This is a genomic window from Flagellimonas sp. ABD4_174 (assembly GCF_056160185.1).
In genome coordinates this window covers 1-57,671 of sequence record NZ_JBSWWP010000004.1, presented here as the reverse complement: position 1 = coordinate 57,671, position 57,671 = coordinate 1, and the positions used below count along the sequence as shown (strand labels likewise).

The 57,671-nt window shown below is 41.4% G+C and carries 52 protein-coding genes and 1 tRNA gene (1 of these 53 running past the window's edge); 25 read left to right on the top strand and 28 right to left on the bottom strand.

The window, feature by feature from the left end:
- Window positions 1-2,409, bottom strand: the 5' portion of a protein-coding gene (dnaE, locus tag ACXAFK_RS15035; protein WP_474958311.1) for a DNA polymerase III subunit alpha. It extends 1,977 nt beyond the left edge of the window; only the first 2,409 of its 4,386 coding nucleotides appear in the window; it begins with the start codon at window positions 2,407-2,409; the stop codon falls past the left edge of the window.
- A gap of 144 nt (window positions 2,410-2,553) precedes the next feature.
- Window positions 2,554-3,009 carry a ferritin-like domain-containing protein gene (locus ACXAFK_RS15030; RefSeq protein ID WP_474958310.1) on the bottom strand — a complete coding sequence of 152 codons (456 nt, stop codon included), beginning with the start codon at window positions 3,007-3,009 and terminating at the stop codon, window positions 2,554-2,556.
- Window positions 3,010-3,271: 262 nt separating this feature from the next.
- Between ACXAFK_RS15030 and ACXAFK_RS15025 the strand changes: the two genes are divergently transcribed.
- Together ACXAFK_RS15025 and rimM are read left to right on the top strand one after the other, a co-directional pair.
- Complete coding sequence (locus tag ACXAFK_RS15025; protein ID WP_224835601.1) at window positions 3,272-3,838, top strand: 30S ribosomal protein S16; 567 nt, start codon at window positions 3,272-3,274, stop codon at window positions 3,836-3,838.
- A 12-nt stretch (window positions 3,839-3,850) separates the two neighbouring features.
- On the top strand, window positions 3,851-4,378 hold the full coding sequence (rimM, locus tag ACXAFK_RS15020; protein ID WP_474958309.1) for a ribosome maturation factor RimM: 528 nt from the start codon (window positions 3,851-3,853) through the stop codon (window positions 4,376-4,378).
- A 64-nt stretch (window positions 4,379-4,442) separates the two neighbouring features.
- Here rimM and ACXAFK_RS15015 read toward each other — a convergent pair whose 3' ends face one another.
- Entirely contained in the window at window positions 4,443-5,015 is a 573-nt protein-coding gene (locus tag ACXAFK_RS15015; RefSeq protein ID WP_474958308.1) for a hypothetical protein, read from the bottom strand.
- 192 nt (window positions 5,016-5,207) lie between these two features.
- Between ACXAFK_RS15015 and ACXAFK_RS15010 the strand changes: the two genes are divergently transcribed.
- Window positions 5,208-5,918: a tRNA1(Val) (adenine(37)-N6)-methyltransferase gene (locus tag ACXAFK_RS15010; RefSeq protein ID WP_293297011.1), complete on the top strand. Its 711-nt coding sequence runs from the start codon at window positions 5,208-5,210 to the stop codon at window positions 5,916-5,918.
- 44 nt (window positions 5,919-5,962) lie between these two features.
- Window positions 5,963-7,141: an acyl-CoA dehydrogenase family protein gene (locus tag ACXAFK_RS15005; RefSeq protein WP_224835597.1), complete on the top strand. Its 1,179-nt coding sequence runs from the start codon at window positions 5,963-5,965 to the stop codon at window positions 7,139-7,141.
- 9 nt (window positions 7,142-7,150) lie between these two features.
- Here the strand turns inward: ACXAFK_RS15005 and ACXAFK_RS15000 are convergent, their stop codons facing one another.
- From ACXAFK_RS15000 to hutH, 8 genes are all read right to left on the bottom strand, one after another.
- A complete protein-coding gene (locus tag ACXAFK_RS15000; RefSeq protein WP_474958307.1) occupies window positions 7,151-9,451 on the bottom strand; it encodes an FdhF/YdeP family oxidoreductase in 2,301 nt (766 codons plus the stop codon).
- A gap of 5 nt (window positions 9,452-9,456) precedes the next feature.
- Window positions 9,457-9,825, bottom strand: a complete 369-nt coding sequence (locus ACXAFK_RS14995; protein ID WP_474958306.1) for a DUF7009 family protein — start codon at window positions 9,823-9,825, stop codon at window positions 9,457-9,459.
- A 40-nt stretch (window positions 9,826-9,865) separates the two neighbouring features.
- Window positions 9,866-12,865, bottom strand: coding sequence for a DNA polymerase III subunit alpha (locus tag ACXAFK_RS14990; protein WP_474958305.1), 3,000 nt, complete (start codon window positions 12,863-12,865; stop codon window positions 9,866-9,868).
- A gap of 95 nt (window positions 12,866-12,960) precedes the next feature.
- Window positions 12,961-14,175, bottom strand: coding sequence for a DNA polymerase IV (gene dinB / locus ACXAFK_RS14985; protein ID WP_474958304.1), 1,215 nt, complete (start codon window positions 14,173-14,175; stop codon window positions 12,961-12,963).
- Window positions 14,176-14,723: 548 nt separating this feature from the next.
- A complete protein-coding gene (hutG, locus tag ACXAFK_RS14980) occupies window positions 14,724-15,695 on the bottom strand; it encodes a formimidoylglutamase (RefSeq protein WP_474958303.1) in 972 nt (323 codons plus the stop codon).
- 5 nt (window positions 15,696-15,700) lie between these two features.
- On the bottom strand, window positions 15,701-17,704 hold the full coding sequence (locus ACXAFK_RS14975) for a urocanate hydratase (protein WP_474958302.1): 2,004 nt from the start codon (window positions 17,702-17,704) through the stop codon (window positions 15,701-15,703).
- A gap of 11 nt (window positions 17,705-17,715) precedes the next feature.
- Complete coding sequence (hutI, locus tag ACXAFK_RS14970; protein ID WP_474958301.1) at window positions 17,716-18,942, bottom strand: imidazolonepropionase; 1,227 nt, start codon at window positions 18,940-18,942, stop codon at window positions 17,716-17,718.
- A gap of 1 nt (window position 18,943) precedes the next feature.
- On the bottom strand, window positions 18,944-20,521 hold the full coding sequence (hutH, locus tag ACXAFK_RS14965) for a histidine ammonia-lyase (RefSeq protein ID WP_474958300.1): 1,578 nt from the start codon (window positions 20,519-20,521) through the stop codon (window positions 18,944-18,946).
- Between the two features lie 75 nt (window positions 20,522-20,596).
- On the opposite strand from hutH, the gene ACXAFK_RS14960 reads away from it, so the two are divergent.
- Both ACXAFK_RS14960 and ACXAFK_RS14955 read left to right on the top strand, forming a co-directional pair.
- On the top strand, window positions 20,597-21,484 hold the full coding sequence (locus ACXAFK_RS14960) for a LysR family transcriptional regulator (protein ID WP_474958299.1): 888 nt from the start codon (window positions 20,597-20,599) through the stop codon (window positions 21,482-21,484).
- Between the two features lie 48 nt (window positions 21,485-21,532).
- A complete protein-coding gene (locus ACXAFK_RS14955) occupies window positions 21,533-22,087 on the top strand; it encodes a nitroreductase family protein (RefSeq protein ID WP_474958298.1) in 555 nt (184 codons plus the stop codon).
- Here ACXAFK_RS14955 and ACXAFK_RS14950 read toward each other — a convergent pair.
- Window positions 22,084-22,596: a DUF456 domain-containing protein gene (locus tag ACXAFK_RS14950; protein ID WP_474958297.1), complete on the bottom strand. Its 513-nt coding sequence runs from the start codon at window positions 22,594-22,596 to the stop codon at window positions 22,084-22,086. The genes ACXAFK_RS14955 and ACXAFK_RS14950 overlap by 4 nt on opposite strands.
- A 170-nt stretch (window positions 22,597-22,766) precedes the next feature.
- On the opposite strand from ACXAFK_RS14950, the gene ACXAFK_RS14945 reads away from it, so the two are divergent.
- The 8 genes from ACXAFK_RS14945 to hemW all read left to right on the top strand — a co-directional run bounded on the left by ACXAFK_RS14945 (window position 22,767) and on the right by hemW (window position 31,702).
- Window positions 22,767-23,150, top strand: coding sequence for a hypothetical protein (locus ACXAFK_RS14945; RefSeq protein ID WP_474958296.1), 384 nt, complete (start codon window positions 22,767-22,769; stop codon window positions 23,148-23,150).
- 171 nt (window positions 23,151-23,321) lie between these two features.
- The gene (locus tag ACXAFK_RS14940; protein ID WP_474958295.1) at window positions 23,322-25,547 is read left to right on the top strand and encodes a TonB-dependent receptor; all 2,226 of its coding nucleotides are present in this window, start codon (window positions 23,322-23,324) and stop codon (window positions 25,545-25,547) included.
- Window positions 25,548-25,669: 122 nt separating this feature from the next.
- Window positions 25,670-26,032 carry a BlaI/MecI/CopY family transcriptional regulator gene (locus ACXAFK_RS14935; RefSeq protein ID WP_474958294.1) on the top strand — a complete coding sequence of 121 codons (363 nt, stop codon included), beginning with the start codon at window positions 25,670-25,672 and terminating at the stop codon, window positions 26,030-26,032.
- A complete protein-coding gene (locus ACXAFK_RS14930) occupies window positions 26,029-28,230 on the top strand; it encodes a TonB family protein (RefSeq protein WP_474958293.1) in 2,202 nt (733 codons plus the stop codon). The genes ACXAFK_RS14935 and ACXAFK_RS14930 overlap by 4 nt, the downstream gene beginning before the upstream one ends.
- Before the next feature lie 26 nt (window positions 28,231-28,256).
- Window positions 28,257-29,408, top strand: a complete 1,152-nt coding sequence (locus tag ACXAFK_RS14925; protein ID WP_474958292.1) for a tetratricopeptide repeat protein — start codon at window positions 28,257-28,259, stop codon at window positions 29,406-29,408.
- Window positions 29,409-29,451: 43 nt separating this feature from the next.
- Window positions 29,452-29,931 (top strand): hypothetical protein, encoded by a 480-nt coding sequence (locus tag ACXAFK_RS14920; protein WP_252078869.1) that lies wholly within the window; start codon window positions 29,452-29,454, stop codon window positions 29,929-29,931.
- Between the two features lies 1 nt (window position 29,932).
- Window positions 29,933-30,487 (top strand): crossover junction endodeoxyribonuclease RuvC, encoded by a 555-nt coding sequence (ruvC, locus tag ACXAFK_RS14915; RefSeq protein ID WP_293296979.1) that lies wholly within the window; start codon window positions 29,933-29,935, stop codon window positions 30,485-30,487.
- Window positions 30,488-30,577: 90 nt separating this feature from the next.
- Window positions 30,578-31,702, top strand: a complete 1,125-nt coding sequence (hemW, locus tag ACXAFK_RS14910) for a radical SAM family heme chaperone HemW (RefSeq protein WP_474958291.1) — start codon at window positions 30,578-30,580, stop codon at window positions 31,700-31,702.
- 252 nt (window positions 31,703-31,954) lie between these two features.
- Here the strand turns inward: hemW and ACXAFK_RS14905 are convergent, their stop codons facing one another.
- The 8 genes from ACXAFK_RS14905 to ACXAFK_RS14870 all read right to left on the bottom strand — a co-directional run bounded on the left by ACXAFK_RS14905 (window position 31,955) and on the right by ACXAFK_RS14870 (window position 39,488).
- Window positions 31,955-32,623, bottom strand: coding sequence for a hypothetical protein (locus ACXAFK_RS14905; RefSeq protein ID WP_474958290.1), 669 nt, complete (start codon window positions 32,621-32,623; stop codon window positions 31,955-31,957).
- A gap of 1 nt (window position 32,624) precedes the next feature.
- Window positions 32,625-34,133 (bottom strand): type VI secretion system tube protein TssD, encoded by a 1,509-nt coding sequence (tssD, locus tag ACXAFK_RS14900; RefSeq protein ID WP_474958289.1) that lies wholly within the window; start codon window positions 34,131-34,133, stop codon window positions 32,625-32,627.
- Window positions 34,134-34,470: 337 nt separating this feature from the next.
- Window positions 34,471-35,094: an FMN-dependent NADH-azoreductase gene (locus ACXAFK_RS14895; protein ID WP_474958288.1), complete on the bottom strand. Its 624-nt coding sequence runs from the start codon at window positions 35,092-35,094 to the stop codon at window positions 34,471-34,473.
- A 64-nt stretch (window positions 35,095-35,158) separates the two neighbouring features.
- Window positions 35,159-35,740 (bottom strand): Crp/Fnr family transcriptional regulator, encoded by a 582-nt coding sequence (locus tag ACXAFK_RS14890; RefSeq protein ID WP_474958287.1) that lies wholly within the window; start codon window positions 35,738-35,740, stop codon window positions 35,159-35,161.
- A gap of 226 nt (window positions 35,741-35,966) precedes the next feature.
- Window positions 35,967-36,482, bottom strand: coding sequence for a hypothetical protein (locus tag ACXAFK_RS14885; protein WP_474958286.1), 516 nt, complete (start codon window positions 36,480-36,482; stop codon window positions 35,967-35,969).
- Window positions 36,483-36,493: 11 nt separating this feature from the next.
- Window positions 36,494-37,405, bottom strand: coding sequence for a helix-turn-helix domain-containing protein (locus ACXAFK_RS14880; protein WP_474958285.1), 912 nt, complete (start codon window positions 37,403-37,405; stop codon window positions 36,494-36,496).
- Between the two features lie 5 nt (window positions 37,406-37,410).
- Window positions 37,411-38,514 (bottom strand): MBL fold metallo-hydrolase, encoded by a 1,104-nt coding sequence (locus ACXAFK_RS14875; RefSeq protein WP_474958284.1) that lies wholly within the window; start codon window positions 38,512-38,514, stop codon window positions 37,411-37,413.
- A 29-nt stretch (window positions 38,515-38,543) separates the two neighbouring features.
- Window positions 38,544-39,488: an SDR family NAD(P)-dependent oxidoreductase gene (locus ACXAFK_RS14870; protein ID WP_474958283.1), complete on the bottom strand. Its 945-nt coding sequence runs from the start codon at window positions 39,486-39,488 to the stop codon at window positions 38,544-38,546.
- Between the two features lie 314 nt (window positions 39,489-39,802).
- Here ACXAFK_RS14870 and ACXAFK_RS14865 point away from each other — a divergent pair, with 314 nt between their 5' ends.
- The 6 genes from ACXAFK_RS14865 to ACXAFK_RS14840 are packed head-to-tail and all read left to right on the top strand — an operon-like array spanning window position 39,803 to window position 44,070.
- Window positions 39,803-40,555 (top strand): cyclase family protein, encoded by a 753-nt coding sequence (locus ACXAFK_RS14865; RefSeq protein ID WP_474958282.1) that lies wholly within the window; start codon window positions 39,803-39,805, stop codon window positions 40,553-40,555.
- Complete coding sequence (locus ACXAFK_RS14860; protein ID WP_474958281.1) at window positions 40,556-40,912, top strand: DUF4260 domain-containing protein; 357 nt, start codon at window positions 40,556-40,558, stop codon at window positions 40,910-40,912.
- Window positions 40,912-41,535, top strand: a complete 624-nt coding sequence (locus ACXAFK_RS14855) for a DUF4230 domain-containing protein (RefSeq protein WP_224835571.1) — start codon at window positions 40,912-40,914, stop codon at window positions 41,533-41,535. Before ACXAFK_RS14860 ends, ACXAFK_RS14855 begins: the two co-directional genes overlap by 1 nt.
- A 1-nt stretch (window position 41,536) precedes the next feature.
- Entirely contained in the window at window positions 41,537-41,932 is a 396-nt protein-coding gene (locus ACXAFK_RS14850; protein ID WP_474958280.1) for a Dabb family protein, read from the top strand.
- A gap of 1 nt (window position 41,933) precedes the next feature.
- On the top strand, window positions 41,934-42,293 hold the full coding sequence (locus ACXAFK_RS14845) for an MmcQ/YjbR family DNA-binding protein (protein ID WP_224835569.1): 360 nt from the start codon (window positions 41,934-41,936) through the stop codon (window positions 42,291-42,293).
- Between the two features lie 7 nt (window positions 42,294-42,300).
- Window positions 42,301-44,070 carry a MutS-related protein gene (locus ACXAFK_RS14840; protein WP_474958279.1) on the top strand — a complete coding sequence of 590 codons (1,770 nt, stop codon included), beginning with the start codon at window positions 42,301-42,303 and terminating at the stop codon, window positions 44,068-44,070.
- On the opposite strand, the gene ACXAFK_RS14835 is transcribed toward ACXAFK_RS14840, so the two are convergent.
- The 3 genes from ACXAFK_RS14835 to ACXAFK_RS14825 form a co-directional block, all read right to left on the bottom strand.
- Window positions 44,067-45,167 carry a DUF4407 domain-containing protein gene (locus ACXAFK_RS14835; protein WP_474958278.1) on the bottom strand — a complete coding sequence of 367 codons (1,101 nt, stop codon included), beginning with the start codon at window positions 45,165-45,167 and terminating at the stop codon, window positions 44,067-44,069. The genes ACXAFK_RS14840 and ACXAFK_RS14835 overlap by 4 nt on opposite strands.
- 110 nt (window positions 45,168-45,277) lie before the next feature.
- Complete coding sequence (locus ACXAFK_RS14830; protein WP_474958277.1) at window positions 45,278-47,437, bottom strand: M56 family metallopeptidase; 2,160 nt, start codon at window positions 47,435-47,437, stop codon at window positions 45,278-45,280.
- 2 nt (window positions 47,438-47,439) lie between these two features.
- Complete coding sequence (locus ACXAFK_RS14825; protein ID WP_224835565.1) at window positions 47,440-47,805, bottom strand: BlaI/MecI/CopY family transcriptional regulator; 366 nt, start codon at window positions 47,803-47,805, stop codon at window positions 47,440-47,442.
- A gap of 135 nt (window positions 47,806-47,940) precedes the next feature.
- Between ACXAFK_RS14825 and ACXAFK_RS14820 the strand changes: the two genes are divergently transcribed.
- Window positions 47,941-48,519, top strand: a complete 579-nt coding sequence (locus ACXAFK_RS14820) for a PhnA domain-containing protein (protein WP_474958276.1) — start codon at window positions 47,941-47,943, stop codon at window positions 48,517-48,519.
- Here the strand turns inward: ACXAFK_RS14820 and ACXAFK_RS14815 are convergent.
- On the bottom strand, window positions 48,516-49,904 hold the full coding sequence (locus ACXAFK_RS14815) for a dipeptidase (protein WP_474958275.1): 1,389 nt from the start codon (window positions 49,902-49,904) through the stop codon (window positions 48,516-48,518). The two genes, ACXAFK_RS14820 and ACXAFK_RS14815, sit on opposite strands and share 4 nt — an antisense overlap.
- A 97-nt stretch (window positions 49,905-50,001) precedes the next feature.
- Here ACXAFK_RS14815 and ACXAFK_RS14810 point away from each other — a divergent pair.
- Window positions 50,002-50,083, top strand: a tRNA-Leu gene (locus ACXAFK_RS14810).
- A gap of 47 nt (window positions 50,084-50,130) precedes the next feature.
- On the opposite strand, the gene ACXAFK_RS14805 is transcribed toward ACXAFK_RS14810, so the two are convergent.
- Window positions 50,131-50,892, bottom strand: a complete 762-nt coding sequence (locus ACXAFK_RS14805) for an SOS response-associated peptidase (RefSeq protein ID WP_474958274.1) — start codon at window positions 50,890-50,892, stop codon at window positions 50,131-50,133.
- A gap of 359 nt (window positions 50,893-51,251) precedes the next feature.
- On the opposite strand from ACXAFK_RS14805, the gene ACXAFK_RS14800 reads away from it, so the two are divergent.
- Both ACXAFK_RS14800 and ACXAFK_RS14795 read left to right on the top strand, forming a co-directional pair.
- The gene (locus tag ACXAFK_RS14800; RefSeq protein WP_474958273.1) at window positions 51,252-51,641 is read left to right on the top strand and encodes a response regulator; all 390 of its coding nucleotides are present in this window, start codon (window positions 51,252-51,254) and stop codon (window positions 51,639-51,641) included.
- 76 nt (window positions 51,642-51,717) lie between these two features.
- Window positions 51,718-53,175 (top strand): sensor histidine kinase, encoded by a 1,458-nt coding sequence (locus tag ACXAFK_RS14795; RefSeq protein WP_474958272.1) that lies wholly within the window; start codon window positions 51,718-51,720, stop codon window positions 53,173-53,175.
- On the opposite strand, the gene ACXAFK_RS14790 is transcribed toward ACXAFK_RS14795, so the two are convergent.
- The 3 genes from ACXAFK_RS14790 to ACXAFK_RS14780 form a co-directional block, all read right to left on the bottom strand.
- A complete protein-coding gene (locus ACXAFK_RS14790) occupies window positions 53,172-54,116 on the bottom strand; it encodes a pyridoxal-phosphate dependent enzyme (RefSeq protein WP_474958271.1) in 945 nt (314 codons plus the stop codon). The genes ACXAFK_RS14795 and ACXAFK_RS14790 overlap by 4 nt on opposite strands.
- A 54-nt stretch (window positions 54,117-54,170) precedes the next feature.
- A complete protein-coding gene (locus tag ACXAFK_RS14785) occupies window positions 54,171-55,079 on the bottom strand; it encodes a universal stress protein (RefSeq protein WP_224835559.1) in 909 nt (302 codons plus the stop codon).
- An 80-nt stretch (window positions 55,080-55,159) separates the two neighbouring features.
- Window positions 55,160-55,849, bottom strand: a complete 690-nt coding sequence (locus ACXAFK_RS14780) for a Crp/Fnr family transcriptional regulator (RefSeq protein ID WP_224835558.1) — start codon at window positions 55,847-55,849, stop codon at window positions 55,160-55,162.
- Window positions 55,850-55,968: 119 nt separating this feature from the next.
- On the opposite strand from ACXAFK_RS14780, the gene ACXAFK_RS14775 reads away from it, so the two are divergent.
- Window positions 55,969-57,671 (top strand): heavy metal translocating P-type ATPase (locus ACXAFK_RS14775; RefSeq protein WP_474958270.1); only part of this gene is annotated, 1,703 nt, incomplete at its 3' end.

The following is a 57,671-nucleotide window of genomic DNA, read 5'->3' as shown; positions in this document are numbered from 1 at the left end:
TAACACTCGGGCCATTTTTACGGTCTGTCCCTCTAAATCGTCGGTTTCGGCAATATTGAGTAGTTCATGGACCTTTTCCAGCTCATCCGAACGGAACTTCTTTTTTAAGTCTGCCTCGTCCACTCCAAATATTTTGTTGAGTTTGGACATGTTGGGAATCAACTTGGCAATTCGGTCAGCTTCACTCAATGGAAGGTCCAATACCCTTGCAGTATCTCGAATGGATGATTTTGCAGCCATGGTTCCATACGTGATGATCTGTGCAACCTGATTGGATCCATACTTATTGATCACATAGTCCATTACCCGACCACGTCCTTCATCATCAAAATCAATATCGATATCGGGCATGGACACCCTGTCCGGATTTAGGAACCGCTCAAAAAGCAGGTCGTACTTCATGGGGTCTATGTTGGTAATGGTAAGGCAATAGGCCACCACCGAACCAGCGGCGGAACCACGACCTGGTCCTACGGAAACATCCATGTTCCTTGCTTCACGGATAAAGTCTTCCACTATCAAAAAGTATCCGGGGTACCCTGAGTTTTTAATAATTTCCAACTCAAAGTCTATCCGTTCCCTGATTTCTTCGGTTATTTCGCCATATCGCTTTTCGGCCCCTTTGTAGGTAATATGTCTTAAGTAGGCATTTTCTCCTCGATTACCGCCATCAACCTCGTCTTCTGGGTCCTTAAAATCTTCTGGAATATCAAATTTTGGAAGCAGGATATCGCTGGCAAGATCGTAGGGCTCTATTTTGTCCACAATTTCCTTGATGTTCAAAATAGCTTCGGGCAAATCCTTAAAGAGTTCCTTCATTTCGTCCGAAGACTTAAAATAGTACTCTTGGTTGGGAAGTCCATATCGATAACCCCGACCCCTGCCAATAGGTGTGGATTGTTTTTCACCGTCCTTTACACAGAGTAAAATATCGTGTGCCTCGGCATCCTTTTTATCGCAATAGTAGGTATTGTTGGTGGCCACCAGTTTTACGTTGTGGTCTTTGGCCATACGCACCAAAACTTGATTGACACGGTCTTCGTCTTCCTGTCCGTGGCGCATGATTTCGATATAAAAATCATCTCCAAACAGGTCTTTCCACCATAACAGGGCTTCTTCGGCCTGTTTTTCGCCTACGTTCAATATTTTGTTGGGTACTTCCCCATATAGGTTACCGGTAAGGGCGATAATATCTTCCTTGTATTGCTCGATTACTTTTTTATCGATTCTAGGTACATAATAAAAGCCGTCGGTATAGGCGATAGAAGACATTTTTGCCAGATTGTGGTAGCCTTTTTTGTTTTTGGCCAGGAGTACTATCTGATGTCCGTAGTCCTTCACATTTTTATTGGTATGATCGTCGCATACAAAAAATTCACAGCCTACTATTGGGGTAATCTCTTTTTCGGTGGGTTGTTCGCCCTTGGCGATGAGTTCTTCGTTTTTTGCCTTTGCCGCCTTATTATGTCCCATTACTTCTTTCACAAAGTGAAAGGCTCCCATCATGTTGGCATGGTCTGTCAAAGCAACGGCGGGCATACCGTTTTTTGCTGTGGCCTTGACCAAATCTTTGATGTTGATGGTGGACTGCAGCACTGAAAACTGGGAATGGTTGTGGAGATGTACAAAGGTTTCATCTTCCAAAGTCTCCACATTCTCTTGTATCTCCTCGTCCGAAACCCCGCTAGTGTCCTTTTCCCAGAGGGCATCCGCAATTTTTTTTGATTCGGCCTTGAGATTGAGGTGCTTTAACCCTATGAGCTCTATTTCCTGGGGATTGGACTGGGAAAATCGTTCAAAATAATCGGGCTGAACATCCAGTTCTTGATAGGAATATTGTTTTTTCCGGACCAATTCCAAGAAGCAACGTGTGGTGGCTTCCACATCTGCCGTTGCATTATGTGCTTCGGCAAAAGGTTCACCGAACAAAAATTCGTGCAGTTCGGTAAGCGTGGGCAATTTAAACTTTCCACCACGTCCTCCGGGAATTTTACAAAGTTCGGCAGTGTGTTCTGTACAAGTGTCCAGTACGGGCAGTTCGGTGAGAGGGCTTTCGACGCCCTCGCGATGGAATTCACATCCCATAATATTGACGTCGAACCCTACATTTTGACCTACCACAAATTTGGTTTGCTCCAATGCATTGTTGAAAGCTTCCAAAACCTCGCTAAGAGGAACTCCTTTTTCTTCTGCCAAGGCAGTGGAGATACCGTGAATCTGTTCCGATTCGTAAGGGATGTTGAATCCTTCCGGTTTTATCAAAAAGTCTTGATGTTCTATCAAATTACCTAGCTCGTCGTGCAATTGCCATGCAATCTGAACACACCTTGGCCAGTTGTCGGTATCGGTAATCGGGGCATCCCAGCGTTTGGGCAAACCAGTGGTTTCCGTATCAAAAATCAAATACATAGGCTATCTGTCTCGGTCAAAAAAGGATGGATAAAATTACGGAAGAAGATAGATTTGGTGAAAAAGAGTTGTGAGGAGTTATCAACTAAAAAAAGCCAGGAAAAAATCCCAGCTTTTTCTGCTTGTATCAATTGACTTTTGGAATTATGATACTGCTGTTTCGAATAAGTTCGCTGTCTCCAAGGTTTCCCTTATGGCATTTCGGTGTTTCATTAATAGGCTTTCCGTGGAAGGTGGTAATACAAATTCTTTATCGTGCAGAATATCGTTGTACGTCTCGATTGCTTCTTTTTCGCCCCTGTGCACTTCTTCCAGCATTGCCTCTTCATTGTTCGAGGCAAAGAGTAATTTAAAATCGATCCAAGATCTGTGCAAGGTACCTTTGGTGTTTCCCCCTTTGTCGGGATTTTGTCCAAAGGCCTCGATTTCGGCCTTTAGCTCTTGGCCAAAATTATATCGCTGTTTGGCGCGATCCATAAAAAATTGTTTGATGGTCGTATGGTCTACTTTTTCAGCTGCTTTTTTGAATCCTTTTTCAGCATCATAGGTTCTTTCCAAAAGTTCGTTTAATTTGTTCGACATTTCTACGGTGTACTTCATAATCTTTTTTCATTTTGTCTGTTTATGGCCATCGATTTTCGATGACATCCACATTTAAGATAAGGTTTAAGTGCAGAATGGCAAATGTTTACAATGGTTTATAATATATTTAACGGGTTAGGGCCCAGTTGTTAAAAGGATTAACTTTTTTGTTTTAAACGCTGCGCTATAAACAAATAAGTGTATATTTGCACCCGCTTAACCGATAAGCGATTAAAAAGAATTAATAATCAGGGTCGGGCACCCTACAAATTAATGTGATATGCCAGTTAAAATTAGACTTCAGAGACACGGTAAAAAAGGTAAACCATTTTATTGGGTGGTCGCTGCCGATGTAAGAGCGAAGAGAGATGGTAAATTTTTGGAAAAATTGGGCACCTACAACCCAAATACCAATCCAGCCACTATTGATCTTGATATCGATGGTTCTGTAAAATGGTTGCAGAACGGTGCGCAGCCAACGGACACAGCTAGAGCTATTCTTTCTTATAAAGGTGTGATGATGAAGCACCACTTAGCAGTGGGCGTTCGTAAAGGAGCAATGACCGAAGAGCAAGCAGAGGAGAAATTCAAAGCTTGGTTGGAAGAGAAAGAACAAAAGATCCAGGCTAAGAAAGATGGTTTGAGCAAAGCCGAAGCAGAAGCTAGAGCAAAAGCATTGGAAGCCGAAAAAGAAGTGAACGAGAAGAGAGTTGCCGCTGCAATGCCAGAGGAAGAGGAAGTAGTGGAAGAGGCTGCGGAGGAAACCGCCGAAGCTGCAACAGAAGAAACTGCTGCTGAAGCTCCAGCTGAAGAAGCCACCTCGGAAGAAGCTGCCAAAGAAGAATAGAAACGTAAGACGATGCGCAAGGAAGATTGCTTCTATCTGGGCAAAGTCGTTTCAAAATATAGTTTTAAAGGTGAGGTGTTGGTCAAACTGGACACCGATGAGCCCGATATTTACGAAAACATGGAATCAGTACTTGTTTCATTGGGAAACAATCTGGTTCCATTTTTTATTGATAGATGCCGATTGCATAAATCCAATTTGCTCCGTATCGATTTTGAAGAGGTGAAGGATGAACCTACGGCAGATAAAATAATCGGCTCCGAACTCTACCTTCCCTTAACTATGTTGCCACCGCTTACAGGTAACAAGTTTTACTATCACGAAGTTGTAGGATTTACTGTTATGGACGAGTTGCACGGAGATATTGGTATTGTGGAATCCGTGAACGATAGCGCTTCCCAAGATTTGTTCGAAGTAAAAAAAGGGGACAAGGAATTATTGATTCCAGTAAGCGATGATATTATCACTAAAATAGACCGTGAAAACAAAACTATTCATGTAAAAACGCCCGAAGGTCTAGTGGATTTGTATTTAGGATAGGTTGTCATAAAAAAAGGAGACCGAAACAGCCTCCTTCTTCGCAATAAAAAAACTAGACGAAATTTTATTTTTTCCACTTGCCACCACCTAGGTAGAAACCAAGGGATATGCCTAAGTATGAGTTTTTAATTTCCGGACCCTCACCTAAGTCAGTCTTACCAATAAGATTATAAGTTGCAGCTAATCTAAATTTGCCAGCTTCAAAACCAGCTCTGATAAGACCACCAAATTTTCCGTCAACCTCAAGTTCTACAGAACCTTCAACTAGTTCTGTGTCGACACTTGAACTTAAGTTGCCAAGAGTACTGTATCCAACACCACCACCTAGAAATGGAGCAAAAGAAGAGCTTCCAGAATTAAAATAGTAGTCAAATGTACCAGAATAGGTTCCACTTGCAGTTAAATCAGCTTCAGTTTCGCCTACATTTTTTGCCATGGCGGCAGATTCAAAACGTATTCCAATATTCATATTGTCGGCAATATTGTATTTTGGCTCCACTGCGATGAGAACGCCGCCCCCACCATCGGGCATGGTATAACCTAGGTCAAGTCCAACTCTGAATTTGCCTTGTTCTTGTGCTTGGGCTACTTGCCCAACAGCTAACATAAGTAGCAAAGCATAAAAGATTTTTTTCATAATCAAAAGTTTAAATAATTTGGTAATGATTTTAATAATGGGGTCTCTCCCCAAAAAATTGGAGACGAAATAAGCATATCCTAGTGTTATAAAGCATCAACAATTTACGAATGCCCTTTATGAACTAATAAATGGTGCTTTTGAATTGACGGTTGTAAATAGGGTACAGTACTTTAACCTATATTTGGACCAATGAAGCCTTTCAAATTCAAAGAATTTACAATCCATCAAGATCAATCTGCTATGAAAGTGGGGACGGATGGAGTTTTACTAGGTGCTTGGGCAAGCCTTGATCATGAACCCAATGCTATTTTGGATATAGGTGCCGGTACTGGCTTAATAGCATTGCAATTGGCACAGCGATCCATGGCTGAAGTCATAGATGCCATTGAGTTGGATGATGCTGCCTATGAGGAATGTGTCGATAATTTTGAAGCTTCACCTTGGGCGGACAGATTATTTTGTTACCATGCCGGATTTGATGAATTTGTAGACGAGATGGACGACCAATATGATCTTATTGTCTCTAATCCCCCTTTTTATTCCGAGAAAATGGATAGTGGTAATGTCTCGCGTGACCAAGCGAGGCAAAATAGCTCATTGCCGTTTGATGAATTGGTTGCTGGAGCCTCAAAAATGCTATCCAACAAGGGCGTTTTTGCAGTAATAATTCCTTTTAAGGAAGAGGCGGCTTTTATGGAAATGGCCAAGAATGTTGGTTTGTACCCGAACCGAATCACAAGAGTTAAAGGAAATCCGAATGTTGATAATAAAAGAAGTTTGATGGAATTCTCACACAATAATAATGAACCAAAAATATATACTTTGGTCATAGAAAATGGAAGACATCAATACACAGAAGAATACATTGCATTGACCAAAGCATTTTATTTAAAAATGTAACAATAAGCGAATGAAATGTTATATTTACTTAAAATTTAATCCGAATGAAGCCTGATTTATTTGAAGCCCCAGATTACTACAATCTCGACGATTTACTTTCTGAAGAACATAAATTGGTTCGCGATGCCGCTCGCCAATGGGTAAAGCGAGACATATCGCCCATTATTGAAGAATATGCCCAAAAAGCGGAATTTCCAGAACAGATCATTGGTGGATTGGCCGAAATTGGAGCATTTGGGCCATATATCCCAGAAGAATATGGAGGAGCCGGATTAGATCAGATCAGCTACGGATTGATTATGCAGGAAATCGAACGTGGTGATAGTGGCGTTCGTTCCACAGCTTCCGTGCAATCCTCATTGGTTATGTTTCCCATATTCGCCTACGGTACTGAGGAACAACGAAAAAAATATTTGCCCAAATTGGCAACAGGCGAGTGGATGGGCTGTTTTGGTCTTACCGAACCCAACCATGGTTCCAATCCTGGGGGAATGGAAACCAAGTTTAAGGACGCTGGCGACCATTATGTACTGAACGGGGCAAAACTGTGGATTTCCAACTCACCATTCGCCGATGTGGCCGTAGTTTGGGCCAAAAATGAAGAAGGCAGGATTCACGGACTTATTGTGGAACGCGGAATGGAAGGGTTTTCCACTCCGGAAACACATAATAAATGGTCACTGAGGGCATCTGCCACCGGAGAGCTTATTTTTGATAATGTAAAAGTGCCCAAAGAAAATCTCTTGCCGGGCAAAAATGGTTTGGGAGCACCCCTAGGTTGTTTGGACTCGGCCCGATATGGAATTGCATGGGGAGCCATCGGGGCAGCTATGGATTGTTACGATACGGCCTTGCGCTATGCCAAAGAGCGGTTGCAATTTGGAAAACCCATTGCCGCATTCCAGCTGCAACAAAAGAAATTGGCCGAAATGATTACAGAAATCACAAAGGCCCAGTTGTTGGCTTTTCGTTTGGGACAATTAAAGAATGAAGGCAAGGCGACAACCGCACAAATTTCGATGGCCAAGCGGAACAATGTGGAAATGGCCATTAAAATAGCCCGGGAAGCAAGACAAATGCTGGGCGGCATGGGTATAACCGGGGAATACAGTATTATGCGCCACATGATGAATTTGGAAAGTGTGATTACTTATGAAGGTACACATGACATTCACCTATTGATCACTGGTGCAGATATTACGGGAATCCAAGCGTTCAAATAGAGGAGTAAATCACAAAATTTTTTCTACCCTAACCCTTATCGATTTGCTGATGGGGGTCTGACTTTTGTCGGCAAAATGGTTGTGGGGCACCAACATATTGGTCTCAGGAAAATAGGCGGCCATGTTCCCTTTGGGAATGTTATAGGTCACTATCAAGAATTTCTCTGCGGTACGTTGGATACCATCATATTGGCTGTGCAGATTGACCACATCCAATTGTGTCAACCCCTTTTCGGTCATATCCTCTTCATTCATAAAAACCACTCGGCGTTCGTTGTGGATGCCACGGTATCGGTCGTTCAACCCATAAATCGTGGTATTGAATTGGTCGTGTGAACGAATGGTCATCAATAGCAATTCATTCGCTTGCAATTGGTGGTCTGGCAAAGGGGTAATGGACAATTGTGCCATGCCATTGGGGAGCATCCTAAAATCTCGGTTACGGACATTGTTGGGCAAGTAGTATCCAAACCCTTTAGATTGCTCACTGGTATTCTGGAACCCTTTCACGGTTTTATCGATCAATTTTCGGATAAGGTTGTAATCCTGACCTAATTCATACCAGTTCATGGAGTGATTGCCTCTAAAATAGGTGTGTGCCAAGAGCGCAATAATCTCAGGCTCACTTTTGATATGCTCCGAAGTAGGTTTCAGTAGCCCTTTGCTCTGCCTTACTTTGCCCGTGCTGCTTTCCATGGTCAAAAATTGGAGCTCACCGTTTTTCTCATCTTTTTCAGAACGACCAAATGTGGGCAATAGCAACGCGGTTTTGCCGGTTATCAAATGGCTTCGGTTAAGTTTGGTGCTAATTTGTACGGTCAACTCACAATTTTGAATAGCCTCAGCTGTGTATTTGGTGTCTGAAGCCGCCATCACAAAATTACCGCCCAAACAAACAAATACCTTCGCCTTTTTTTCGTGCATTGCCTCGATGGCCTCCACCGTATCATACCCTTTTTCGGTGGGAGGATCAAAGTTGAGGTGTTCTTGAATTTTTTTGTTCAGCCTCTTGTTTACGTAGTGCATGATGCCTACGGAGCGGTCGCCTTGGACATTGCTGTGCCCTCGAACCGGACAAGTACCTGCAAAGGGTTTGCCCACGGCTCCTTTGAGCAGCAAAATATTCACGTATTCCTTGATGCAGTCCACTGCATTTTTATGTTGGGTGATTCCCATGGCCCAACAGATGACGATTTTGGAGTTTTCGGCCAACAGCTCCACCACCTTGTCAATTTTGTGCATATATACCCCGGTCCTTTGTTGAAGGCTCTCAACATCATAGCGATCCAAATCTTTTATCAGTTCATCATATCCATCCACGTATTCCACAATAAATTCATGGTCAAGAACATTGTGGTTTTTGGCGTCCAGCGCTACCAATTTTTTTAAGATCAGTTTGGCCAATGCCACATCTTCATTGATTTTGACAGGTAAATGAATATCGGCAATGGGCTGTCCGTTGCCCAACATGTCGGAAACACTTTGTGGATTTTTAAAGTTGACCAATCCTGTTTCGGCCAAGGGGTTGATGCTGATGATCTTGCCACCATTCTTTTTGCATTTTTCCAAGGCGGATAGCATTCTCGGGTGATTGGTGCCAGGATTTTGTCCTACGACCAAAATCACCTCCGCGCCATATAGGTCATCCAGTTTTACCGAGCCTTTGCCAATGCCCAAGGTTTCGGATAGTGCCACGCCCGATGATTCGTGACACATATTGGAGCAATCGGGCATGTTGTTGGTGCCAAAAGCTCTGGCAAACATGCCATAGAGGTAGGCAGCCTCATTGCTAGATCTACCGGAGGTATAAAAAATCGCTTCGTTTGGGTCCTTGAGTCGATGGAGTTGCTCCGAAATCAATTCAAAGGCATCTTGCCAAGAAATGGCCTCGTAATGGACACTGTTTGGTCTTAGTACCATCGGTTCTACGATGCGTCCTAATTTGTTGAGTTCAAAATCGCTGAGTCGGGAAAGTTTCTCTATGGAATGTTCCGCAAAAAAGTCGGCGCCGATATGTTCCCGGGTGGCTTCATCGGCCAGAGCTTTTGCCCCATTTTCACAGTATTCCGCAATTTTTGATGGATTTTCGGGAACGGGCCAGGCACAGCTAGGGCAGCGAAAACCGTTCTCTTGGTTCATTTCCAGCAAACTGCGCATGGATCGCACTATCCCCATTTCCTTAAAACCGTGCCGTAGGGCTTCTTTTACGCCCAGAAGTCCAGCTGAGGTCTCCATGGGTTCCTTAAGGCGAAGCCCAGTAAACTTAATGTCTCCGGTAAGGGAAATGTTCCGTTTTGTTTTGTTCTCCATAGTGGTCAGTATTGCAATTTTGGATTGGGGTAGTTGTCCGACTGGTCTTCTGCCCGATTCTCAAGGCAAGTAAAGTCTTTTTCCAATAGCAGATGTAATTTTTTCCCGTTCGGAAGCTCCATTTCGTGTTCAAAACCTACGGTATGGTTGTGGAACCAATTTTTCCCATCGGTTTCTGGAACCATCAACAATATGGTGTGATTGGTATAGGATGCCCGTAGTTGATTTGCTTCTGGTATCAGCTTGACCTGATACTGAAAAACATTACCCATCAATTCGGTTGTTTCCGTGATGGAACCTGTTTCGGAGAGTTGTTTTACCTCACTCTGGGTCAATCTAAATCGTATGGAATTTCCTTTGATCCTAATTTTCATGTGCACATTCAATTCGTCTTGGTAAGTTACGGCATTCCGTTCACTTCTTCGAATCAAATAGCTTTTTGCTCATTCTCATATCGGCATATCTAGGGTCTTGTACGTAGTTTTCTTTTTTCATTTTGATGACCTCAATGCTCAGGAAACCAAATTCTTCCACCACTTTGCCATAAAATCGGTAAATGCCCTTTCCCCTGAAATAATACTTGGCTGCCACGGGTGGGAAGAGCACCGTGTCGAACACTTCGCCGTGCTGGTCTACTAAAGTGGCAAAGTGCATGCGCTTGCCATGATGGGTGGAGGTGTTTTTTACCGTGACCAAATACCCATAAATATCGATGTACTTGTTGAGGTACCGTTCCAAATCTTTTTGTCCGTTACTATTTTTTGGTGGTTCTTCCAACAATTCAAAAGGACTGCAAAGGCAGAAGCCCAAAAGCTCCCATTGCTCAAAAGCAGTTTCCAATGTTGTGGTGTTGAGCTGGGGCATCTGAAATTTTTGATGTCTTGGCGGAAAAAGCTTCGGGTGTTCCAATCGGTCGTTCTTGGAGAGCATCAAGTGGGCTTTCCAGAGCAGTTCGTGCTTGTTGATCCCCGTAAACCGAAACGCATCAATACGGATCAAAATGGAAAGTTGCTCCATGCTGATAAATACTCGGTCCAAGAAATCTTCCAAAGAGGAAAAACTTCCGTGGAGCATCCGCTCTTTTAGGATGCGTTCCATAACCCTGCTCTCCAGATCACGTAGGTACATCATTCCCAAGTAAATGTGCTTGCCGTAAATGCGGTTGACGATCATACTTTTGTTCACGCAGGGCGGATGAATGGTCGCACCCATCATTCGGGCATCGTGCACGTAGAATTCCGAACGGTAGAACCCGCCTCCATTATTGAGCACGGCCACCATATATTCCAAAGGAAAATAGGCCCTCAAAAACAAACTTTGATAGCTCTCCACGGCATAGGAGGCAGAGTGCCCTTTGGCAAAAGCATAGCCTGCAAAACTGGCCACTTGGTTCCAGATTTCTGAGATGAGGGATTCCGCGTAGCCCTTTTTCCTGCAGTTGGAAATAAACTTGTCCTGTACTTTTTGGAACTCTTCCCGCGAACGGAATTTTCCGCTCATGCCCCTTCGGAGTACATCGGCTTCGCCAAGGTCCAGACCAGCAAAATGATGGGCCACTTTGATCACATCTTCTTGGTAGACCATTACCCCGTAGGTGTCGGGCATAATTTCCAACATCACGGGATGTGCCTTTTCCTCGGTTCGTCCTTTATTCCGATGACGTAAAATATATTCTCGCATCATACCGCTTTTGGCCACACCGGGACGGATAATGGAACTGGCGGCCACCAATCCCAGATAATTATCGACCTGTAATTTTTTCAACAACATCCGCATAGCGGGTGATTCCACATAAAAACAGCCCATGCATTGCGCGGTTTTTATCAGGTTGTTGATTACAGGGTCCTTTTTAAACCCTTTGATGTCGTGGATGTCTATTGCGCCATATTTTTCGGGTTGGTTGTAAGCAACAATCTCTAAAGCCTCCTTGATCTTGCCCAAGCCACGCTGTCCCAGAATGTCAAATTTGTAGAGCCCCACATCTTCGGCAATGACCATATCGTATTGCGTGGTGGGGAACCCCTTTGGTGGCAAATGGGTGGCCGAAAACCAATGCAAGGGTTTATCGCTGATCAAAATTCCCCCTGCGTGAATGCTCAAATAATTGGGTTTGCCCTTGAGCAAGCTGCCATATTTCAGTACGAGTTTTGATACATGGTCCAGTTGGTCGAAATCATATCTTCCTGTCAACAAAAAATCAATGTCCTGCGGTGGCAATCCGAAAACTTTGCCCAATTCCCGAATCGCCCCCCGTTCCTTAAAGGTGACATAGGTACCGAGCAGGGCCACATGTTCAAAACGTTTGAAAATATATTCGGTCATGGCAGGGCGATCCTTCCACGAAAAATCAATGTCAAAATCGGGCGGATTGGCTCGATAGAGGTTAATGAAACGCTCAAAATACAGATCGAGCTCCATAGGGTCCACATCGGTGATGCGGAGCAGGTAGGCCACAATGCTGTTGGCGCCACTGCCTCGACCTACATAAAAGAATCCTCTTTGTCTTGCTTCGGAAACAATGTCCCAATTGATCAAAAAGTAGGAAACGAAACCCATTTTTTTGATGAGTTCCAATTCCTTGTTCAATCGGTTTTTGATGGAATCGTTCACTTCTTCATACCGATAGGGGAGTCCCTCGGCGCAGAGTTGGTCCAAGAGCTGTTCGTCTTCTTCAACGCTTCCCAAATACGTTTTCAAGTTTTGGGGTTTTCTATCCTTGGAAAAATCAAAATGGATGCTGCACTTGTTGAGCAGTTTTTCGGTGTTTTCCAGAATAAAGGGAAACTCCGAAAATGCTGCTGCCAAATTCTGGATGGGATACATTTTTTCTTCTTCGCTGGCCTCTTCTTCCTTTGGAAGTTTGCTCAATAGTAGATTATTGTCGATGGCCCTTAGCAATCTATGTGCGTTGAAATCCTGTTTGTTCCGAAAGGTAACGGGCTGCTGTACTACCAATTTGGTTGTGAGTAATACCAACTTGGAGAAAGGAAGCCTCCGCAGATCTTTGATAGAGATTCCAACAAACTCATGGTCTTGAAAATGTTCCAGTTCGTTGAGCAGCACCTGTTCAAACGGATATACCACAAACGCATTTTTAAAAGCTGGAGCCAGGTTGGGAATTTTTGTTCCTTCATGCAGATGTTGGGACAAAAAATCGTTCAGTTCCAGATAGCCCTCGTTGTTTTGTGCAATCCCGATAAAGCAGGGCTGTGTGCCATTTCTAAAATCGATGCCCAAAATGGGTTTGATGCCAAATTCCGGTGCTTTCCGAACAAAGTTCAAACCCGCTGAGGTATTATTGATGTCGGTAAGCACCAGTTGGGTCACATGGTTCTGTTGTGCCAATTCCAACAACTCCACCTCCGAAAAGGTCCCGAATCGTAAACTGTAATATGTGTGGCAGTTTAAATACAATTGTCAGTTATCAATTATCAATGTTCAATTATCAGTTATCAATTATCAATTATCAATGTCCAATTGTTTATTGCTTATTGGAAATTGTTCATTGTTTACTGTTTTCGATGTGCCAAGACCACGGGTGGTTCCCCATTAAAGGGGTTGTGCATACTTCCAATGGTCTTTGCGCCCATGGCGGAGGCACGGACCACGCTCCGGCATCCAAATCGGTTCCGCACATAATCCATGGCCTTGTATAGGTTTAGGGTCTCCTCGGTGTCCTCGAAAAGGTTGATTTGGTAATTGCCCGAGACCAAATGACTAAATCGAATCCCGATGAGGCGCACCAACATCCGTTTGTTGTACAGTGAGTCGAACAGCTCCAATATTTTTGGGATAAGGGTGTGGTCGGCGCTCGTGTACGGAATCCGCGATTGTTTGGAATAGGTATTGAAATCGGAATACCGGATTTTTACGGCAACGCAGGCCGTCAATTTATCACCTCGACGAAGTTGGTAGGCCAAATTCTCGGTCATGGCAATCAAAATGCCCCTAAGTTTGATGACATCGATGGTGTCCCGGTCAAAAGTCCGTTCGTTGGAGATGGATTTTCTATCGTGGAATGGGATTACGGGGGTGTTGTCTATCCCATTGGCCCGTTTCCAGATGAGTCTACCATTGGCACCCAATACCCGTTGCATAATGTCCATGGGCATATCTTGAATGGTCTTTACCTGCCGTATGCCCAAATTTCGAAGGGTTTGATAGGTTTTATCGCCCACCATGGGTATTTTTTTGATGGAAAGTGGGGCCAAAAAAGGCTTTTCCAGACCAAAATCGATTTTGAGCTGATTGTTGGGTTTGGCTTCGTTGGTCGCCACTTTGGAAACCACTTTGTTCACTGATAGCCCGAACGAAATGGGCAGTCCCGTTTCCCGAATGATTTTCTGCCGCATTTCCGTGGCATATTTGTAGCAGCCAAAAAAACGGTCCATGCCCGATAGATCGGCGTAAAACTCATCAATGCTCGATTTTTCGAAAACAGGTACATGTTCTTTGATAATCTCCGTGACCACATCCGAATATTTGCTGTAGGTGCCCGCATTGCCACGGATGACCACGGCTTCGGGACAAAGTTCCTTGGCCATTTTCATGGGCATGCCCGAATGGACGCCAAATCCACGGGTCTCATAGCTACAGGCCGCCACTACACCACGGTCGCTGGTACCGCCCACCAATAAAGGCTTGTTTTTAAGCTCTGTATTGATGATGCGCTCCACGGACACATAAAAAGTATCCAAGTCTAGATGCAAAATCGTCTTTTCCATTGTTCAGTTGAAGGAAAGCTAAATTATGGAAATAATCCTATAAAATGGAAATAATCCAAAAAATAAATATCAACAATCCATGCTATTATTTTTTCCGAAAAATCATCATATCTTTGTCACGTTGTGTTGGATTCCAGTCGTGATGATTGGAATCAGGTTGAAGCATCAAAACCGATGCTCGCCAATGAAAGGCTTTCCTTTTGGAAGGCTTTTTTTGTTTGTGGTTGGGAGTGAAAAGATAAGTGTGGATGTCATCTCGAGCGCAATCGTAAGACACAGAATGACAATTAGATTTCTCAATCGTCACGGTGCTCCTCATTTCGAAATGACAGGTTAATTCTCTTTTGATGACGATGTCGTTAGAACCAACCGAAGTGTGATATATCTAAAATACACGTCATGCTGAACTTGCTTCAGCATCTCATTCCAATTTGCTTGAGATTCATCGCAAAGCCTATCTTGAGCGCAGTCGAGAAGTCTCTAACTAGATATTTGGTCTCATATTTCGACTCCGCTCGATATGACCAATTGACCTAGAGCAAAGAGTATCAACTTCCAGAAATACTATGTGCTACATGGTGCACTAGTGAAGCGGCCAGTTTAGCCGTTTGTCCATCGATGTCGTATTTTGGATTCATCTCGGCAATATCCAAACTGATCAATTTGCCAGAACCGATAATGGTTTTTAAACACTCCAAAACTATGTATGGATTAAAGCCCATGGGCGAAGCTGCACTGACTCCGGGCGCGTAGACCGAGGAAAAACCATCCAAGTCGATGGTCACATAAATGTGGTCCACATTTTTGGCAAAGGCATTGATCCAGGTTGTGATTTCCTCCAGTAAGGGAATTTGGAAGGTATCGTTCATCACATAGATGACATCAAGGTCCCTAGCCGTTTGGAACAGGTTTCTATCGTTGGCATCTTTTCGGATACCGAGACAGAGGTAATTAAAATCGATGCCTTCTTTCTCACAGTCCTTGGCTATCTGATAAAACGGAGTGCCGGAATTGCTCTGCTCCGTATTCTTTCGCAAATCAAAATGTGCATCAAAATTGATAATGCCGATGGTCTGTCCTTCTTTTTTTGCATCTAAATATTTTTTGATGCCATTATAATGGCCATAGGCCATATCGTGTCCGCCACCCAAAACAATCGGAAACTGTTTTTTCTCCAAAAGCAGGCTAACCGCTTCGGTCAGCTTCATTTGGGCAGACTCCATATCCCCTTCATCACAGGTAATGGAACCCACATCGTGCAAAAGCACATGGCTACCCAAGTGATTGGGCATTTTTCCAAAACTACTTTTAATAGTGTCCGGACCATTCATTGCGCCAACTCGCCCTTGGTTTCGGCGTACCCCTTCATCACAGGCGTAGCCCAAAAGCGCAATGGATTTTTTTTGGGCTTCGGGGACTTCTTCCAAAGATGTGCAATGTGTTTTTTCATGCAAGTAGAGCCATTTGTTGGAGATTCTACCTGTCCATAGGTCAGATTTGGGAGCTTCGTAATTTTTCATTGCTGTCAAAAAAGGTGGTCCAAAATATTAGGTTCTACCAGATGAGGCAAAGTTACTTTTAAATTTGGAGTGCGCTCCATTTCTCGTTCAATGGCAAATCGTGCTTCCTTATTTCTAGCCCAACTTCTTCGGGAAATCCCATTGTTCACATCAAAAAATAACATTTTCTTCAATCGGCTGGAAGCTTCTTCGGAACCGTCGAGCACCATGCCAAACCCACCATTGATCACTTCGCCCCAGCCAACGCCGCCACCGTTGTGGATGGATACCCAGGTAGCTCCCCTAAAACTGTCCCCGATCACATTTTGGATGGCCATATCGGCGGTAAATTTGCTGCCATCGTAAATATTGCTCGTCTCTCGAAAGGGGGAATCGGTTCCGCTAACATCGTGATGGTCGCGACCCAATACCACGGGAGCACTGATTTCACCCTTGGCAATGGCGGTGTTGAAAGCATCAGCGATTTTGCTTCGCCCTTCGGCATCGGCATAAAGGATTCGAGCTTGCGAACCTACCACCAATTTGTTTTGTTCCGCTTCCGAAATCCATCTGATGTTGTCCTGCATTTGCTGTTGGATTTCTTCGGGAGCTTCAGATTTTATCCTTTGCATCACCTCAAGAGCTAGGGCATCTGTTTTTTGAAGATCTATGGGGTCACCAGAAGTACAAACCCATCTAAATGGACCAAAACCATAATCAAAACACATGGGTCCCAAAATATCCTGCACATAAGATGGATACCTGAAATCGATATTGTTCTCGGCCATCACATCGCCGCCCGCACGGGAAACTTCCAATAAAAAGGCGTTTCCATAATCAAAAAAGTAGGTGCCTTTTGCAGTGTGCTTGTTGATGGCATTGATTTGTCTTCGCAAAGATTCTTGTACTTTTTCTTTAAAAGCCTCAGGATTGTCAACCATCAAAGCGTTGGATGCTTCAAAAGAAAGGCCAACGGGATAGTAGCCACCCGCCCAAGGATTGTGCAAAGAAGTTTGGTCCGATCCCAAATGCACAAAAATATCCTCTTCGTAAAAGCGTTCCCAGACATCCACCACATTGCCGATGTAGGCCAAGGAGACCACTTCCTTATTTTTTACGGCCTCTTTGGTGCGAACTACCAATAGATCTAAATCCACCAAGAGCTCGTCCACCCAACCTTGGGCATGGCGTTTTTTGGCAGCTTCGGGGTTTACTTCGGCACAAATAGTAATGGCTCCTGCAATATTTCCGGCTTTGGGTTGTGCCCCACTCATGCCGCCCAATCCAGCAGTCAAGAAAATCTTGCCTTCGGGGGATTCGTTTTTCTCCAATACTTTTCGGAAAGCATTCATAACGGTGATAGCTGTTCCGTGAACAATGCCCTGTGGTCCGATGTACATATAGGAGCCTGCTGTCATCTGTCCATACTGCGTCACACCCAATGCGTTGAAGCGTTCCCAGTCGTCGGGCTTGGAGTAGTTGGGAACCATCATGCCATTGGTGACCACCACTCGTGGCGCTTCCTTGGATGATGGAAATAGGCCCATTGGATGCCCGGAATACATGTGCAGGGTCTGTTCCTCGGTCATTTCTGCCAAATATTTCATGGTGAGCAGGTACTGTGCCCAGTTTTGAAAAACCGCTCCATTTCCACCATAAGTAATCAGTTCCACGGGATGTTGTGCCACAGCAGGGTCCAAATTGTTTTGAATCATGAGCATAATGGCGGCTGCTTGATGGGTTTTTGCAGGATATTCGGAAATGGGCCGGGCATACATCTCATAATCGGGCTTAAACCGGTGCATGTAGATGCGGCCATAGGTTTTTAGCTCCTCCACAAATTCACGGGCGAGTTCTTTGTGCCAAGCCTCCGGAAAATAGCGTAGCGCATTTTGTACGGCCAATTTTTTCTCTTCTTTGGAAAGGATGTCTTTCCGTTTTGGGGCTGGATTCCCGTTTTGGGGGTATGGCTTTTTAACGGGAAGTTGTTCGGGGATGCCTTGAAGTATCTGTTGCTGAAATTCAGTCATAATTCAAATTTTTAGTGGATAGGAGCTCCTTTTTTCCAAACCTCGCTTGGCTTTAATTGCCCTTGATGATAAGTGATTTCTTGGTAGTTGTCCGTTGGAAAAACCACAAAGTCTGCCTGTTCGCCGGCTTCCAATTTTCCTCGATCGGACATGCGCAAAGCTGCTGCTGCCCTAAAGGTGATTCCTGAAAGCACTTCGGTGTTCGACAATTTTTCAAAAGTCCCCAAAATACTGGCTTGGGTCAACAGGTCCCCCATAGGTGCGGACCCTGGATTGTGGTCACTGGCAATGGACAAAGCACCGCCTGCATCCAAAATTTTGCGGGCAGGGGTGTAGGCACATCCCAAACCAAGGGATGCCCCTGGCAATGCTGTTGCAATGGTATTGCTCTTGGCCAATAATTGAATCTCTTTTTCGGTGCTGGCTTCCAAATGGTCGGCACTTACGGCATCAAAGTCCACGGCTACTTGACTTCCTCCTGTGGTAAATTGGTCGGCGTGCACGGTAATGTCAAATCCCATTTCTTTCGCCTTTTGAAAATAAGGTTTGATTTCCTCTGGGGAAAAAGCACTTTCCTCCACAAAGGCATCCACCCGGCGAGCCAAGTTTTCTGCTACGATTATCGGGAACAATTCTTTGATAATTACATCTAAATAAGCTTCGTTTTGATTCCAATCTTTAGGTTTCATATGTGCAGCCAAACAAGTTGGAATCAAAGAAACACTCGAAGTTTCATTGGCCTGTTTGATGGCACGTAGCATCTTCAGTTCTTCATCCACAGAAAGACCGTAGCCACTTTTTACCTCGAGGGTTGTTATCCCATTTTTTAAATGTTTTTGACTTCTAGAAATGATACCTGAAACCAATTCTTCTTGTGATGCCTTTCGCGTTTGGGTCACGGTGTCCCAGATGCCGCCACCTGCCTTGGCAATCTCCAAATAGGTTTTTCCAGCATTTCGGTAAGCGTAGTCTCGTGCACGGGTACCGTCAAAACAAATATGGGTATGGGAATCCACAAACCCTGGTAGGCAAACATGTTTCCCATCGATATGGTGAATATCGACATCGGATGATTTCATTTCATCGAAAACTCCAACTTTGAGAATTTTTCCATCAGACACTAAAATGCCTCCATTTTCAATAATGGGTAGTTGCTCATCTTTGAGCGCTCCCTTTAAGGGGAGACCTGTCATGGGAAGTAATTGGGTGAATGGTCCTATTAAGAGTGGTTTGTTCATATCAGTACGTTTCAAATTCATCAAGATGTGGTGCATCCCAAGTCAGTTCTTTTTCTTTCATTACCGATTCCACCAAATCAATGATTTCTCGATTTTGAATGATTTCAATTCCTTTTTCAATATCGTCTGCAAAGACACGGTCATTCTCGGCAAAGGCGACCTTGGTTCTAAGGAATGTATGAATTTCATCCAACAGAACACCCGATTTTAAGGGTTTTCTGTACTCGAAGGCCTGTGCTGCCGTCAACAATTCGATGGCTAGTATTTTTTCAACATTTTCAATAATGTTAAGTGCTTTTCTACCGCTGATGGAACCCATGCTCACATGGTCTTCCTGTCCCAAAGAGGTTGGGATACTGTCCGCACTTGCAGGGAAACACAAGCTTTTGTTCTCACTGGCCAATGCAGCCGAGGTGTACTGCAAAATCATATAGCCAGAATTGATGCCCGTATCCTTCATCAATAATTTGGGAACTCCTGGACTGTTGCCTTCCAGGGCCAGGTAAATGCGTCGGTCGGAGATATTTCCGATTTCCGAAGCGGCCAAAGCTGCGTAATCCAAAGCCATGGCCAAAGGTTGCCCGTGGAAATTTCCACCGCTGATGGTGAGTTCATCATTTATGATAACAGGGTTGTCGGTGACGGAGTTGAGTTCTATTTCCAACAATTCCTTGAGATGGAGCCAGGCATTTCGGGAAGCTCCGTGCACCTGGGGCATACAGCGAAGGGAGTAGGGGTCCTGTACACGTTCACAATCAATATGATCTTCCAAAATCTCGGAACCTTGGAGCAAGGTACGGATCCTGCCCGCAACGTGCTGATTACCTTTGAAGGGCCGTAGTTTGTGCAATTCTTCAAAAAATGGCTTCATGGAACCTTGCAGGCCTTCGAGCATCATAGCACCGATAATATCGGCATGGCGCAAACAATGTTGTAGTTTGTGAACGACCATCACCCCATGAGCGGCAATAAATTGGGTGCCATTGATTAAGGCAAGCCCCTCTTTCGGGCCTAATTCCAATGGTTGTAATCCGGTTTGCTCAAAAAGTTCCTGTGTTTTTATGGTTTTTCCTTGAAATTCCACTTTGCCCAATCCGATAAGCGGAAGAAATAAATGGGAAAGTGGGGCCAAATCGCCGGATGCGCCAACGGAACCTTGGGATGGGACTACGGGAATGGCATCGTTTTCCAAATGCCAGAGCATGCGTTGTAAGGTAGTTTCGGCAATGCCCGAATACCCTTTGGCAAGGGCATGGATTTTAAGAATCAGCATAATTTTTGCCAATTCGTTGGAAATGGGCTCTCCTACACCTACACTATGACTTTGCAATATATTGGATTGAAGGATTTTGGTGTCCTCCTTGGAAATTTTGGTGTTACAAAGAGGACCAAAGCCCGTGTTGATGCCATACACTGTATCGCCTTTTTCCACAATGCGCTGTACCCGTTGGTGACTTGCATTCACATTTTTAAGGCACTCTTCTGAGAAAATACCTTTTATGGTTCCCTTGGCCAAACCCAAAGCTATGCTTGCGGTTAAATTATCCTCACCAAATTGAAATTTATGGTCTTTTGCCATGTTCTTTCCTTTTCCATAAAATTATAGGTTATGATTAATAACTACCAATACTTATTTTTGTAATAATCAATAAGTATGAATTATCAATTAGAACTTCGTCATTTTATCTATTTTTTGGCTGTGGCCGAAGAACTTCATTATAGAAAGGCAGCTGAAAAGTTGTTTATTTCCCAGCCGGGTTTGAGTACGCAAATCAAACAAATGGAAGAGATACTTGGAACGCAACTTTTTGTGAGGGACAAAAAGAAAGTGAGTTTAACGCCGGCGGGGGAGTTTTTAAAAAAGGAGGTAGAGTTTATTTTGAATCATCTCGACCAGACCAAAAAACAGGTGAAACTTATAGGCGATGGACAATTGGGAGAGGTTCGAATCGGGTTTTTAGGTTCGGCCATGCAAAATGTGGTGCCCAATTTGTTGTTGGGACTAAAAGAAAGATATCCCAAGGTGCATACTACGTTGGAGGAACTTTCCAACCGCGCGCAGATCAATGCGATACTGGCCGACCGATTGGATTTGGGTTTTGTCCGATTGTCACGAGTACCGAAAGGATTGGATGTGAAACCTGTTTTTGAAGATACCTTTTCTTTGGTACTGCCAGAGGACCATCCTTTGGATGAAACTAATTTTAAGAATATCAATCAAGTGGCTGAAGAGGCTTTTATCCTATTTTCCCAAGATTATAGCCCTATGTACTACGATACGGTGCTCAGTATTTGCGAGGATAGCGGATTTGTCCCGAATGTGTCACATAAATCCGTTCATGCGCAGACCATTTTTAAATTGGTAGAGAATAAGTTGGGTATTGCCATTGTTCCGACAACGCTTCAACATGGGTTTCAGATGAAAGTAAAGTTTATTGAAATGAAGAAAATAAAACAGCGTGCTGTTTTGAGCATGGTCTGGAAAACGGATAATCGAAATCCTGCGCTTCAAAAATGTATGGACTTGCTCATGAAATTATGATGGGAACAATTTGGAGTGTAACTTTGGAATTCAACTTAATGAATAGTTATGATTTTTGATTTGATCGAAAAGAGAAGAAGTATTTTTCCTCCTCAATATATTGATAGGCCCATTGCCAAAGATGTCTTGGAAAAAATTCTGGAAGCCGCCAATTGGGCACCTACCCACAAAAAAACCGAGCCATGGCGTTTTAAAGTTTTGACTGGGGACAAGAAACAGGAGTTGGGTGTTTTTCTTGCCAATAAGTATGAGGAAACGGATCCTAATCCGAAACAGATAAAAATTAAAAAATTACAGTTCAACCCATCCAATTCGGGAGCGGTAATCGCCATTTGCATGCAGCGGGACCCGAATGAAAGCCTTCCGGAATGGGAAGAGGTTGCGGCGGTGGCTATGGCGGTTCAAAATATGTGGTTGTGCTGCACCGAATTAGGTATTGGGGCATATTGGTCTTCCCCAGGTCTCATTAAATATATGGATGAGTTCTTCAACTTGAATGAAGGTGAAAGATGCCTGGGCTTTTTCTACATGGGTTATTTTGATGGAGAAGTGATTCCGTCAGCTAGAACTCCAATTGCTGATAAAGTAGAATGGTTGGACTAACTAAAAGTAAACAGGTCGCCCGCATATTTGATGGTGATGTACACGTAAAAAATGGCATAAGCCACTGTTAGGACGAACTTCATAAAAGTGCCCGTTAAAAAGCCTAAAAATGAACCGAAAGCCGCCTTCATGGCGGTTTTTTTATTGGCTTTGTTCAGCAGTTCACCAACTAATGCACCTACAAACGGCCAAATAATAATTCCGAAGGGACCAAAAACAGGAACAAAAATGGCGACGAGCAATCCAACAATGGTACCCCACATTCCGGCTTTACTGCCCCCGAACTTTTTAGTGCCCATAGCAGGAATCACATAATCCAAAATTGTAATGGTAATGGCGAGGACAAATGTAATTCCGAGCACCCACCAATTATCCGGTACGGCTTTGGTCAAATAAAGTAGTAGCAGCCCCACCCAACTAATGGGAGGTCCTGGCAATACCGGTAAAAAGCTGCCCAATATGCCAATAAACATTAAAAGAAACCCTAAAATGAGCAATGCAATGTCCATGGTCGTGTTTTACTGTTAGACAAATGTAGCCGACAATTGTTACAAACAAAATCAAAATAAACCCTACTCTTAATTTTTTCGTAGGTAAATTTGAAACCGATTATCAAGCGTTTGTGAAACTGCATAGCGTACATACAAAACCAAGGTTCATCCGAATAGGGTGCGCAGGTATGTGTGTATTTTATTTGATCGGACTTTTTAACAGTCTGGTATTGGAGACCTTGCATGAGGCTGCTCACATTTGGGCCCCTGAAACACATTATCATGGTTTTGCGTCCGATCACGAAACTATCGATTATTCTTCATTGAATGCCATGGCCGGTCACTCGCATGAGGCATTGGAAGCCTTAAAGGAGTTGTTGGAGGCCAATCAACCCGATAAGCAAGAATCTAAAGGTGATTTTAGCCTTAAATTGGACAAACATTTTTTTGAGGACGCTCAAAGAACGTTGAAATTGCATTCTTGGACCGTAAACAGGGGGCATTGGGCATACATAGACTTAACTTCTCTTTGGAGTCAGGGCATAACCACGCCCCCTCCCCAGTATAGCTGAAATAATTTATCGGAATAGTTCTGAATTCGTCACCCTGAACTTGTTTCAGGGTCACAGCATTCAACAGAACATTGGTTGTGAGATGCTGAAACGAGTTCAGCATGACCTTTCTTCAGTTTTTTGATGAATTAGAGAGATAATTTTACACAAATCAAATTAAAAGATAACGACATGAAATATTTTATGGCGGTATTGTCCATGCTTTTTATGGGCACTATTGCTGCACAAAACGTAAAGGGAAAACTGGTGGATGAGGCAGGTTCCCCGATAGAGGATGCTGGTATTTTTAACAAGACCAGTGGTCAACATAGCCATACCGATGGAACAGGACATTTTGTTCTGGACAGGACTTCGGTGAATGATACCATTTACTTTTCAAGACTGGGATATGCCACCAAAACTTTGGTTGTGAAACAATCTGATCTTGGCAGTTCTTTGACCATTGTGTTGGACGAAAGTTCAATTTCCTTGGATCAAGTAGTCTTGGTATCGGAAGTTGATGCACTTAGCAGATTGGTAGATGTGGATGTTCAGGCGGATCCTGTAAAATCTTCACAAGAAATATTGAGAAAAGTCCCTGGACTCATTATAGGGCAACATGCCGGAGGAGGAAAGGCAGAGCAAATATTTTTGAGAGGTTTTGATGTGGACCACGGAACCGATGTGGCCATCAACGTGGACGGAATGCCGGTGAACATGGTGTCTCATGCCCATGGACAGGGATATGCGGACCTTCATTTTGTGATTCCGGAAACCATAGAGAACATCAATTTTGGAAAAGGGCCCTATTATGCGGACCAAGGCAACTTTAATACAGCAGGTTATGTTGACCTAAGGTTGAGAAAAAGTTTGGAAAAAAATGTGCTCTCCACCGAAATAGGCCAATTTGGTGCCCGTAGGTTTATGGGAATGTTCAATGTAATGGATAATCAGAACAGCAATGCCTATTTGGCATCCGAACTGTACTTAACCGATGGGCCTTTTGAATCACCTCAGAATTTTAACCGAATAAATATTTTAGGAAGATACCGCTATGCATTGCCCGGTGATCAAGAACTGTTATTGACAGCTTCTCACTTTTCCAGCAAATGGGATGCATCGGGTCAAATACCCCAACGAGCCGTGGACCAAGGCTTGATAGGTCGTTTTGGGGCTATTGATGATACCGAAGGCGGAAAAACCAGCAGGACCAACTTTGTGCTCAATCACAATAAAAACTTGGGAATCGGTAAATCCATAAACACCATGGCCTATGTTTCGCATTATGATTTTGAACTGTATTCCAACTTTACCTTTTTCTTGGAAGATCCTGTAAACGGAGATCAAATCAAACAGTTTGAGGACCGAATGATGGCAGGAGCGAAGACAGTTTTCCAGAACAATTCGGCCAATTTGGGAGGGCTGGGATTTAAGTACAATGCAGGAATCGGTTTTAGGTACGATAATGTTGACGATAATCAATTGTCCCGTACCCTGAACCGCCAGGAACTGTTGGAGCGATTGGCCTATGGCGATGTGGATGAGGTGAATGGTTACGCCTTTGCCGGTGCCGAGTTTAAATCGGGTAAATTTACGTTTGAACCAGTGCTGCGATTGGATTACTTCCGGTTCGATTACATCAACAAAATGAGCGAGCTGTACGATAGCCGTAGTGAGGAAAAGGTTGCATTCAGTCCTAAATTCAATACCATTTACAGTCCGTCGGAAAACACGCAACTATTCTTGAAGACAGGAATTGGATTTCACTCCAATGATACCCGGGTGGTCGTAGCCAACGAAGGGGAAGAGATTCTACCGGCGGCCTATGGGGTGGATTTAGGAACCATAATCAGACCAGTGGATAAGTTAGTCTTAAACGCTACACTTTGGACCTTGTTCCTAGATCAAGAGTTTGTGTACGTTGGGGATGCGGCCATTGTAGAACCCAGTGGAAAGACCAGAAGAATGGGACTGGAGGTAGGAGCAAGATACCAACCATTGGATTGGCTGTACCTTTATACAGATGCCAACTATACCCATGCTAGGAGCACCGAAGAGGCCGCTGGTGAAGATTACATACCCTTGGCACCCGATCTTACCATGGCGGGAGGTCTTACCTTGGGAGGTGATCAAGGCTTTTCAGGAGGGCTTAACTATAGGTATATTGATGATAGACCCGCAAACGAGGACAATTCTATCGTAGCGGAAGGTTATTTTGTAACCGATGCCACACTCAATTATAGAGTGAACAATTGGACCTTTGGATTGATTGTGGAAAACCTTTTTGATACGGAATGGAACGAGACCCAATTTGCCACGGAAAGCCGTTTGTTCAACGAACCGAACTCTTTTGAAGAGATTCATTTTACTCCGGGCACACCTTTCTACTTGCGAGGAAAAGTTACTGTAACCTTTTAAACAGTTATCCGCCAGTAGGCAGCGCTGGCGGATTTTTAATCGAATTTTTCAACTAAAAAATTAGTTTAAACTAAATATTTAGTTATATTTGTTTTGTATTGAACTAAAAACTTAGTTAAAAAATGAAACAACTCACCAAGGCAGAAGAAGAAGTAATGCAGCTCCTTTGGAAAATTAAAAGGGGCAATGTGGCTGCAATTCTGGAAGAACTTCCGGAGCCCAAGCCAGCTTATAATACCGTTTCTACCATTGTTCGAATTTTGGAGGACAAAGGCTTTGTTTCCCACGAAAAAGTCGGGAAGGGCCATGTGTATTTTCCTTTGATGAAAAAAGAAGAGTACAGCAATCAGCGTCTTACTAAATTGATGGATGGGTATTTTCAAGGGTCGTTCAGCAGTATGGTATCCTTTTTTATGAAGAAGAACGACATCGGCCTAAAGGAACTCGAAGAGATCATGAAGAACATAAAAGAAGAGAAGAAATGATAACGTACATTCTGGAATCTTTGGCCTTTCAACTGCTCTTTTTGTTGACCTATGATCTTTTTTTAAAGAAAGAAACCTTTTTTCAATGGAATAGGGCTTACCTATTGGCAACCTTTGTACTTTCCATTCTGTTGCCTTGGATAAAAATAGAGGCTTTAAAGACAACCATGCCTCAAGAATTGGAGCCCACAACTGTATTTTTGACTCAATTGGATGGAGTAGTTTTAGGACCAGATAGTCCAGAGGTCAACTTTCTTGCAAGTGTACCTTGGCCGTATTTGGTAATGGCAATTGGCGCCATTTTGGCTGCACTTTGGTTTGTGTTCAAGCTTTTACAATTGGGAAGACTTAAGAGTAAAAGTAAGGTGGAACATTATCCGGACTACACCAAGGTGATTATGCCACAAAGCACTTCTGCTTTTTCATTTTTCCGAAGCATTTTTATGGGAGCCCAAATTAAAAAGGACAAAGAGGCCAACATTTTAGCTCACGAAATGGTACACGTAAAACAAAAACACACCTTGGACCTGCTCTTTTTTGAATTGGCCCGAATTGTCTTCTGGTTCAATCCATTGGTGTATATCTATCAAAATAGAATAGCTGAATTGCATGAGTTCATTGCCGACGAAAAAGCGGTAAAGCAAAATAAGCAGGCACATTTTGAGATGCTGCTGTCCGAAGCTTTCCATACACAGAACATCAGCTTTGTCAATCAATTTTTCACAAAATCATTAATCAAAAAACGAATAGTCATGTTACAAAAAAAGAAATCCAAGGCCGTATGGCAATTAAAGTATGTGTTGTTGATGCCTTTGGTGTTGGGAATGTTGATATATACTTCTTGTGAGAGTGAATTAAAAGCCAATGATACCGACGAGGTAACTTCACTTGAGAATGGTGTCAATCACGATGATAAAAATCATGTAATTACTTTAAAAGTGGGTGACATAGCCTCATTGACGCATGAAGAGAAAGATATGCGAGCTCAAATTTTAAAGGAAATACGTAATAGGAATGAGGAGTCCATTTTAGAAATAGTCGATAAGGAAAATCGCAGGGTCAAAATACAGTTGGAAAAAGCTATGGACCCTACTGACGAATCGAGTTTAGTTTCCTATTTGGAAATAGTGGATAGGGAAAATGGCATGGTCAGAGATCAATTGGACGGAGACAACATGAAAAACAAGGATGGTGCTATTTCAGTACCCTTTAGTTTGATCGATGAGGTCCCGGTCTTTCCAGGTTGTGAGGATGCCGAGGATAAAAGGGCTTGTTTCCAGGAAAAGATACAAACGCATATCCGTAAAAACTTCCATTACCCAGAAGCGGCCCAAGAAAAAGGTATTCAGGGTAGGGTCTCTTCCATATTTACGATCGATGCAGGTGGAAACATTGTTGATATTAACATGAGAGGACCGCATGAAATTTTAGAGGAGGAAACCCAACGGATTCTATCAAAATTGCCACAAATGCAGCCCGGAAAACACAAGGGAGAAGCCGTAAAAGTACCTTTTTCCATACCAATAGTTTTTAAGTTGGATGCCGTAAAACAAGAAAACTATGACCAAGAAACTAAAATTTCTGTTCCTTTTGCCACGATAGATGAGGTCCCGGTCTTTCCTGGTTGTGAGGACGCAGTAGATAAAAGGAAGTGTTTTAATGAAAAGATTGTAGAACACATTAAAAAGCATTTTAATTATCCCGAAGAAGCTAAGGAAAAAGGTGTTCAAGGTAGAGTGTCCGTAGTGTTTACCATAGACGCCAATGGAGAAATTTCAACCATAAAAAAACGAGGACCAGATGTAATCTTGGAGAATGAAGCGGAAAGAATCATTAAACGTTTGCCCAAAATGCAACCGGGAAAACATAAGGGCGAAACCGTAAAAGTACCATTTGCCATTCCTATTACTTTTAGATTGCCAACCCAATCAGGTAACAGTTCGGCCAATAACACCAAAGACTATATGTTGGTAAATGCCAGTAAAATAAATAGGCAAGGAAAAGTGTTTTATGAAGGAACAGTGACAGATAAGGAATCTCTAGGATTGTCAGGGGTCACTATTTCAATAGATGGGAAAGAATCTGGTGTTCTATCAAATTTTAATGGTGTATTTTCAATAGAAGTAGAAGACGGTGATGTGTTGAGGTTTCAATATATCGGCCTTCCCAACAAATTGATTAGAATCCCCATGAATTGATTTCATAGGAACTAAAATTATTACCATTGACAGTTCACGTAAAGGATTTTTACATTCCATTTTTGATTTTGTTCTTGTTCAAAGCCAGTGCACAAACATCGGCTTTGGCCGTTGCCGATAGTTTGTATGTCTTGGGCAACTACACAGCAGCCATTAACCAATATGCAAAGGTGGATTCTCCAAATTCGAATCTTCAGATTGCACGGGCGTACAATGCCATAGGAAATTATGAAAAGGCCATTGTCCAGTACACCGCAACCTTGGACAAAAAACCTGATTTTGAGATTGCCCGTTTTGAACTCGGCAAACTTCTGTTGAAAACCAAAAAGTTTGGATCTGCCTTGGAAACCTTCCATGCCCTGTTATCGTCCAAAAATCAGAACCCAGAGTATTTCTATTATTTGGGCCGGACCTACGAATCGGTAAATAAAACCGACAAGGCGAACAAAGCTTTTAAAACGGCAGTGGAAATGGACAGTACCCATCTGCGGAGTTTGTACGCCTTGGGAAAATATTATGTGGGTCAGGAAATCAAGGATTCCGCCTTGGTATTTATTGATAAAGGACTTAGGTTTTACGAAAATGACGTTGCTATGATCAATTTAAAGGCCTTGGCTTTTTATAACAACGGTCAGTTTCAGTTGGCCATTCCCCACTTTGAAAAATTATTGGAATTGGGCGAGGAAAAACCTTTTGTATTCGAAAAACTTGCATTTTGCTATTTTAGGAACTGGCAGCCCCAAAAAGCATTGGAAACGTATCACAGATTGAGCCATTTTCCGGATAAAATAGCTGCAGCATATTCAGGCCTGGGCGATGTGTATTTTGAGGAAGAGCAATTGGACAGTGCGCAGTTTTATATCCAAAAATCAATCGAAGCGCGAATGGCCCTATTCCCGCAAGAATATGCCAGCCTTGGCCGTATCGCCAGACTAAAGGGAAATACCAAAAAAGCCATGGATTACTATGTAAAAGCATGGGAAGAAAACAAGGACAACTATTTGAACTATTATCAGGTTTGCACCTTGGCCGATGAATATTACAAAGATCCAAAAACACGTTTATCCTATTACGAAAACTTGCTCGATAAGTACCCCGATTTGGTTCCGTACATTAAGGAAAGGGTAAAAAAACGTGTCAGCGAATTAAAGGAGGAAATCCATTTTGCGGGGAACTGATTTCTTCAAAATGTCGTAATTTCAGCCAAATTTAGGGGCTGTCATGCAGAAGTTTGTTTTGTTAATCATTTTAATGGGTCTGTTCGTATCCTGTGAGTTGTTCGAATCCAAAGAGGACAAGACCCAAAAACTGGTCAATGAGGAACTTTTGTCCATAGATTGGAACGATGTGGATCAATATCCACATTTTGAGGATTGTGATGAAACCGCTTCCAAAGAAGCCCAGCAAGAGTGTTTTCAAAACCTGATTACCGAGTATTTTTCCGAAGCCCTGGCAGGACTACAATTTCAGGTTTGGAACGATATGAACGATACGGTCTATGTTGATTTTTTGATAGATGAACATGGTTTTATCTCGGTATTGAATGTAGAGGAAAAGACCTCTGTACTGAATGAAATATCGGACTTTAACAACAAAGTTTCCGAACGCTTGAACGATTTGACCACCGTTGCACCTGCATTAAAAAGAGGAAATCCGGTAAGCCTGCGATTTAGGCTGCCGTTGGTACTTAACACCGACTAATTTGGCATCAGAAAAGATAATATTGGGAATAGACCCTGGTACCACGATCATGGGTTTTGGAATCATTAAGGTGATCAACAAGCAAATGCACTTTGTGCAAATGAACGAGTTGATGCTCAAAAAATATGATGACCCCTATACTAAGCTCAAGCTGATTTTTGAGCGTACCTTGGAGCTTATCGATACCTACCATCCGGACGAGATTGCCATCGAAGCCCCTTTTTATGGAAAAAATGTACAGTCCATGCTCAAATTGGGCCGTGCGCAGGGCGTTGCCATGGCAGCAGGTCTTTCGAGACAGGTGCCGATTACCGAATACATGCCCAAGAAGATTAAAATGGCCATAACCGGAAACGGTAACGCCAGTAAGGAACAAGTGGCACGAATGCTTCAAAGTGTCCTAAAGTTAAAGTCACTCCCAAAAAATTTGGATAGTACAGATGGTCTGGCGGCGGCAGTTTGCCATTTCTACAACGAGGGCAGGGTAGAAGTTGGAAAAAGTTACACGGGATGGGAGGCTTTTGTGAAGCAGAATGAATCTAGAATTAAGAAATAATTTAAGAACATCGCTAAAAGCTAAAAGCTAAAAGCTAAAAGCTAAAAGCTAAAAGCTAAAAGCACATTGTTTACTGTTAATTGACAATTGATGTCCGGAATTTATATCCACATTCCATTTTGCAAACAAGCTTGCCATTATTGTGATTTCCATTTTTCCACACAATTGGGAAAAAGGGAGGCCATGGTAAAAGCTATTGCCCAAGAATTACAACTGCGAAGACTCGAGATGCGGGGAGCCATCGAAACCATCTATTTTGGAGGAGGAACCCCATCGGTGCTTTCCAATGACGAAATTGAGTTCCTGATAAAAACCGTTTACGACAATTACAAAGTAATTGATCGGCCCGAAATTACATTGGAAGCCAACCCAGATGATTTATCCAACAATCGAATCATCGAATTATCCAAAAGTCCAGTAAACCGCCTTAGCATCGGTATCCAATCTTTTTTTGATGAAGATTTAAAGCTGATGAACCGTGCCCACAATGCTTCTGAAGCAGAAAAATGCATTAAAGAGGCCACCCAGTATTTCGATAACATCACTATCGACCTTATTTACGGCATTCCTGGTATGGACAATAAAAGGTGGAAAACCAATATCCAAAAGGCCTTGGATTTTGGATTGCCCCATATTTCCAGTTATGCACTAACGGTAGAGCCTAGAACGGCGCTCCAAAAATTTATTGAAAAAGGCGTGGTTCCCGAAGTGGACGACGAGCAGGCACAAGAACAATTTTATATTTTGGTGGATATCTTGGAAGCCCGTGGGTTTGTGAACTACGAAATTTCCAATTTTGGGAAACCTGATTATTTCTCCAAGAACAACACGGCATACTGGTTGGGCAAATCGTATTTGGGTGTAGGACCATCGGCACATTCTTTTAATGGCAAACATCGAAGTTGGAATATCCGCAACAACACCATCTACCTTAAAAAAATAGCAGAAGGTGTCCTGCCATTGGAAATTGAGACCCTATCCACTCCCGATAGGTACAACGAATTTGTAATGACCGGCCTGCGCACCATTTGGGGTGTAGATTTGGAGCAGGTAGCTACAGATTTTGGAGAGCGCTATGTGCAATACCTTGATCAACAAGCTGCAAAATTTCTTGATCAGGGATTGTTGATTCTGAAGGGGCAAAAACTGCTTACGACCAAAAAAGGCAAGTTTTTGGCAGATGGGATTGCAAGCGATTTGTTTTTTGTGGAGTAGTCTGGACCACCCAAAAATCAAATTGCAAAGCCTAGCCTAAAAACAAAAAGTCCCTAAAAAGGGCTTAAAAAAGGTCATTTTTTTCGCTGTTCAAAGGGTTGTGCAATGGTTACCGTTGTTAGGTAACGTTATATTTTTTCGATATAAGAATAATGTATCTTTTCTTCCGTTGACAAATTGATAGTTTAATTTTTCACCTCTTTGTGTAGATACCCCGATCTTTAGGACAGGTTTTCTAACATTAGGTTTATTTTAATCGTGAGTTATAATTATTTTTGTTGTTCTTAAAAACTTACCTGTTACACCGTCTATTCTATATACTTTAATAGGCTTTCTTTCGTATTCTTCATTTCCATCTAAGGTTATTTGCCATTCGGGTTTAGCGTTAGGAAACTCATTTAAATTATTGTGGGATAAATTAAATCCTGTAATTTGATATTTTTCAATATCTTTTTTAGCTATTTTTTTTACAATTTCGATAGCTTCCGCCCAGCAAATGTTATAGCCTTTTTCGTAGTCTATAACTTTGGTTACTTTTCCTTGTTCGTTGTAATGGGTTTCTTTGAAAACTTTTGAATCTCCATTAAGATATAAATAAAAAACCCAACGAATTGTACCATTTTTTCTATACCTAATCCATTTACCAAGACCTAAATTTTTGTCTGTTTGTTTGTTAGTTATTTGTTCACTATTTAAATTGTAAAATTTACTTTTAAAGTTTTCATTATCAGTTATAACCAAATCTCCTTCTCTGTTTTTTAATTGATTTAAAATATTTTGGTTAAGAGTTAATTCTTCTTTAGTAATTTTAAAAATAGGGTCGTTATAATGGCAGATGTTATCATTTGTTACATACTCTTTAGATACAGAAGCACAATCGGTAAAAAAAATACTCAACAATAAAATATATAAATATTTCATCTTATTTCAGTTTAGGATATTGGTGTAATTTTTCCCATTGCCATTTGTAGGTGTGTTTTTTAGTATTATCATAGTCCATATAATTATCAGTTTTAGTATCTTTAAATTTATGAGTACTCTCAAAAGTGTGTTCTAAGCCTAAAGCGTGCATTATTTCGTGAATAATATTTTCTGATTTAATGTGACCAGCAGGATCTAATACTAAAAAGGCTGTTCCTGTATTTGTTGGAGATATACCACCCGAAGTATTAAATTGACCATCTTCTGTAATATCTTTTTCATTGATACATTTTTGGTTAATAAAATAGACGGTTAGTTTATTTTTATCTTCTTTGTGTGTTGTAATTATTTTTTGAAGAACTGTTCCTTTTTTACTTCGTTCTATATAGTTCCCTATTCTGTCATCAAGATGTTTTTTAAGAAATCCATATTTTTTAAAATTCTCTAAATGTTCACTAATATCAACTATGGTAGCTTCATTATTGGGTACATTAACATCGATTAAGGCAGGGTTTAATCCTTTCTTAAGATAAGTTTCTATTTTTAGTTTATCTATTTTCTTTTCTAAAAAATCATTATCCTTTTCATCTCCTTGAATTTCGACAAAGCACCATTCAAGGTCAATGGTTTTAGGTTTTGGGTAAAAAATGTTTAAAGCCCCAACGGTTAGTTCGTTATCAGCTTTTATAAGAAGTTGAGCAGAGGTTTCATTATTATTTTTACAAGTTATCTTTACTTTTTTAGCCTCTTTTAAGTTAGCAGGTTCAAAGGTAAAGTCAGAATGCTTCTCAAAACTTATGGTATTATAGTCATCAGCTCTTCCTTTTTTTGTCCAGTCGAGTTCTAATTCTACTGTTTGGTCTTTTCGTATACTTAGCCAATTGGGTATGTATTCATCACTAAGTATCTTTTCCGAAAGTGGTTTGTATTCTTTTTTTAGTTTTTCGTAATCAGATTCTACAATGTTTTTATCAGGTATGGTGTCAAAGCCAAAAATCCCTTCTTTAATATCATGATTATTTGCTTTAATGTTTATGCGAAAAGGTTTTTTTTCTTCCTGTTCGGTCGCAACAACAGGCGATTGGTAGGTTTCCTCCTCAATAGGTGTCACGTGCCAGTTTCTTACAACCTTACAACCATAGTCCTGTATGGCAGGGGAAATAACCATTTTTACCATTAACCCCATTCCGTTGGGGTCAAAGGTTACTTTGTAATTTACGATAGGTGCGTCCTTAAACTTCCATGTTTTTAAAATGTATCCATTGGAATCATAGAAAACTATTTTTCCATCATCTACAGGATAGCTTAGTTCATAAACTTCATAATCTATGGTTAGCATGCGTTCTAAAAGCCTTTCGTGAGATTCCCCGTAAGGAAATTCAAAATAAAGCTGTCCCCCTTGATTATAAAACACAGGAATGCCCTTATATCTGTCAAGGTCTTTTGCATAGGCTGTATCTATATAGAAAAGGTCTATTTCTTGACCTAAGAAGTGTAAAATTGAGTTCATTTATTGCTCTTTTCGGTTTTATTTGGGTTTATCTCGATTTGTTGCCAACTTCAAGTATATGGATTCGCTATAATGATTTACACCCATCAATAACGAAGGTAAGTCAAGCTAGAATTTTCTGGTTAAAATTCCTGCATGGATTGATGGATGTACTGTTTGGCTTGATAAAACCGAATTACCAATTGATATGTGGATTTTCCAAAAAAGACAAGTTTTTGGCAGATGGGATTGCAAGCGATTTGTTTTTCTTAAGATAATCTCAAATGCTCCAGTTCAAGTGATTTTTCTTTACAAAATCCCTTCAAAATCTTATTCGAACCCGAATTGGCAACTGTTATCAAATATTCTGGATCTTTTGGTAGATTTCTTTTTTGGAGTTCTCGAATATTTCTCCACCAAACTCTTCATTGTCCAAAGAAATTATGGAAATGTCCTTTATTCCCATAATCCCGAAAACAAATTTCAAGTAGGTTGTTTGGAAATTCATATGCTCGTTTTTCTCGTTCTCTCCATAGCCCGTATCCCCTCGACTTGATAGGATGAACATTTTTTTGTTCTCTAGCAACCCAACATAATCCCCGTCTGGCTTGCCCGAACGGAATTTCCAGGTCTCGTTAATTCTCATGATTTGGTCAATGTAGGATTTTAGTCCGCTCGGAATGGACCAATTGTACATGGGTGTTCCCAAAACATATACATTATGTTCCTTAAATTCTTTGATCAATGCATTACTGAGTTCAACCCCCGTCTGATTTTCGTTTGTCCTATCCTTGGGGCTTATAAATGCACTGGCGATCCATTTTTCATTTATGGGCGGAATTTCCTCCAAGCCCACTTCCCGATAAGTAAATTGGTCGTTGGGATTTTTCTTTTTCCAGTTATCCTTAAAAAGCTCTGTTAGTTTTCGGCTGTGCGACCTTTCCTTTCTTACACTTGCGTTGATGATCAATACCTTGTTCATAATTCAAAATTTTTGTTTGTGGGACAAAATTCCGAATCTGGACAATGAAAAAAATTGACCTAGTTCAAGATGCTTCGATTTTTTTGCGAATTCGGCTTAAAAACTCGGCGGAAATCCCCAAATACGATGCTATGAGGTAGTTGGGGACTTTGTCAGAAATTTTAGGGTAGTTTTTCAAAAAATCCAAATAGCGTTGTTCTGCATCAAAAACTTTGTTCAGTATGATTCTCCTTTGTAAACTCCCAAGGTAATTTTCCAGGATGATTCTAAAAAAGCGTTCAAGTTTTGGGAGTTGCACCAACATTTCTTGAAAAGGACCCCGGTGAATCTGTAACACTATGGTTTTTTCAATAGCTTGAATGTTGTAGATGGAAGGTTGTTGTTTTTGAAAGCTATCGATATCCGTTGCCCACCAATTTTCAATAGCAAAATATAGAATTTCTTCCTTTCCTGTTTCTGGATCTATATAAAAGGCCTTTAGCGCCCCGTCAACAACAAAATTGTCGGTGCGGCATGTTTGCCCGTTATGCAAGAGATAATCGCCTTTTTCAAGGGTTTTCTCACTCCAAAACCCCTTAATTAAGTTCTCTTCTTCGGAACTAAGTTCAATGTGCCTGGAAATGGCTGCGATTAGTTGCGTTTTCATTAAAAAATTGTAGCCGATTTTATCCACCGATACCCAAACGTGTTCAGCATAGGTATGTGAAGTTAGTCGTTTTTTAAGTAAAAAGCTGTATGCTAAACATAGCAAATTAGATCGCCATTATTATCTTCAATATCCCAGATAGGATGATCTTCTCCTATAAATGGTTAAAAGAATAGGGTTGCATTTCCATTAAAACTATTTTTTCCGATGGGAACTTTGAGTTCAGTTATTTTTTCGAAATCTGGTGTATATCGATCAACTTTAAAGCATTGTAATATGTTTCAATTCGAGCGTGAGCAGTTCCGTCAACCATTAAAATAATTGTTAGCATCGCAATTGTTGAGATACTAATTGCTCGCCAAGTTGGTGTATTAATAAATAAAAAAAGTAGTGCAGCTACTATAATTAAAGTTGGAATTACTTTAAAAACAATCGTGTATTCTTTTAAAGTGCTTTGTGATCGTTCAATTTCTGACTGATAGAAGGCAGCGGTATCACTGTTAAAGTCTTTTTTAAATTGCACAATTCTTGATTTATTGGTGTAGAATAAACCAAGTCCTATGGTCATAAGCAACAAGCCTGAAACTAACATCGGAATAATGTAGGCCTTTGCTAAATCTGTTTTTCCCCACTGCCAAAAACCAGCACTGGCGAATAAAAATATGATGGCAAAGAAGATAAAAAAACGAGTTGAAAAAACTTCGGATTTGGCCCAATCGGTGGCTAGTTTTAATAATTCCATTTCTTTTTAAATTAGTTTAGGCTATATTTTTGTTGGTATTCGGAAGGGCTTATGCCTTCTATTTTTTTGAACAGTCTTGAAAAATATTGGGGGTACTCAAATCCTAGATCATAAGCGATTTCAGAAATGCTTTTATCTGGTTGCAATAAAATGTTCTTCGCCTCACCTATCAAGTATAATTGTAAATGCTCTGTTGTGGTTTTTCCAGTTTCTTTTTTCAGGGTGTCGCTTAAATAACGTTGCGACACTGACATGTAATCGGCAATCTGTTCTATACTTGGGATGCCATTTTCTTGCAATTGTCCAGACTCAAAATATTCAGTTAAATGCTGATTGAATTGCTCCAATAAGTCGTTGGATATTTCTTTTCTGTTTAAAAATTGTCTTTCATAGAAACGATTGGCATATTTTAATAAGGTGTCCAATTGTGAAATTATGATTTCTTTGCTAAAAGCATCTTGGTTGTTTTGGTACTCAAGGTCAATGTTCTCGATAATGGATTCTATTTGTTTTTCTTCTTTTGGAGAAAGGTGTAATGCTTCATTGGTAGAGTAAGAAAAGAAACCGTATTTTTTTATTTGATGGGCCAACCCTGTGCCTTTCAGAAAATCTTCGTGAAAAGTTATCGAAAATCCCTTTTGCTCAAAAATAATGCTGCTATCCCATTGTACTACTTGCCTTGGCGCTATAAAAATCAAAGCGCCATTGGTAAAATCATATTTGGTACGACCATAATTTATATTCCCTTGTGTAATTTTTTTAAAACTGATGGAATAGCAATCGACCGAAATAGGAGGTGAACTTTCCCTTGGGCAAGGGAGAAAATTATCACCTTTGGCCGTGAAAACACTTAACATAGGGTGCTCGGGACCTGGTAGCCCCATATATTCCAAATAAGAAGACAGTGTTTTAAAATGTTTCATGTATCCTATTTTTGAGTTGCAGTTGGATTCCACCAAGGTTTAAATCGTGGTAGGTTATCCTTAAAAGAAACTTTTTCGCCGATTATGGGAGTTATCACCTTGATCTTGGATGAATTTGCTTGATCGGTTATTTTGTTAAAGGGTTCGTCCCAATCATGATTTGCCAATGTAAATTTTCCGGAGTGTACAGGTAATACAAGCTCGGCACCTAGATCATTGGCCGCCTTCAATTGCTCTCCGGGCAGCATATGGATGTATTTCCAGTTTTTATCATACTGTCCATTTTCAAGAATGGCAAGGTCGAACGGGCCATATTTGTCTCCAATATCTTTAAAATGTGTGTCGTATCCGCTATCTCCACCAATATATATTGTGGTTGTAGGTGATTTTAATACAAATGAGGCCCAGAGGGTCTTTGCGCGTGTAAAACCTCTTCCGGAAAAGTGTCGGGCGGGAGTTATCGAAATTTCAAACCCATTTTTAAAAGAAAAGGCATCGTACCAATCACCTTCCAGAATGTTATGTGGATCAAACCCCCAATGTTCTAAATGGGCACCATTGCCAAGACCGGTGATTACCTTATTGATCTTTGGTTTCAATTTTTTAAGAGTTTTGTAATCCATATGGTCCCAATGGTCGTGGGACAGAAATAAAAAATCTATTTCTGGCAGGTCATCGGTGGTATATATATCTGTTCCCTTATAAGCCTTGGTGGTGAAAGATAAAGGAGATGCATTGCCGCTCAGTACAGGGTCAACCAAAATCCTTTTGCCATCCAATTGAATAAAATAGGACGAATGTCCCATCCAAATCAGCACATTCTCAGTTATGTCCATGGTCTTTAGATCAGTTTTTACCGATGGAATTTTTATTTTAGGTTCTTTCGGTTTTGATGAAAAAAAGAACTCATACATTACTTTGCCGTATCCAACACCTTCGGTTAGCATGGGCGTATGATTTAGGTTTTGAAAGCTGCCATTTTTAAAATTGGGCGATTGCTCAATTTTAACCAAACGCCCTGCCGATGGATGTTTTCCAAATCGTTCCGTGTTTAAAAAAAGAAGTGTTCCAACTCCAATTGTTATACTGATAATAAGTAGTCCGAGCATTATTTTTTTAATTATACGCATGGTTAAAATTAAATATTCCAAACCACACCTGTTTCCTTTTCCGAAAGTTCCCATAGTCTTTTGGCAACAGCTATATCCTTTGCGTGTGGCTCAATTTTGTGAGCGCCAACCGGCCCTGTCCAATTATTTCTACCTGTTGGTCCGTAAAATCCCTTTTCGTCCAAATCCTCTTCGGTGGCGCACATTAATTGCGGATAAGCGCCTTTTTTTGCCGATTGTGTTAAAGGTGTCATTAGGTAGAACAGGAATCGCATCATTAAACTGCCGCTAGTTTTGATCAGGTTTGTTCTCGATGCACCCGGGTGGCAAGCATATGCTTTAACATCGGTTTTTCCTGCTTCCATCAATCTATCCTGTAATTCATAAATTGACATTATTTGGGCCAACTTACTTTGACTATATGCGTGGTTAGGGGTATAATCATTATCCCAATTCAGGTCATCAAATTTGATTGTTTTAATTCCCATATCATAACCCATACTGCCTACAGTAACAATGCGCCCTTTGGATTTTTCGATAAGTGGGAACAATAAGGCTTGTAATGTCCAATTTCCGAAATAATTGGTTCCCATTTGGCTTTCCCAACCATCGACTGTCAAAGTTTGGTTTGGCACCTGGGCTATGGCCGCATTACAAATAAGCGCATCAATTTTTGATACTGTATTGAGCACTTCGTTCGCAGCCTTTTTTACAGAAGCTTGTATAGATAGGTCCATGGTAATATGAACAACATTTATATGATCGCCGATTTCTTTTTTTAAAGCATTGACCGTCTCGATTGCTTTTTTTGGATTTCTATTGAGCATTACCACCTTGGCACCTTTTGATAGCAGTATTTTCGTGGCCTCAAAACCTGTGCCGCTTGTTGTGCCGGTTACAACGAAGATTTTACCTTTCAAATTCCCAATTCTATGAGGTGTCCACCCGTTTTTACCAAATTGATTTGGACTCATTTTAATCTATTTTTAAGTGAATTAAAGAATAAGCAAAGATGAGATGTAATTTGACACAACCCCTTAAACGAATTTTCGAAAGTTGTATACTTTTTGGCACATTTTGGTTAAATGTGCCTACAGGCATAATTTATAATACTTCATTTCGGATTTTTTTGAATTCTATTCGACCTGAGAGTTTTTGTTGGTTGACAAAAGCTCAACAACGAAACACTCAGAATTTTAGTTTAGTGGTCGATTTTTAAGTAAAAAAATCGTATTAATTGCATTTATCAAATGAATTGACTTAATTACTCCAAACAAGTTACGCATAGATGATAGCCTCGATAAAGCACAACTCAAGAAACTATAAAATAGACCTTGCCCAGCCTCTCGATATTTCCATACCCCTTAAAGGCGGGGACAAAAATGTAAATGCGTGGTACCTGGGGGCGCCAAAAATAGAGCCGCACGAACAAGATGGTTTTGTGGGCAAGGTATCCGAAGGAGCGCCGGTAAATTTTAACGATGTCTGGTTCAATCCGCACTCGCACGTTACACATACCGAGTGTTTGGGCCATATTTCCGAAGAATTCAATTCCGTGAACAAAAAACTTAAAAAGTTTTTCTTTTTTGCCGAGGTGATCACGGTGGCCCCGGAACAACAGGCCAACGATTTTGTGATTTCCGAAAAACAGATTAAATATGCCTTGGGCAATAAAAAGAGACAGGCCATTGTGATCAGGACCCTGCCAAATTTGGGAGATAAGAAGTCCAGGCACTATTCGGATACCAATCCACCTTATTTAACCGAAGCCGCGGCCAAATATCTGGTAAAAAAAGGTGTGGAACATTTGTTGATCGACCTGCCATCGGTGGATAAGGAAAGAGATGGGGGAGAGCTTTTGGCACATAAGGCCTTTTGGAACAAAAGTGGAAAGCCAAGGCAAAAAGCCACTATTACCGAATTTATTTATGTGCCTAACAAAGTGGAGGATGGAACTTACTTTTTAAATCTACAAGTGGCCCCTTTCGAAAACGATGCCAGTCCCAGTAGGCCCGTACTTTACAAAATTGAAACAAAATAGATGAAAACAGTACTTAAATTGGAAGAAGCCATGATGTTACTATTTGGTTTCTTTATTTTTATGCAACTTGATTTGCAATGGTGGTGGTTTTTAATATTGATTCTTGTTCCTGATATAGGAATGGTAGGGTACCTGTTCGGAAATAAATTGGGAGCGACAATCTATAACATATTTCATCATAAAGGGATTGGGATTTTACTTTATTTAATCGGCGCAAGTTTTTTAGATATGCCCATTTTAAAGTTATGTGGAATAATAATATTTTCACATTCAGCTTTGGATAGAATATTGGGATATGGTTTAAAATATGAAAAAGGATTCAAGTTTACCCATTTGGGTGAAATAGGAAAAAATTAATGGGAGACGTCGTCGACATAATTTTAGGATTGATTTTGGGAGCCATACTTATGTATTGGGTCTTTTCCCTGTTCCGTAAGAAGAGGAACAAAGAGATTACCGAGGAACAATCCACCGTTATCTTGAACAAGATCCGGAGCGTCTGTAAACTGGTTTCCGTAGAAGGGGATTTTGCCGAAATCTACCATTACGAAAACACCAAGGACAGTTTTATGAGCCTGTTCCGCAGCAAAAAAAAGGCGTTAATTGTTATTAAGGCCAAGGCACATATAGGTTACGACCTCAATAAATTGAGCCTAAAGGCCATAAATGATAAAAAAACAATAGTATTGAGCCATTTTCCGGAGCCAGAAGTACTGTCCATTGAGCCCGACCTACAATTTTATGATATAAAAAACGGAATCTTCAATAGTTTTTCCCCCACGGATTTAACCAATCTAAATCAAGAGGCCAAGGAACATATCAAACAGAGAATCCCAGAAAGCGGTTTAATGCAGACAGCAAAGAACGAAGCTTTGCAGGCTGTATTGGTAGTGGAAAAAATTGTGGAGACCATTGGCTGGAAACTCGATTACTCCGCATTGGAAATATCCGAACAGGAAAAACAAAAAATAGAAAGTTAAGATGAAAACTAAATGTATAGCTCTCCTTTTGATGGGTACAATTTCTGCAATGAGCTTTGCCCAGAACAAGACCAAGACTACATTTGACCCTACTTTTACACATGTCGTTTATTTTTGGTTCAAAAACCCCGACAGTAAGGCGGATAGAGCTACTTTTGAAGCTTCACTGACCAAATTTTTGAACAATTCCCAATACGCCAAAACAAAGTTCATTGGTAAGCCCCCTAAAGCCGTTCGGGATGTGGTGGATGATTCGTTCACCTATTCGTTGATATTGACCTTTGCGTCCGCCGAAGATCAAGCCGCTTATCAGGCTGAACCGCCACACCTTGTTTTTATTGAAGAGTGTGAAGACCTTTGGGAAAAGGTGATTGTTTACGATTCCAAAGGTATTTAAAATGAATATTGAGGAGTTTAGGGAAGTTTGTTTATCCAAGAAGGGCGTAACAGAAGAATTCCCGTTTGATGAAAGTACATTGGTATTTAAGGTTATGGGGAAAATGTTCGCTTTGGCACCTTTGGAACGTATCCCGACCCAATGCAATTTAAAATGTGATCCCGAAAAATCCGAAATTCTTAGAGAAGAATACGATGGGGCAATTATTCCCGGCTATCACATGAGTAAGAAACATTGGAACACTATTTTTTTGGAACAATTACCGCCGAAATTGATCAAGGATTTAGTAGATCATTCCTATGATTTGGTCGTATCTGGTTTAACCAAAAAACTTCAGCAGGAACTTAGAGATTTAGATTGATTTTTTAATGACGGACCTACACGAATTTTATACGGCTCAAAGAAATGTGTTCGAAGCTGAACGTAAACAAAAAAAGAGAACGCTCTCTCTTTTGGCAACACTTCGTCTTTCCGTTTTCGTAGCTTTTTGGTTGGCCATTTATGTATTGTGGGGTTCATCGGCCCTAGTATTTTTACTTCCAATATTAGTGGTGTTGTTCCTTTTTTTGGTAACACGGTTCAGCAATGTGAAACGTTACAAAAAGTATCTGGACAGGTTGGTGCTCATCAACACCAACGAACTGGAAATTTTACAGCGTCGATTCCATCATTTACCGGATGGTAAGGAGTTTATGCGACCGGACCATCCTTACGCCCAAGATCTTGATCTTTTTGGAAGGGGGTCTTTTTATCAATATGCAAACCGAACAACCTTGCAACAAGGGCGTCAATTTTTTTCCGATCTTTTGTTGGATGGATATCCTAAGGATATCATCAAAAAACAAGAAGCAATAAAGGAATTGGCCCAACTCCCCGAATGGCGACAGCACTTTTCGGCTTTGGCAGGGGAGACCCGACCTAAAACATCCCCGGACATTGTTTCCGATTGGATGAGGAACCACAAAGCAATTACCCCAAAATGGGTGAGGTTCGGTGCGCCTTTATTTGTATTGGCTTCCCTATTTTTTATCAGTGCCGCCATTATGGGTTGGGTCCCCGAAAGTTTGGTGCTTTTCTGGTATTTTTTGGGAATGGCCATTGTGGGCAGGTATGCCAAAGGCATTTTGGAATTTTCTGTCAACGTTTCCCAAGCACAGGATACTATTCAGCAGCATCAACGATTGATCGCGGAAATAGAAGGACAAAGTTTTAAATCGGGACTGTTGCAAGAACTGCAGGCAACATTAACGGTGGAAGGAGAGCGAACCTCCAGTGTTTTGAAACGTTTTTCGCGGAGCATGACCATGTTGGAACATCAGTACAACCTAATTGTTTCCATTTTTGGACAGGGCTTGGGGCTGTACAGTCTGTATTATGCCAATCAAGTGGAGCGCTGGATGGATAAGTATGGCACGGAGGTGGCCGATTGGTTTTCTGCAATAGCCCAGTTCGATGCTTATATTAGCTTGGGGACCTATGCATTTAACCATCCCGACCATACCTATCCTATTTTGGTCGATGGCCCCACCGTGCTCAAAGCGAAAGCGGTAGGTCATCCGTTGGTTGACCCAGGGAAGAACGTTCTAAACGATATTGAAATTGGAAAAGGACGTTTTTGCATAGTTACAGGTGCAAATATGGCCGGTAAAAGCACATTTTTAAGAGCTATTGGATTACAAATCGTTATGACAAATATGGGATTGCCGGTCAAGGGCAAAGATGTTAAATATGCCCCGGTCCGTTTGTTAACGAGTATGCGTTCCTCCGATTCTTTGGCAGATGAGACTTCCTATTTTTATGCTGAGCTCAAACGCTTAAAATATATTGTGGAAGAATTGGACACAGGGGACTGCTTTGTGATCTTGGATGAGATTTTAAAAGGTACCAACAGTGTGGACAAGGCGGAGGGCTCCAAAAAGTTTGTTGAGCGATTGGTGAAAAATGGTTCTACGGGAATGGTGGCCACTCACGACTTGAGCCTTTGTACACTTGCCGACGAACTCGCCGAAGTGGAAAACCGTTATTTTGATGCCCAAATCATCAACGGAGAGTTGTTTTTTGATTACAAGTTCAAAGAAGGCGTTTGCCAAAACATGAACGCCTCTTTTCTGCTAAAAAATATGGGGATTGTGGATTAGAGCCCCTTTACCTGCACATTGTGAAAGGAGTCCGCTTGTAAACGCAACAACTCTTCTGCCTTTTCTTTTTTGTAGCGGTACAGTTCTTCTTCATTTTTAATGTCGGCATAGATCTGCTGGTTGATCTCTCCTTCTGTAGCCAACAATAATTTGCGCTGTTCCACCTTTTGGGTCACCCAAGTAGCGACCACACTTTCTTGTTCTTCAAATTTGTAATCATACTCCCCTTTGGGCGCCAACAATTTGGCAATGATCGGTGCCGTTTCAATCGCCAAGAACAATAAGAAGATAAAAAAGGATGGGAACCAGGGCAATTTGCCCAAGGCATTGATTCGTGCCATTAAACCATCAAAACCATCAATAATGGGTTGCGAATTGGTGACAGCGGTAGTGTAATCGGTTTCCAATGCCGCTATTTGGGCCTCGATATTTTCAATTTTTGAAGCGTTTGTTTTTTTTAAACTGTTCAATTCCGCTAAAGCGGCATCATGCTTCTCACGTTTCTCTTCATAAACGGGGCCTTTGCCCAACAAACCAGTTCCAGCAGTACCTTCTGCTTCGGAAATGTAAGTATCGTAAAGCGCATTTGTCTCCGCTTCCTTGGTGGCAACCTCTCCTTTTAGGCGGGCAATGTCTTGGTTCAGGCTTTCAATTTTTGGAGTGAATTGCAAGGCCAATTGTTCCTTGTTGTTCAAGGTAAGGGCATTTTTCTCTTCCAATAACACTTGGTTGATTTCCTTTTCAAAAATCTTCATTTCCAAAGGCTTGGAAATCACTACGGCAATGATCAAAGCGAGTACAATCCGTGGGGCCGCTTGGAGCAACTCCCCTTTAAAATTATCTCGCTTTTTAATTGTGGAAACAATATATCGGTCCAAATTGAAAATGAGCAAACCCCAAATCAATCCAAAGAAAATGGAGGTGTAAATATTGTCGAATACGGTGAAAAGTGCATAGCCCGAAGCTATAAAAGCCATTACGGCCGTAAAGAATACGGTGGCACCAATGCCAGCATATTTGTTGCGCTCGCCATTGGAGCAGGTTTCAAGAATGTTGGTGTCGGCTCCCGAGCAGAAAATAAAAAAACGTTGAAGCATTATAGTGTTCTGATTTGATTGATAGAGTATTAGAACGCAATTTTGTATGATTTGTTACATAAAAAGCCCCATTTATGGGGCTTTTAACATTATTTGAAATTTGGTGTATGTTAGTTATCTATCACAATGGGATCGGTTGATAGTTTTACAACAGGATTGGCACCATGGGCTTCGCGGGCATCGATATTGATGTGTTGGTTCTTTTGAACCACCTCAACGGCCTCTTTTGCTGATATGGCTTTGCCATTGTAGGTGAAAGATGCTCCTTTTTCCGCCATTTCTTTCACGTGTTCAATAGGTTTTGGTGGTGCTGGGGGCGCTGGTGGTACTGGAAGATTTTTAGGGTTCGCCTCATTCACCGGTTTAGTTGCTTTTGGCGCCTTGGGAGATTTAGGAGCTGGTGGCGGAGCGGGAAAATCCGGAAAGGGTTCCACATCATCACGTTGTTTCTGGGACATTTTTTCATAGATTTCTTTTAGGCGCATCACATCTTTCTTTTTGATGGTCATATTACTGCGATCCATAGCGTTGTATTTCTTGGCCAAGGTATTGTACTCCTTCATTTCTTCCCTGGAGGCACTTTGTTGTATGGCGTTCTTGGGCCCAACAATATTGATTGTGGCCGAACCATATTCGGTAAGTAGTACATTGACCTTTTCGATAACACTCTGTGGAGTATTCTTCTCAACTTTCACTATGGATCGGACTATTTTGTTCCGCTGCTCGGTAGTTAGGTCACCATTGATTTTATAGAGCTCTTCCTTCAAGTTTTCCAAAGCAACCAACTTGTACTGGAACATTAATTGTCCCTTATTGTTGATGTGGATCTCTATTGGGTTAACGGTTTTTTGACCAATATTTTTGGGTAGACATTCGGGGAACGGCTGGGCCTTGCTTTTTTCTGCCTCGTCCATTTTTTTATAGATGTTTTCCAATAGCTTAAGATCCTTTAGTGGGATAATTCGTTCTTCAACAGGGACTGCATTATATTTTTTGGCCAATTGGTTATAAATGGCCATATCCGATCGGGCGGCAGTGTTCTCTACAATCGTCATTCGGTCGGCCTTTAATATGGTGGTAGAGGGTGTAAGCGGAATATGATCGGAATATTGTCCTTCTTCCATAATCACTTCGCCGGCCATTATTTTAATAAGGTCGATCCCCGTTGTTCTTATCTCTGCGGCAATATTGTTTAGAAAGTTTAAATGTACGGGATGTTCCACGTTGATCTCTACCTTGGTTTCCTTCGCATTAATGGTACGAAGGTAATCTTGCTTCAAAGTCTGGGCAATTTCCTCATACTGAACCATCTTATTTTCTATTTGGATGCTGCCGTCATCATTAAGATCCATCTGGATAATTTGATCAATGGTTACATCTTTTTCTATCTGCCGTGTTTCGGAAAACCCAAAAAGAAGCAATGCGGTCAGTGGCAAGAGCAAAAAGCTCTTGAGTACAAATGATTTTTTTGTTGTTTTTGTTTTCATGACTGTAAAACGTTTTTTGATTGATGAATAAGTTATGGCATTAGCAATGCCGGTCGACTGATGTGTGATATGTCCATCGTGCGATAAGTACGATAGGATCGTATTTTGATAATGTGAATGGTCGTTGTTCTTTTGAATCACTGCACTATCTGCCAAAAACTCGTGGTTCAGCTTAATGGAAGATTTAAAAAGATAGATCAACGGGTTAAACCATAACACCACTTGAAGCAGCTCAATAAACAAGATGTCCAGACTATGTTTTTGTTTGGCATGGGTCTCTTCGTGTAAAAGCACTTCTTGCGGTATGCTTTTATTCTCGAATTGTTTTTGGTTCAAAAAGATAAACCGGAAAAATGTATGGGGCGGCATGGGTTGCTTTAGCAGTACCCGGGTAATAAAATTATCCTTGTGCTTTGGGTTTTTACGGATACGGGACCAAATCTGTGCAAGATGGCCTATAAAGCGAAACCCGAAGCCTAAAACCCCCAGGCCATAAATGCTCCATAGTACAGGCCCCCAACTAAAATTTTCCTCTTGTACGGCATTTTGGGGCGCTTGTGTAGTGGGTAAATCGGTTAAAATTGGAATATTCTCCATCTCCGTGGATGGTAGGGCCTCGATATATTCTGTAAAAACCATATTTGGAATCAAAAAAGAGGCAATTATAGCGGCCACAAGATAGAATCGCTTAAAATGGTGGATGCTTTCCCTTTCCAGTACCAGTTTGTAAAAGGCTAGAAAAGCGGTCAGGCAAGCTGTGGATTTTAATAAAAGGACCAGCATAGTTATTTCTTTTTGATTTCGTTGTCGATCAATTTTTTCAGCTCTTCGAGCTCGGTTTTGGTCAAATCCGTTTCTTGGGCAAAAAAGGAGGCGAACTGGCTTGCACTATCGTTAAAAAAGTTTTTAATGAGTCCGTTAACATGCTTGGAAAAGTAATCCTTCTTTTTTACCAGTGGATAGTATTCCCTACTTCTTCCAATTTGATTGTAGGCGACAAAACCTTTGTCTGTCATTCGCTTTAAAAGAGTCGCAACCGTGGTTGTGGCCGGCTTTGGCTCCGGGTAGGCATCCAAAAGGTCCTTCATTACGGCTTTTTTTAATTTCCAGACAATGTTCATTAACTCTTCCTCGGATTTCGACAATTGCATTTTCGATTGTTTTAAAAAAATTGCTCTACAAACATAGAATAAAAATTTTAATTCTACAAATGTAGAATTGTTTTATGGTGTTAAAAGGTTTTATCATCTTCTAAAAATGTTAAGTTTGCCCATAAATAATTCATTATGGGGTTAATCGACGAATTACGTGAACGAAGTGGAGGAGTTTGCGAATTGAGCGGTGTAGCGGAAGATTTGGTCATTTATGAGGTTCCACCAGTTTCCACGGGAGGCTTGGATGGCAGTATTTTAATAAGTCGAATTTGTAAAGATCAAATAGAGAACCCGGAGACAACAGACCCGAATCATTGGAGATGTTTAAACGATAGTATGTGGAGCGAACACGATGCGGTAAAAGTTGTTGCTTGGCGAATGCTCAGCCGTTTAAAATCCGAAGGCTGGCCGCAAGATCTTTTGGATATGATGTACATGGACGAAGAAACTTTGGCATGGGCGAAGGCAACTGGCGAAGGTATGTCGGACAGTGAAAAAATTATCCACAGGGATGTGAATGGCAATATTTTGGAAAATGGAGATAGTGTAGTGTTGGTGAAGGACCTGAAAGTAAAAGGGTCGAGCATGGTCGCAAAACAGGGAACCGCCGTTAGACGGATTTCCCTGGATCACGAAAATGCTGAATATATTGAAGGTAAGGTAGATGGTCAGAATATTGTGATTGTGACCAAGTACGTAAAAAAACTCTAGCCCTTCATTTCGGTATAATATTTATAAAAGTAAGGGATGGTCTCTATGCCCTTTAGAAAGTTCCATACGCCAAAATGTTCGTTGGGCGAATGTATGGCATCGCTGTCCAGACCAAAGCCCAAAAGGATTGTTTTACTGTCAAAAACATTTTCGAACAAGGCAACGATTGGAATGCTTCCTCCCGTCCGTTGTGGTACTGGGGTTTTTCCAAAAGTGGTTTCCATGGCCTTGGATGCCGCTTGGTATCCGATACTATCGATCGGGGTAACATAGGCTTGTCCACCGTGGTGTGGTTTTACCTTTACTTTTACACTTTTTGGCGCCAGCGATTCAAAATGTTTTTGGAACAGTTCTGTAATCTCGTGCCAATCTTGATCGGGAACCAATCGCATGGATATCTTGGCATAAGCCTTGCTCGCGATTACTGTTTTTGCACCTTCGCCTGTGTAACCACCCCAAATTCCATTGACATCCAAGGTAGGTCGGATACCGAACCTTTCCGGAGTTGAATACCCTTTTTCTCCATGTACATCGCCAATATCCAAGGATTTTTTATAGGCTTCCAGGTCAAAAGGGGCTTTGGCCATTTCGGCACGTTCTTCATCCGAAATAACTTCAACTTTATCATAAAACCCTGGAATGGTAATATGGTTGTTCTCATCGTGGAGTTGCGCAATCATTTTGGCCAGCACATTAATAGGGTTGGGTGCAGCGCCTCCGTAGATCCCGGAATGCAGGTCCCGGTTGGCACCGGTAACTTCTACCTCGACATAACTTAGTCCTCGCAGTCCCGTGGTTATGGACGGGGTATCGTTGGCAATCATCCCAGTGTCCGAAATCAGGATAATATCGTTTTTAAGTTTTTCACTGTTTTCCTTAAGAAAATCCTCTAAACTATCGCTTCCTACTTCTTCTTCACCTTCGATCATAAACTTTACGTTACAGGGCAAAGCGTTGTTGTTGATCATATATTCAACGGCTTTCACGTGCATAAAGAACTGTCCTTTGTCGTCGCAGGCCCCACGGGCAAAAATGGCACCGTTGGGGTGTAGATCGGTGTTCTTGATCACGGGCTCGAAAGGAGGGGAATCCCAAAGATCAATCGGGTCCGGCGGTTGAACATCGTAGTGCCCATACACCAAAACAGTGGGTAAATCGGGGTCAATAATCTTGTCGCCATACACCACTGGATAACCTTTGGTCTCGCAAATTTCGGTGTTTTCGCAACCAGCGTCCTCCAATGATTTTTTTACCGCTTCCGCAGTTGCCAGAACATCATTGGAATAAGCCGGATCCGCACTAATGGAGGGGATTTTTAGTAGGTCGATCAATTCGTTGATAAATCTGTCTTTGTTCGTGTTGATGTAATTATTTATGTCTTTCATATATGAATTAAAAAGGACCCTAAAAGTACAAAAAACAAGTTTTTAAGGGGAGTGCATTTGCAAATCGGAAAATTGATTTATATTTGCACTCCAATTCGCGGGTGTGGTGGAATTGGTAGACACGCTAGACTTAGGATCTAGTGCCGCAAGGCGTGGGGGTTCGACTCCCTTCACCCGCACTGAAAGCTCTTCGATTTTCGAGGAGCTTTTTTTGTTCGGACTTGTTTTAGTACTCGTCTTTTACATTTTCATATTCAAAGTAATCCGTTGCTTCTGGCTGGTTGCCAACGGCATGGTTACCTCGTAGTTTTCCTACCGTGTGAGCAGTCATTTCTGCTTCGGGATATGGCTTTACAAGTTCATTTAGTTTCTTTTGGTCCAATTCGTCCTTGCATTCTACCAACCATTCATCTTCTAATTCATCAGGTAAAATAACAGGCATTCTTGGTTCTTTTAGTTTTGGATTGTTATGTATTTTGGCCATCATTAGATTACCTTCTGTTGTAACTATGGAGAAGGTATTTAAAACTTCCCCCGTTTCTTTATCAGTCCATTTATTCCACAATCCTGCCACGGAGATAGGTTTGTTGTCCTTTCTTGAAATGTAATAGGGAACTGTCTCTTTACCTTGGTGATGGTGTTCATAGAATCCATCTATGCAGATAATACATCGCTTGTCCTTTGCCGACGCTTTATATGAATTCTTTTCAAAAATGGTTTCTCCCCTGGCATTAAGTGTTTTGTTCCAGATATTTTCCTTGTGTGCAGCCCAATTTGGAACAAGTCCCCATTGAGAAACTAAGGGGTAATAGGGACTTTCGTTAGTATAAATGAGCATTTTAGGGTGCTGAAAACCATTTGCATGGAACAAAGGTAGGTCCGTGTCCGGTGCCAGTTTCTGTTTTATTTCCTTAATGGCAGATTCGTCAGCATCCCGAAGGGCCCTTTTGAGTTGCGATTGGAGTTGTGCCTTAACATCGTAGCACATGGTAGAGGTTATTGTTTATTATTTTAAAGTTAATAATATCGATCCAAATGGCAATTACGTAACCTAATTGAATAAAGTTCAATAATCCGATCAAAAATAAGTCAGGACTGTTATAAAAGATTTTAATTATTGAATTTTTGTTAAAATAAAAGAATAATCATAAATTTATCTTAAACGACATTTTGTTTAAAGGTCCCCAACTGAAAACTGACAAATTATACGAAAAAGCAGTGGAGGTGGTGTTTTTGATTGAATTTTTGCAATAAAATAATACCATAACAGTTTTAATTACTGTAAATTATTGATATTTGTCAATTTTTATATCGAAACCTTAACTAGATTAATTGACCAATTGCGCTATGTACAAAGAAATTTATTTAGTCGACGATGAAGATCTCGTAAATACGGTGAATGCGATTCACTTTAGAAGAATGGGTATGGAGGATAAGGTGAAAAGCTTTACCAACCCGGAATTGGCACTGGATGACCTTAGATTCAGAGATGATCAAAATACAAGGACCCTCATCTTGTTGGATATCAATATGCCCGAAATGAGCGGGTTTGAGTTTTTGGAGTTTATGATGTTGGAAAATTTTCCAGAATCCAATGAGGTACTTTTGGTAACTTCTTCTGAGTCCGATTCAGATAAGGACGAGGCCAAAAAATATGAAAAATACGTAAAGGAGTTTATAACCAAGCCACTAAAAATTGAGCATTTGGAGGAATATCTCCAAAGCGCGAACAAATAATATCGTTCTCAATAATATCTTTTTATTGCTCAACCTATTTTTGTCCCATACCTTTAATTTGAATAAACTTTAGCCTGTGAAACAGAAAAATGCCTTTATTCAGAATAAAGTTGAAATCGTTGAAGATAGAAATGACATTGTTTGGGCAATGGACGAGAATTATAAGCTCACCGATTTCAACACCTCCTTTAGTGCGCTTTTAAAGCGCAACGGTTCCATTACTGTTGAGCGAGGTATAGATTTAAGAAAGGTATTCAAGACAAGCAGTTTTTTTGACCCTTGCGAACAAGGTTGCGAAAGAGCTTTAAACAGGTACGCCACAACTTCCAAACATACTTTCGAGGAAGATGGTGAAATCGTTGTCCATGAATTTTCCTTTCAGCCATTTATGAACAGTTCCGGAGATATAGTGGGATGTTGTGTCTGGCAAAAGAACATTACCCAAGAGGTAAACAATAACCACCGTTTGCTGGATAGCGAAAGAAAGTACCGGGAAGCTCAGCAAGTTGCCGACGTAGGTCATTGGAATTGGGATATGATCAAGAACGAAATTACTTGGTCCGATCAACTATACCGAATTTTTGGGCAAGAACCAGGTACTTTTAATGCGGATTATGAATCTGTAAAGGCTATAATTCACCCAGAAGATAGGCAGGCTTTTGACGAGGATGTAAATCGAAGTATCAAGGAGAACGTTCCCCACGATATTATTCACCGCATAGTGGTGTTGGACGGGGAGGTTAGGTATGTGCATCAAAAAGGAAAGGTTTACTATAACGAAGAGGGTAAACCCTATAGAATGAGCGGTACGGCTCAAGACGTAACTAAGGAAGTCCTGTCCAATCATCAAATATTGGAACAAAATCACGAGCTACAGAATTTTGTTCGGATAATTTCCCATAACCTAAGAGGCCCGATATCAAATCTGTTGATGTTGTCCAAAATATATGAATGGGGCAAGGATGAGATGAACGACGATATTGTTCGAAAAATAGAGCACACCACCGAAGCTCTGGACCAGACTATCAAGGACCTACATCTTTCACTGTCCTTAAAATCGGCCGATAAGGAAAAGTTTAGAGAGGTCTCTTTACGTGCCGTGATGAAAGATGTTGATGGATTGTTGTCCGAAGAGATAATTAAGAGCAAAGCCACGGTAAAAACCGATTTTTCGGGAGGTGAGACCGTTTTTGGTGCTAAAAGTTATGTAGTAAATATCTTTTACAATCTTATCCTTAATGCAATTAATTATGCAAAGGATGAAGTGCCCGCAAATATTAAAATTGTTTCTGAAGAAACGGAAAATAATGTGGTGCTTAAATTTGCGGACAACGGAATTGGTATGGAGCTTACCCCGGAAAAGGAGCGAAAAATATTTGATATGTACGGCAGGTTGAGCGGTGCAACCGTAGGTAAAGGTTTTGGGCTTTATTTGGTGAAAACACAAGTCGAGGCCATGGATGGTAAAATAGAAGTTGAGAGTACCAAAGGCGAAGGCTCTACATTTATTGTTACCCTGCTCAAGAGCCTTTAGGCGGGTCTAAAGGGCAATTTGCTCAAATCCACATTTCCACCAGAGATTATTATACCAACTTTTTTATGGGTCAGTAGTTCTTTTTTCTTGAAACAGGCAGCTAGTGCAACTGCACTGGATGGTTCACAAACAATTTTGAGCCGTTCCCAGATCAACCGCATGGCGTGGACTATCTCTTGTTCTTTTACCCGAACAATTTCTTCAACATATTTCTGAATTATAGGGAAGTTTCTATCGCCTAATTGGGTCTTTAGGCCATCTGCAATGGTATTTGTGGTAGTGTTTGTTTCTATATTTCCGCTCTTTAGGGATCGGAAGGCATCATCCGCCTCAAAAGGTTCAGCGCCGATCGTTTTGCAATTTTTGCCAAAATAATGTACTGCTAAGGCAGTGCCCGCTAGTAAGCCACCACCTCCTACAGGGGTAAAAACATAATCCAAGTCGGGGTATAACTTCAATAATTCCATACAAGCGGTGCCTTGCCCCAGAATCACTTGCTCATTATTGGAGGGATGGATAAAAGTTGCGCCTTGTTTATTGATAATTTCTTGGGTCGCTTGTTCTCGGGCAGTCAAAGTAGGTTCGCATTCGGAAAGAATACCACCGTAGCCCCTTACGGCCTCTTTTTTTACCTCTGGAGCGGAACTGGGCATAACAATATAAGCTTTTACTCCCAGGCTTTGGGCGGCTAAGGATAAAGCCTGTGCAAAATTTCCGGAAGAATGTGTTACAACACCATTTTTTTTCTGATCGGGGGTAAGCTGAAGAATGGCATTCGCAGCCCCACGCATTTTAAATGCGCCCATACGCTGAAAGTTTTCGCATTTAAAATAAAAATTGGCATTGCCCATTTTATCGATCAGCCGAGAGGTAAGAACGGGCGTATCGTGAATAAAAGGCTTTATTCTTTGGTGGCAATCTTTAAGTTGTTGTTTGTCCATAAATCCCTATACCTATTTGGGGAACTAAAATTAAGTATAAAGATAATACAGGGTTTAATTATGGGATTCCACTTCCTGTTTTTCTTCCACGGAACCTTTGGAGATTCCCTCCATTCCCAATTCGGGGATTACCAACAATGGAATTTGGGTATGGAATGCGGTCCTTTTAATAATGGGCTCGCGGGTCATTTTTTCCATATAACTATGCTGGTAATTCAACATTGCCAAAAGATGTATGCCCAATTCCTTGGAGAATGTCTCTAAGGTATGCGAAACCGAATTCAGTTCGGAAACCGTGTGCACAAAATGTTCGGCATTGCCAAGATAGCGGCGCAGCATGTTCAGGTTAAATTGCTGAAGCTCTGTAAGGGCTTTTATACCGTATTGTACATGGACAATCCGAATAGTGGCATTGAACATTTTGGCCATTTCCAAAAGTGGGGATAGCTCGGAAGAGGTATAGAACCTATTAAAATCGGTGGCAAATGCAATTTCGGATGGTGTAACGTACTCAAAGTGATAGGGAATGGCCAAAACAGGGCACTTTTTGACGGCCTTTATAATGCGTACCGAGTTGCTTCCCATAAAAACCTCTTCAGCGCCAGATGCACCTTTGGTTCCCGTTATCACCAAATGGATCCCAAAAGTATCAACAATGTCCTTGACCTCTTCTACCAATAAATTAAAAGAGGATATGGTCTCAAAACTATGGTTTGGATTACCGTATTTGCTTTGTATCCGTTTAACAGTTTTGTTCAGGCCATGTTCGGAGTTCTCACGCACTGCATCAACAATGCGAACACCATCGATCATTTTGGCCATAAACCTGCTGCTTGGTATCACAGGGGTGTAGGTGTTGAGCAAATAAAATGTACAACGCCTGTTGCGGAACAATTGCATGGCGTAATCTATGGCGTTCCATGCATTTTCCGAAAAATCCGTAGGTATTAAAATCTTCTGCATCTGTCAAAGGATTATGATGCATAAAATTAAACGTATGGTGCAGGGGATTCTATGACAATTGTCAGCTTTTAAAAAAAGAGCTAAAAGCCTTCAACCATTTCCATTAGCTTGCGTTCGTCCTTAATACCGATTTTTTTTCCGGAGGCATGGATAAGGCCTTTCTTTTTAAATTCTGAGATAATTCTAATGGCCGATTCGGTAGCGGTGCCCACTACATTGGAAATGTCCTCTCGGGAGAGTGTAAGTGCCAAATATCCATCTTCATCTTCACCAAAATTATTTTTTAGATAAAGAAAAGCTTCGGCCATGCGCTGTTTTACGGTTTTTTGCGAAATGTTTACGATAACATCGTCCGCTTCCTTAAGGTCGTGTGCCATATGGCGAAGTACTTCCAAAGTGAAATTTGGATTTTTTTGGAGCGTATTGTTTATGCTTTCCTTTGGGATAAAACAAACCTCCATATCGTCGACAGCTATAGCGGAAAGATTGGTGCTTTCTTGCGATATTACCGAGCGCTGCCCCAAAACTTCGCCCTTTGTGGCCAATTTTACGATTTGGTCCTTTCCGTTGGCGCTAAGTTTGGAAAGTTTCGAAACGCCATTGCGTACACAGTAGACCCCGTTCAGTTTTTCACCTTCTTCAAAAAGTGCATCTCCCTTTTTAATGGTCTTTGTGGTTTTGGAGTCCGATACTTTTTTCAGCTCCTCCTTGCTCATGGCGCGTAAAGAATTGAACTGCCTAATGATACAATTTTCACACCTGCTTTCCATAATGATTAGTTTACCTGATTCGACAAAAATAGTTGATAAACAATCACAAAATACTGATAAATATCATATTTTTAAGAAGAATAGTAGTACAATTTTGCCATAGGTAAAGCAAATGTGAAATGACAGACCCGACCTGTTATCATTGTAGAGATGATTGCGGTAAAAACCGTGTACAATTTGATGATAAGGATTTTTGTTGCAATGGTTGCAAGACCGTTTACGAAATCTTTACCTCCAATGGTCTGTCCACTTTTTACGAAATAGAGGGCAAAGCAGGTACCACTCCAAACGAAATCCGTCAGAAATACGATTTTTTGGACAACCAGGAAATTGTGAAACAACTTGTGGAGTTCGACGAAGATGGCGTACAAGTGATAAGTTTGAGTATTCCCAATATTCATTGTAGTTCCTGCATATGGGTGTTGGAAAATTTGAACAAGTTGCATTCGGCCATTACGGTTTCCCAAGTAGATTTTCCTAAGAAAACCATTAGGGTTACCTTCAAAACAGAAGATTTTTCGTTGAAAGCCTTGGTGCTGCTGTTGGGGAGTATTGGTTACGAACCTTATATTTCGTTGGAAGAGTACAATAAAAAGGGGAAAAAGGTGGATCGTTCCCTAATTTATAAACTCGGAGTGGCCGGATTTGCGTTCGGTAATGTAATGCTGTTCTCCTTCCCGGAGTATTTCGAGGTCGAAGAGTTTTGGTTGGATCAATATAAGAGCGTTTTCCGTTGGCTGATGTTCGCCTTTTCGCTGCCCGTGGTATTTTATGCTTCCCAAGATTACTTTGTTTCCGCTTATAAGGGCATCCGCTCCAAATTGTTGAACATTGATGTGCCGATAGCCCTTGGAATACTGACCCTTTTTCTAAGAAGCACCGCGGATATTATTTTTGACCTGGGTTCCGGTTTCTTTGATAGTCTCACCGGTCTGGTCTTCTTTTTGTTGTTGGGCAAGTTTTTTCAACAAAAAACCTATGCCTATCTGTCGTTCGAGCGCGACTACAAATCCTATTTTCCGATTGCGGTGACCCGATTGGGTAAAAATGGCGAAGAGGAGAACATACAAATTTACAATATCGAGGTAGGGGATAGGATCCTGATCCGGAGCCACGAGATCATTCCAGTGGACTCAATTCTGATAAAAGGAACCGCCGAGATCGACTATAGTTTTGTTACCGGGGAATCCGAACCTGTGTTTAAGGAATCGGGAGAGAAGCTGTTCGCCGGTGGCAAGCAACTTTCAGGTGTCTTGGAAGTAGAGGTCTTAAAATCCGTTTCGCAAAGCTATCTTACCCAACTTTGGGGCAATTCCGTATTTTCCAAGGACAAATCCAGTCAATTCCAGACCCTTACCGATAGCATAGGAAAACGATTTACCATTGCTGTGTTGAGTATAGCCACATTGGCCACTTTGTTTTGGTTGGTGTTCGATCCTAGCCTTGCCCTAAATGTGTTCACTTCGGTATTGATCATTGCCTGCCCCTGCGCCATAGCTTTGGCCGCACCGTTCACATTGGGGAATATGCTTCGCATTTTTGGAAAACATAAATTCTATTTAAAAAATGCTAGCGTAATCGAGAGGCTATCCATAATCGATACAGCTATTTTTGACAAAACCGGTACGCTGACCACCAATGTAAAGGATACCATCCATTACGAGGGTATGGAGCTTACCGAGGAAGAGACGGCACTGTTAAAAACAACCCTGAGAGCATCCAATCACCCTTTGAGCCGATCGTTGTACAATATTTTAAAATCCAACGCCATAATGACCCTTGAGGAATTCCAAGAGCATACCGGTAAAGGAATAGAAGGAAA

What these genes read in the sequence shown, in the direction of transcription:
- ACXAFK_RS14975 (WP_474958302.1), bottom strand. Translation starts at nt 17,704, where the DNA reads ATGACTGAATTTCAGCAACAGATACTTCAAGGCATCCCCGAACAACTT.
- ACXAFK_RS14920 (WP_252078869.1), top strand. Translation starts at nt 29,452, where the DNA reads ATGCAGAAGTTTGTTTTGTTAATCATTTTAATGGGTCTGTTCGTATCC.
- ACXAFK_RS14780 (WP_224835558.1), bottom strand. Translation starts at nt 55,849, where the DNA reads ATGGAAAGCAGGTGTGAAAATTGTATCATTAGGCAGTTCAATTCTTTA.
- ACXAFK_RS14950 (WP_474958297.1), bottom strand. Translation starts at nt 22,596, where the DNA reads ATGGACATTGCATTGCTCATTTTAGGGTTTCTTTTAATGTTTATTGGC.
- ACXAFK_RS14855 (WP_224835571.1), top strand. Translation starts at nt 40,912, where the DNA reads ATGGGAGACGTCGTCGACATAATTTTAGGATTGATTTTGGGAGCCATA.
- ACXAFK_RS14955 (WP_474958298.1), top strand. Translation starts at nt 21,533, where the DNA reads ATGATTTTTGATTTGATCGAAAAGAGAAGAAGTATTTTTCCTCCTCAA.
- ACXAFK_RS14870 (WP_474958283.1), bottom strand. Translation starts at nt 39,488, where the DNA reads ATGAGTCCAAATCAATTTGGTAAAAACGGGTGGACACCTCATAGAATT.
- ACXAFK_RS14785 (WP_224835559.1), bottom strand. Translation starts at nt 55,079, where the DNA reads ATGCAGAAGATTTTAATACCTACGGATTTTTCGGAAAATGCATGGAAC.
- ACXAFK_RS15015 (WP_474958308.1), bottom strand. Translation starts at nt 5,015, where the DNA reads ATGAAAAAAATCTTTTATGCTTTGCTACTTATGTTAGCTGTTGGGCAA.
- hemW (WP_474958291.1), top strand. Translation starts at nt 30,578, where the DNA reads ATGTCCGGAATTTATATCCACATTCCATTTTGCAAACAAGCTTGCCAT.
- ACXAFK_RS15010 (WP_293297011.1), top strand. Translation starts at nt 5,208, where the DNA reads ATGAAGCCTTTCAAATTCAAAGAATTTACAATCCATCAAGATCAATCT.
- hutG (WP_474958303.1), bottom strand. Translation starts at nt 15,695, where the DNA reads ATGAAAAATTACGAAGCTCCCAAATCTGACCTATGGACAGGTAGAATC.
- ACXAFK_RS14890 (WP_474958287.1), bottom strand. Translation starts at nt 35,740, where the DNA reads ATGAAAACGCAACTAATCGCAGCCATTTCCAGGCACATTGAACTTAGT.
- ACXAFK_RS14875 (WP_474958284.1), bottom strand. Translation starts at nt 38,514, where the DNA reads ATGCTCGGACTACTTATTATCAGTATAACAATTGGAGTTGGAACACTT.
- ACXAFK_RS14880 (WP_474958285.1), bottom strand. Translation starts at nt 37,405, where the DNA reads ATGAAACATTTTAAAACACTGTCTTCTTATTTGGAATATATGGGGCTA.
- ACXAFK_RS14820 (WP_474958276.1), top strand. Translation starts at nt 47,941, where the DNA reads ATGGGGTTAATCGACGAATTACGTGAACGAAGTGGAGGAGTTTGCGAA.
- ACXAFK_RS14800 (WP_474958273.1), top strand. Translation starts at nt 51,252, where the DNA reads ATGTACAAAGAAATTTATTTAGTCGACGATGAAGATCTCGTAAATACG.
- ACXAFK_RS14850 (WP_474958280.1), top strand. Translation starts at nt 41,537, where the DNA reads ATGAAAACTAAATGTATAGCTCTCCTTTTGATGGGTACAATTTCTGCA.
- ACXAFK_RS14940 (WP_474958295.1), top strand. Translation starts at nt 23,322, where the DNA reads ATGAAATATTTTATGGCGGTATTGTCCATGCTTTTTATGGGCACTATT.
- ACXAFK_RS15000 (WP_474958307.1), bottom strand. Translation starts at nt 9,451, where the DNA reads ATGGAGAACAAAACAAAACGGAACATTTCCCTTACCGGAGACATTAAG.
- rimM (WP_474958309.1), top strand. Translation starts at nt 3,851, where the DNA reads ATGCGCAAGGAAGATTGCTTCTATCTGGGCAAAGTCGTTTCAAAATAT.
- ACXAFK_RS15025 (WP_224835601.1), top strand. Translation starts at nt 3,272, where the DNA reads ATGCCAGTTAAAATTAGACTTCAGAGACACGGTAAAAAAGGTAAACCA.
- dinB (WP_474958304.1), bottom strand. Translation starts at nt 14,175, where the DNA reads ATGGAAAAGACGATTTTGCATCTAGACTTGGATACTTTTTATGTGTCC.
- ACXAFK_RS14930 (WP_474958293.1), top strand. Translation starts at nt 26,029, where the DNA reads ATGATAACGTACATTCTGGAATCTTTGGCCTTTCAACTGCTCTTTTTG.
- ACXAFK_RS14790 (WP_474958271.1), bottom strand. Translation starts at nt 54,116, where the DNA reads ATGGACAAACAACAACTTAAAGATTGCCACCAAAGAATAAAGCCTTTT.
- ACXAFK_RS14905 (WP_474958290.1), bottom strand. Translation starts at nt 32,623, where the DNA reads ATGAAATATTTATATATTTTATTGTTGAGTATTTTTTTTACCGATTGT.
- ACXAFK_RS14885 (WP_474958286.1), bottom strand. Translation starts at nt 36,482, where the DNA reads ATGGAATTATTAAAACTAGCCACCGATTGGGCCAAATCCGAAGTTTTT.
- ACXAFK_RS14840 (WP_474958279.1), top strand. Translation starts at nt 42,301, where the DNA reads ATGACGGACCTACACGAATTTTATACGGCTCAAAGAAATGTGTTCGAA.
- ACXAFK_RS14945 (WP_474958296.1), top strand. Translation starts at nt 22,767, where the DNA reads ATGTGTGTATTTTATTTGATCGGACTTTTTAACAGTCTGGTATTGGAG.
- ACXAFK_RS14895 (WP_474958288.1), bottom strand. Translation starts at nt 35,094, where the DNA reads ATGAACAAGGTATTGATCATCAACGCAAGTGTAAGAAAGGAAAGGTCG.
- ACXAFK_RS14835 (WP_474958278.1), bottom strand. Translation starts at nt 45,167, where the DNA reads ATGCTTCAACGTTTTTTTATTTTCTGCTCGGGAGCCGACACCAACATT.
- ACXAFK_RS14805 (WP_474958274.1), bottom strand. Translation starts at nt 50,892, where the DNA reads ATGTGCTACGATGTTAAGGCACAACTCCAATCGCAACTCAAAAGGGCC.
- ACXAFK_RS14825 (WP_224835565.1), bottom strand. Translation starts at nt 47,805, where the DNA reads ATGCAATTGTCGAAATCCGAGGAAGAGTTAATGAACATTGTCTGGAAA.
- ACXAFK_RS14935 (WP_474958294.1), top strand. Translation starts at nt 25,670, where the DNA reads ATGAAACAACTCACCAAGGCAGAAGAAGAAGTAATGCAGCTCCTTTGG.
- hutI (WP_474958301.1), bottom strand. Translation starts at nt 18,942, where the DNA reads ATGAACAAACCACTCTTAATAGGACCATTCACCCAATTACTTCCCATG.
- ACXAFK_RS14960 (WP_474958299.1), top strand. Translation starts at nt 20,597, where the DNA reads ATGAATTATCAATTAGAACTTCGTCATTTTATCTATTTTTTGGCTGTG.
- ACXAFK_RS14865 (WP_474958282.1), top strand. Translation starts at nt 39,803, where the DNA reads ATGATAGCCTCGATAAAGCACAACTCAAGAAACTATAAAATAGACCTT.
- ACXAFK_RS14860 (WP_474958281.1), top strand. Translation starts at nt 40,556, where the DNA reads ATGAAAACAGTACTTAAATTGGAAGAAGCCATGATGTTACTATTTGGT.
- ACXAFK_RS15030 (WP_474958310.1), bottom strand. Translation starts at nt 3,009, where the DNA reads ATGAAGTACACCGTAGAAATGTCGAACAAATTAAACGAACTTTTGGAA.
- ACXAFK_RS15005 (WP_224835597.1), top strand. Translation starts at nt 5,963, where the DNA reads ATGAAGCCTGATTTATTTGAAGCCCCAGATTACTACAATCTCGACGAT.
- ACXAFK_RS14830 (WP_474958277.1), bottom strand. Translation starts at nt 47,437, where the DNA reads ATGCTGGTCCTTTTATTAAAATCCACAGCTTGCCTGACCGCTTTTCTA.
- hutH (WP_474958300.1), bottom strand. Translation starts at nt 20,521, where the DNA reads ATGGCAAAAGACCATAAATTTCAATTTGGTGAGGATAATTTAACCGCA.
- ACXAFK_RS14995 (WP_474958306.1), bottom strand. Translation starts at nt 9,825, where the DNA reads ATGAAAATTAGGATCAAAGGAAATTCCATACGATTTAGATTGACCCAG.
- ACXAFK_RS14815 (WP_474958275.1), bottom strand. Translation starts at nt 49,904, where the DNA reads ATGAAAGACATAAATAATTACATCAACACGAACAAAGACAGATTTATC.
- tssD (WP_474958289.1), bottom strand. Translation starts at nt 34,133, where the DNA reads ATGAACTCAATTTTACACTTCTTAGGTCAAGAAATAGACCTTTTCTAT.
- ACXAFK_RS14845 (WP_224835569.1), top strand. Translation starts at nt 41,934, where the DNA reads ATGAATATTGAGGAGTTTAGGGAAGTTTGTTTATCCAAGAAGGGCGTA.